34 protein-coding genes, 1 tRNA gene and 1 pseudogene (1 of these 36 only partly in view) are annotated in these 41,836 nt (G+C 67.6%); 22 read left to right on the top strand and 14 right to left on the bottom strand.

Translation table 11 applies throughout. From position 1 onward, the window contains the following. On the bottom strand, positions 1-563 hold a 563-nt coding region (locus D893_RS09550; protein ID WP_146220546.1), incomplete at its 3' end, for a radical SAM protein. Between the two features lie 224 nt (positions 564-787). Between D893_RS09550 and D893_RS09545 the strand changes: the two genes are divergently transcribed. From D893_RS09545 to D893_RS09535, 3 genes are all read left to right on the top strand, one after another. Then, on the top strand, positions 788-3,697 hold the full coding sequence (locus tag D893_RS09545; protein WP_077243530.1) for a molybdopterin oxidoreductase family protein: 2,910 nt from the start codon (positions 788-790) through the stop codon (positions 3,695-3,697). Positions 3,698-3,770: 73 nt separating this feature from the next. After that, positions 3,771-4,466 carry a 4Fe-4S dicluster domain-containing protein gene (locus D893_RS09540; protein WP_018869064.1) on the top strand — a complete coding sequence of 232 codons (696 nt, stop codon included), beginning with the start codon at positions 3,771-3,773 and terminating at the stop codon, positions 4,464-4,466. A 26-nt stretch (positions 4,467-4,492) separates the two neighbouring features. Continuing rightward, the gene (locus D893_RS09535; protein WP_018947098.1) at positions 4,493-5,431 is read left to right on the top strand and encodes a DmsC/YnfH family molybdoenzyme membrane anchor subunit; all 939 of its coding nucleotides are present in this window, start codon (positions 4,493-4,495) and stop codon (positions 5,429-5,431) included. Positions 5,432-5,548: 117 nt separating this feature from the next. Here the strand turns inward: D893_RS09535 and D893_RS14010 are convergent, their stop codons facing one another. From D893_RS14010 to D893_RS09520, 4 genes are all read right to left on the bottom strand, one after another. Further along, positions 5,549-5,683, bottom strand: a complete 135-nt coding sequence (locus D893_RS14010; RefSeq protein ID WP_018869066.1) for a hypothetical protein — start codon at positions 5,681-5,683, stop codon at positions 5,549-5,551. Positions 5,684-5,758: 75 nt separating this feature from the next. Further along, the gene (locus tag D893_RS09530) at positions 5,759-7,621 is read right to left on the bottom strand and encodes a diguanylate cyclase (protein ID WP_077243531.1); all 1,863 of its coding nucleotides are present in this window, start codon (positions 7,619-7,621) and stop codon (positions 5,759-5,761) included. Positions 7,622-7,643: 22 nt separating this feature from the next. Continuing rightward, positions 7,644-11,516 carry a PAS domain-containing protein gene (locus tag D893_RS09525; RefSeq protein ID WP_110619656.1) on the bottom strand — a complete coding sequence of 1,291 codons (3,873 nt, stop codon included), beginning with the start codon at positions 11,514-11,516 and terminating at the stop codon, positions 7,644-7,646. Continuing rightward, positions 11,513-12,484, bottom strand: a complete 972-nt coding sequence (locus D893_RS09520) for an ABC transporter substrate-binding protein (protein ID WP_110619655.1) — start codon at positions 12,482-12,484, stop codon at positions 11,513-11,515. The genes D893_RS09525 and D893_RS09520 overlap by 4 nt, the downstream gene beginning before the upstream one ends. A 203-nt stretch (positions 12,485-12,687) precedes the next feature. On the opposite strand from D893_RS09520, the gene D893_RS09515 reads away from it, so the two are divergent. Beyond that, positions 12,688-12,966 carry a hypothetical protein gene (locus D893_RS09515; RefSeq protein ID WP_110619654.1) on the top strand — a complete coding sequence of 93 codons (279 nt, stop codon included), beginning with the start codon at positions 12,688-12,690 and terminating at the stop codon, positions 12,964-12,966. Positions 12,967-13,380: 414 nt separating this feature from the next. Here the strand turns inward: D893_RS09515 and D893_RS09510 are convergent. Further along, positions 13,381-13,457 (bottom strand) — tRNA-Arg (locus tag D893_RS09510). A 160-nt stretch (positions 13,458-13,617) separates the two neighbouring features. Between D893_RS09510 and pgaA the strand changes: the two genes are divergently transcribed. The 5 genes and pseudogenes from pgaA (at position 13,618) to D893_RS13925 (ending at position 21,014) form a co-directional block, all read left to right on the top strand. Next, complete coding sequence (pgaA, locus tag D893_RS09505) at positions 13,618-16,080, top strand: poly-beta-1,6 N-acetyl-D-glucosamine export porin PgaA (protein WP_110619653.1); 2,463 nt, start codon at positions 13,618-13,620, stop codon at positions 16,078-16,080. Further along, complete coding sequence (pgaB, locus tag D893_RS09500; protein ID WP_110619652.1) at positions 16,080-18,131, top strand: poly-beta-1,6-N-acetyl-D-glucosamine N-deacetylase PgaB; 2,052 nt, start codon at positions 16,080-16,082, stop codon at positions 18,129-18,131. The genes pgaA and pgaB overlap by 1 nt, the downstream gene beginning before the upstream one ends. 71 nt (positions 18,132-18,202) lie before the next feature. Continuing rightward, positions 18,203-19,471 carry a poly-beta-1,6-N-acetyl-D-glucosamine synthase gene (pgaC, locus tag D893_RS09495; RefSeq protein WP_246863902.1) on the top strand — a complete coding sequence of 423 codons (1,269 nt, stop codon included), beginning with the start codon at positions 18,203-18,205 and terminating at the stop codon, positions 19,469-19,471. Beyond that, a pseudogene (pgaD, locus tag D893_RS13930) lies at positions 19,380-19,895 on the top strand (poly-beta-1,6-N-acetyl-D-glucosamine biosynthesis protein PgaD); the annotation flags it as partial. The gene pgaC and the pseudogene pgaD, both read left to right, overlap by 92 nt. A 234-nt stretch (positions 19,896-20,129) precedes the next feature. Continuing rightward, complete coding sequence (locus D893_RS13925) at positions 20,130-21,014, top strand: c-type cytochrome (protein ID WP_246863905.1); 885 nt, start codon at positions 20,130-20,132, stop codon at positions 21,012-21,014. Between the two features lie 57 nt (positions 21,015-21,071). On the opposite strand, the gene D893_RS09485 is transcribed toward D893_RS13925, so the two are convergent. The 3 genes from D893_RS09485 to D893_RS09475 form a co-directional block, all read right to left on the bottom strand. After that, positions 21,072-22,583 (bottom strand): YifB family Mg chelatase-like AAA ATPase, encoded by a 1,512-nt coding sequence (locus tag D893_RS09485; protein WP_110619650.1) that lies wholly within the window; start codon positions 22,581-22,583, stop codon positions 21,072-21,074. A gap of 90 nt (positions 22,584-22,673) precedes the next feature. Continuing rightward, positions 22,674-22,943 carry an accessory factor UbiK family protein gene (locus D893_RS09480; RefSeq protein WP_018869073.1) on the bottom strand — a complete coding sequence of 90 codons (270 nt, stop codon included), beginning with the start codon at positions 22,941-22,943 and terminating at the stop codon, positions 22,674-22,676. A 48-nt stretch (positions 22,944-22,991) separates the two neighbouring features. Further along, complete coding sequence (locus D893_RS09475) at positions 22,992-23,714, bottom strand: pteridine reductase (protein WP_043689059.1); 723 nt, start codon at positions 23,712-23,714, stop codon at positions 22,992-22,994. A 93-nt stretch (positions 23,715-23,807) separates the two neighbouring features. Between D893_RS09475 and D893_RS09470 the strand changes: the two genes are divergently transcribed. Then, positions 23,808-25,010, top strand: coding sequence for an SAM-dependent methyltransferase (locus D893_RS09470; protein WP_110619649.1), 1,203 nt, complete (start codon positions 23,808-23,810; stop codon positions 25,008-25,010). 61 nt (positions 25,011-25,071) lie between these two features. After that, entirely contained in the window at positions 25,072-26,091 is a 1,020-nt protein-coding gene (gene tsaD / locus D893_RS09465; RefSeq protein WP_110619648.1) for a tRNA (adenosine(37)-N6)-threonylcarbamoyltransferase complex transferase subunit TsaD, read from the top strand. Positions 26,092-26,109: 18 nt separating this feature from the next. Here tsaD and plsY read toward each other — a convergent pair whose 3' ends face one another. After that, positions 26,110-26,754 (bottom strand): glycerol-3-phosphate 1-O-acyltransferase PlsY, encoded by a 645-nt coding sequence (plsY, locus tag D893_RS09460; RefSeq protein ID WP_024329215.1) that lies wholly within the window; start codon positions 26,752-26,754, stop codon positions 26,110-26,112. A gap of 72 nt (positions 26,755-26,826) precedes the next feature. On the opposite strand from plsY, the gene D893_RS09455 reads away from it, so the two are divergent. The 10 genes from D893_RS09455 (at position 26,827) to ccoS (ending at position 37,478) form a co-directional block, all read left to right on the top strand. Next, positions 26,827-27,588: an alpha/beta fold hydrolase gene (locus D893_RS09455; RefSeq protein ID WP_110619647.1), complete on the top strand. Its 762-nt coding sequence runs from the start codon at positions 26,827-26,829 to the stop codon at positions 27,586-27,588. Next, positions 27,585-28,463, top strand: a complete 879-nt coding sequence (gene bioC / locus D893_RS09450) for a malonyl-ACP O-methyltransferase BioC (protein ID WP_018947086.1) — start codon at positions 27,585-27,587, stop codon at positions 28,461-28,463. The genes D893_RS09455 and bioC overlap by 4 nt, the downstream gene beginning before the upstream one ends. Positions 28,464-28,732: 269 nt before the next feature. Then, entirely contained in the window at positions 28,733-30,220 is a 1,488-nt protein-coding gene (gene ccoN / locus D893_RS09445; RefSeq protein ID WP_077243544.1) for a cytochrome-c oxidase, cbb3-type subunit I, read from the top strand. Between the two features lie 19 nt (positions 30,221-30,239). Further along, on the top strand, positions 30,240-30,974 hold the full coding sequence (gene ccoO / locus D893_RS09440; protein ID WP_018947084.1) for a cytochrome-c oxidase, cbb3-type subunit II: 735 nt from the start codon (positions 30,240-30,242) through the stop codon (positions 30,972-30,974). A 24-nt stretch (positions 30,975-30,998) separates the two neighbouring features. After that, complete coding sequence (locus D893_RS09435; protein WP_018947083.1) at positions 30,999-31,220, top strand: cbb3-type cytochrome c oxidase subunit 3; 222 nt, start codon at positions 30,999-31,001, stop codon at positions 31,218-31,220. Next, complete coding sequence (gene ccoP / locus D893_RS09430) at positions 31,217-32,149, top strand: cytochrome-c oxidase, cbb3-type subunit III (RefSeq protein WP_110619646.1); 933 nt, start codon at positions 31,217-31,219, stop codon at positions 32,147-32,149. The genes D893_RS09435 and ccoP overlap by 4 nt, the downstream gene beginning before the upstream one ends. Before the next feature lie 146 nt (positions 32,150-32,295). Next, complete coding sequence (gene ccoG / locus D893_RS09425) at positions 32,296-33,702, top strand: cytochrome c oxidase accessory protein CcoG (RefSeq protein WP_018947081.1); 1,407 nt, start codon at positions 32,296-32,298, stop codon at positions 33,700-33,702. 90 nt (positions 33,703-33,792) lie between these two features. Next, positions 33,793-34,620: a FixH family protein gene (locus D893_RS09420; RefSeq protein WP_110619658.1), complete on the top strand. Its 828-nt coding sequence runs from the start codon at positions 33,793-33,795 to the stop codon at positions 34,618-34,620. A 39-nt stretch (positions 34,621-34,659) separates the two neighbouring features. Continuing rightward, complete coding sequence (locus D893_RS09415) at positions 34,660-37,149, top strand: heavy metal translocating P-type ATPase (RefSeq protein ID WP_110619645.1); 2,490 nt, start codon at positions 34,660-34,662, stop codon at positions 37,147-37,149. A 53-nt stretch (positions 37,150-37,202) separates the two neighbouring features. Further along, the gene (gene ccoS / locus D893_RS09410; protein ID WP_077243547.1) at positions 37,203-37,478 is read left to right on the top strand and encodes a cbb3-type cytochrome oxidase assembly protein CcoS; all 276 of its coding nucleotides are present in this window, start codon (positions 37,203-37,205) and stop codon (positions 37,476-37,478) included. 271 nt (positions 37,479-37,749) lie between these two features. Here the strand turns inward: ccoS and rpoH are convergent, their stop codons facing one another. The 4 genes from rpoH to ftsY form a co-directional block, all read right to left on the bottom strand. Then, positions 37,750-38,619, bottom strand: coding sequence for an RNA polymerase sigma factor RpoH (rpoH, locus tag D893_RS09405; protein ID WP_018947077.1), 870 nt, complete (start codon positions 38,617-38,619; stop codon positions 37,750-37,752). Between the two features lie 137 nt (positions 38,620-38,756). Further along, on the bottom strand, positions 38,757-39,686 hold the full coding sequence (locus D893_RS09400; protein ID WP_110619644.1) for a permease-like cell division protein FtsX: 930 nt from the start codon (positions 39,684-39,686) through the stop codon (positions 38,757-38,759). Then, positions 39,683-40,360, bottom strand: a complete 678-nt coding sequence (ftsE, locus tag D893_RS09395; RefSeq protein WP_110619643.1) for a cell division ATP-binding protein FtsE — start codon at positions 40,358-40,360, stop codon at positions 39,683-39,685. Before ftsE ends, D893_RS09400 begins: the two co-directional genes overlap by 4 nt. 7 nt (positions 40,361-40,367) lie before the next feature. Further along, positions 40,368-41,372: a signal recognition particle-docking protein FtsY gene (gene ftsY / locus D893_RS09390; protein ID WP_018869092.1), complete on the bottom strand. Its 1,005-nt coding sequence runs from the start codon at positions 41,370-41,372 to the stop codon at positions 40,368-40,370. 325 nt (positions 41,373-41,697) lie between these two features. Here ftsY and D893_RS09385 point away from each other — a divergent pair, with 325 nt between their 5' ends. Further along, positions 41,698-41,836 carry the beginning of a pitrilysin family protein gene (locus D893_RS09385; RefSeq protein WP_110619642.1) on the top strand. Its footprint extends 1,259 nt past the window's final position, so 139 of the gene's 1,398 nt are visible here — the first part of the coding sequence; it begins with the start codon at positions 41,698-41,700; its stop codon lies off the right edge, out of view.

Raw genomic sequence — 41,836 nt, 5'->3', positions numbered from 1 at the left:
CGCAGGGTGAAACCGTGCTCGATGCAGAAGTCGACCATGTCGCCGACCTCAGTATCGTTGATGCCGCCCATCACCACCATGTTGATCTTGATCGGGTCGAGCCCGGCGCGCTTCGCCGCCATCAGCCCGTCGATCACCTTCTCCAGCTTGCCGCCGGTCACGTCCTTGAAGACCTCCGCGCGCAGGGTGTCCAGGCTCACGTTGATGCGCCCGACCCCGCCCGCGGCCAGCGCGTCGGCGTGCTTCGCCAGACGCACCGCATTGGTGGACAGCGAGATGTCGTCGATGCCCGGCAGGGCGTTCAGCCGCGCCGCCAGATCCGGAATGTTGTGGCGCACCAGCGGCTCGCCCCCGGTCAGGCGCACGCGCCGGGTGCCAAGGCGCCCGAAGGCCGCCATCACCCGCTCGATCTCGTCGAAGGTCAGCCAGTGCTCGGGCACTTCGAAATCGCGAAAGCCCTCCGGCATGCAGTAAAAGCAGCGCAGGTCGCAGCGGTCGGTGACCGACACGCGTACGTATTCGATCGTACGGCCAAAGGGATCCACAAGTCCGCGATCGTTCATCGAAGCTCCCGGCCTCGGGCGAGGCGATATGTTTGGCAGGACATATCGTAGGTCATGCGTGTCAGCATGTCGGAAATCGCACAGTTCCGGCGCAAGAATAAATAAATTCTTTCGCGAATAACTCCAGTCTATGCGTGCATAGAAAAGTCTCGTTGGCACCCGGCTCGCCGGGCATCCACAATACGCGGTGGACAACTGAACCGACAGTCAACGAGGTCGCGCCCATGAGTGCCCTGCCCGAATTCGAAGATCACGGCAAGCAGGAGATCAAGTACACCACCTGTTACATGTGTGCCTGTCGCTGTGGCATCAAGGTCACCGTGGAGGACAACAAGGTCCGCTACATCCAGGGGAACCGGCATCATCCGATCAACAAGGGCGTGCTCTGTGCCAAGGGCAACGCCGGGATCATGAAGCAGCAGTCCCCGGCCCGCCTGCACCAGCCGATGCGCCGCAAGCCGGGCACCGAGCGCGGCGCCGGCGAGTTCGAGCCGATCTCCTGGGACGAGGCCATCGATACCCTGTCCGAACGCCTGAAAAAGATCCGCGAGACCGATCCGCGCAAGCTGGCGTTCTTTACCGGCCGTGACCAGATGCAGGCCCTGACCGGCCTGTGGGCGACCCAGTTCGGCACCTACAACTGGGCGGCCCACGGCGGCTTCTGTTCGGTGAACATGGCCGCCGGCGGCCTGTACACCACCGGCTTCGCCTTCTGGGAATTCGGTGATCCCGACTGGGACCGCACCAAGTACCACATGCTGTGGGGCGTGGCCGAGGACCATGCCTCCAACCCGATCAAGATCGGGCTGGAGAAGCTCAAGCGCAACGGCGGCAAGTTCGTGGCCATCAACCCGGTGCGCACCGGCTACCAGGCGATCGCCGACGAATGGGTGGGCATCAAGCCCGGCACCGACGGCCTGTTCGCGCTGTCGATGCTGCACGTACTGCTGAAGAACAGCCAGTTCGACTGGGACTTCCTGGTGCGCTACACCAACGCCACCCAGCTGGTGGTGCAGACCCCGGGGCAGCAGGGCGACGGCCTGATCCTGCGCGACGACAACGGCAACCCGCTGGTCTGGGAGCTGGAGAAGGAAGACTTCGTTGACGGCAGTCAGGTGGACATCAAGCCGGCGCTGTTCGGCGAGTACACCGCGCCCGACGGCCGCCCGGTCAAGACCGTGATGACCCTGCTGGCCGAGCGCTATCTGGATGACGAGTACTCCCCGGAGAACACTGCCGAGATCACCGGCGTGCCGGCCGAGCAGACCGAGCGCCTGGCGCTGGAGATGGCCCACGTCGCGTTCAAGGAGACCATCGAGCTCGATATCGAGTGGACCGACTCCTGGGGCCGCAAGCACGACAAGGTGTTCGGCCGCCCGGTGTCCATGCACGCGATGCGCGGCATTTCCGCGCACTCCAACGGCTTCCAGACATGCCGCGCGATCCACTTCCTGCAGATCATGCTGGGTTCGGTGGACTGCCCCGGCGGTCACCTGGCCAAGCCGCCGTATCCCAAGCACGTCCCGCCGGGCATCAAGCCGGCGAAGGAATGCGCGCCGAACACCCCGCTGAAGAGCCCGCCGCTGGGGTTCCCGACCGCGCCGGAAGACCTGGTCATCGATGACGACGGCAACCCGCTGCGCATCGACAAGGCCTATTCCTGGGATGCGCCGATCTCCAACCACGGCATGATGCACATGGTCGTGACCAACGCGGTCAAGGGTGACCCGTACCCGATCGACACGCTCATCTTCTTCATGGCGAACATGTCGTGGAACTCCACGATGAACACCGCCGAAGTGATGGACATGCTGCGGGCCAAGGACGAGAACGGCGAGTACAAGATCCCGTACCTGGTGGTCTCGGACGCGTTCAACTCCGAGATGGTCAGCTTTGCCGACCTGGTGCTGCCGGATACTACCTATCTGGAACGCTACGACACCATCTCCATGCTCGACCGCCCGATCTCCGAGCCGGCCGCGGCGGCCGACTCCATCCGCCATCCGATTCTCGAGCCGGATCGCGACGTGCGCCCGTGGCAGGAGGTGATGGTCGAGCTGGCCGGCCGCCTGAAGTTCCCGGCATTCACGAAGGACGACGGCAGCCGCAAGTTTGCCGACTACAAGGACTTCATCGTCAACTTCGAGAAGGAGCCGGGCATCGGCTTTCTGTCGGGTTATCGTGGCAAGGATGGCCAGAGCCACCTGCGCGGCGAGCCGAACCCGAAGCAGTGGGAGGCGTACATCGAGAACCAGGGGTTCTTCATGTATCACCTGCCGGAGAGCCAGCAGTTCTACCGCTACGCCAACCAGGAGTATCTGGAGCTGGCGAAGCACGCCGGCTGGGTGGGCAAGACCGACCCGATCACCATCGAGCTCTACTCCGAGACCCAGCAGCGCTTCAAGCTGGCCGGTCAGGGCCTGTATGACGGTCCGCAGCCGACGAAACAGGAGCACAAGGATCGCCTGACCGAGTTCTTCGATCCGCTGCCGATCTGGCACAAGCCGCTGGAGCAGACCCGCATCGACGAGGACGAGTACCCGTTCTACGCGGTCAACCAGCGCCCGATGTTCATGTACCACTCCTGGGATTCGCAAAACGCCTGGCTGCGCCAGATCTGCGCCCAGAACTACCTGTACATGAACCGCCAGAAGGCCGAGTCCATGGGCATCGAGGACCTGTCCTGGGTGTGGCTGGAGTCGCACAACGGCAAGATCCGCGTGCAGGTGAAGCTGATCGAGGGCTGCGAGCCCAATACCGTCTGGACCTGGAACGCGATCGGCAAGCAGAAGGGCGCCTGGGGGCTGAAGGACGACGCCAACGAGTCGCAGAAGGGCTTCCTGATGAATCACCTCATCAGCGAGCTGCTGCCGAAGAAGGGCGACCCGGTGGACGATATCACCAACTCCGACCCGGTCACCGGCCAGGCCGCGTGGTATGACCTGAAGGTCAAGATCACGCCGGCCGAGCCGGAGGAAAGGGGCTCCTGGCCGCAGTTCGACAAGGTCAAGGCCACGCCGGGCATGTCCGAATCGCCGGACCAGCTGCGCTACCACGCGCACAAGCCCGTGCACCTGAACCGCGACATCCGCGACGTGCTGACCCGCGGCTCGCTGGACGACGACAAGAACTGAGCCGGCCCGCCCCGTGGCGGCCCGGCGCCGTCACGGGGCTCGCCCGCACGAACGATCTGAGGGAGTACCAACCATGCGTCTTGGACTCGTAATCGACATGGATACCTGCGTGGGCTGCCATGCCTGCGCGGTGGCCTGCAAGCAGTGGAACACCAGCGGCACCACCGGACCGCTGACCGACTATCAGCCCTACGGGGAAGACCCCAGTGGCGTGTGGTTCAACCGCATTCGCCACTATGAGGTCGGGGACTACCCCAACAACAAGACCGTCAACATCCCGATGTCCTGCATGCACTGCGAGCATGCCGACTGCGTGAACGTCTGCCCGACCGGCGCCTCCTACAAGCGCCCGGAAGACGGCATCGTGCTGGTCGACCAGGACAAGTGCATGGGCTGCAACTACTGCGCCTGGGCCTGCCCCTACGGCGCCCGCGAGCTGGACCGCGAAGACGGCGTGATGAAGAAGTGCACCCTGTGCGTGGACCGCATCTACGACGAGGCCCTGCCGCCGGAAGAGCGCCAGCCGGCCTGCGTGATCACCTGCCCGGCGCATGCGCGCTTCTTCGGTGACTTCGACGACGAAGAATCCGAGGTCAGCCGTCTGGTGCGCGAACGCGGCGGGGTGAAGCAGATGCCCGAGCTGGGCTACAAGCCGGTCAATACGTATCTGCCGCCGCGAGTCACCCGCCCCATTCCCACCGACGATGTGCGTGCCAATACGCTGATCAGCTCGGTGAAGGACTGGGTCAACAAGATGGTGGCGCGCTAAAGCGCCGCACCCGGGGAGAAAACACCATGCATCCTGCACTTTCCGTCATCCTGTTCACGGTCACTTCGGGCGCCGGCTATGGTCTGTTCGTCCTGCTGGTGATCTTCCACCTGGCCGGCATCGGTCCGGCGATGAGCCACGGTGAACTGATCGCCCACGGCGTTGCCGCGCTGGGCCTGATTACCTTCGGCCTGCTCCTTTCCACCGGCCACCTGGCGAACAAGAAGAACGCCTGGCGTTCGTTCATGCGCTTCAAGACCTCCTGGCTCTCGCGCGAGGCGGTGTTTGCCGTGCTGTTCTATCCGTTTGCGCTGGTCTATGGCCTCTGCGTGTTGCTGTTCGGTCCGGAGATCGGCCCGCTGGGCATGGTGGCCGGCCTGGTGGCCGCGATCCTCGCCGTGATCACGCTGTTCTCGACGGGCATGATCTACGGCTGCCTGAAGACCATCCGTCAGTGGAACACCGCACTGACCCCGGCCAACTACATCATGCTGGGCGTGGCCACCGGCGCGGTCGCCTATGCGGCCATTGCCAGCGCCTTTGGCAACGCCACCGCGATGCACGCCGGCGTGGCCATCGTGATGCTGCTGATCGCCGCGGTCCTCAAGGGGATCTACTATTTCTGGATCTCGCGCGTGACCGGCCCGACGATCAACACGGCCACCACCTTCAACCGTGCCACGGTGCGGCTGCTGGATACCGGCCACACCGCCGGTACGTTCCTGACCGACGAGTTTGGTTACGACCCGGGCAAGAACACCACGGACATCCTGAAGATGGCGGTGTTCCTGCTGGGCTTTATCGTCCCCGCGCTGGTGTTCGCGGCGGTGCTGACCGGCGCCCCCGCAGCGATCGGCTGGCTGGCCCTGGTGTCTACCCTGATCGGGGTCGGCATGGAGCGCTGGCTGTTCTTCGCCGAGGCCAAGCACGTGGTCCGCCTGTATCACGGTGCCCAGCACACCTGACCCGACGCGGCCGTAGTGCCGCAGCAAAAGACCCCGCAACCGGGTTCCCGGGTGCGGGGTCTTTTCGTTCAGGGGAACCCGACGCAGATGCCCGTCGGGTCGTTCGGGGATGCCGGGTTACTTGTTCTTGCCGGCCTCGCGCACGTTGTGCACGACCACATAGCCCACCCAGCCGAGGAAGACAACGATGCCGAGCAGGGTCGCAATGGTCAGGATGCCGATCGGGGACTGAAACAGGATTTCGGTAATCATGGCGCTCTCCCTGTGGTATATGCCGCACCTGCTACGAAAATAGACCTGTTCCCCGCGGGGCTGCCATGACCTGTCTCAATCTTTCGGCGGCTCTTCCTCTCTGGCGCTGCCGTTGACGACCACACAGTTGCGTCCCCGGGATTTGGCCGCGTAGAGGGCATCATCGGCCCGCCGCAGCGCATCGTCGGCGCCCCTGTCGTCCGCGCGAAGGATGGTCACCCCGATGCTGGTCGTCACCCCGGTGGTGTTCGGGCGTTCGGGCTGCGGCTCCATCGCCTCCACACGGGCCCGTACGCGCTCCGCGGTGTGCTCGGCGCCTTCCGGCGAGGTGCCGTGGAGGAGGATCGCGAATTCCTCGCCGCCCAGGCGTGCGGCGCGGTCGCCGGCCCGCAGCGCGGATGCGATACAGTCGGCGAACTCGACCAGCACCTGATCGCCGATCTCGTGACCGTAACGGTCGTTGAACCGCTTGAAGTGGTCGATGTCCAGCATCAGCAGGCCGGCGGTGTAGCCCGGTTCCCGGCGCATGCGCGCGTATTCGCGCTCCAGTTCGTCCATGAACAGCCGGCGGTTGGCCAGCCCGGTCAGCGGGTCGGTGCGCGCCAGCGTTTCCAGGCGCTGCTCCATTCGTTTGTGTTCGGTGATGTCCTGGACCACGCCCACCATGCGCCGGGCGTGCTGATCACGGTCGCGCTCGATCACTTGCCCTGCATCCAGCAGCCAGGCCTCGGACCCGGAGGGGTGGCGCACCCGGAATTCCGCGGAATAGCGCAAGGTTTCGCCCGCGAGGTGTCGCTGCAGCGCGGTGTCCCGGCGCTCGCGATCATCCGGATGCAGGACCTGCTCCCACAGCGTTATGGGCCCGATTCCTTCCGCCTCCGCCAGGCCTGTGAGCTCGCCCCAGCGGCGGTCGACATACATCGAATCCTGATCGACCCGCCAGTCCCACAGACCCAGGTGGGCCCCTTCGAGTGCGGCGGCCATGCGCGCCTCCGATTCGCGGACCCGTCCCTCCAGACTCGCGCGGCTGCGGGCATAGCGGATCGCGCGCACCAGGGTGGAGGTCTCGATACGACCCTTGACCAGGTAGTCCGCCGCCCCGGCCTCCAGTGTCCTGAGAGCGAAATCCTCGTCGTCGTAACCGGTCAGCACGATGATCGGCGTCTCCCGGAACCACTCGCGTGCGGCGCGTACGGTGTACAGCCCGGTGCTGTCAGGCAGTGACAGGTCGAGCAGAACGACGGCGGGCGACACCTTGTCCAGGACCTGCGGCACCGCCGACAAACGGTCGACCCAGGTGACGTCGAAGCGATCGCGGGCGGAGCCCCGCAGGCCGAAGCGCACCAGGTCGGCGTCTCCCGGCTCGTCTTCCACCAGTAGCACCGGCACGCCCTCCCTGCGGGTGTCCTCCGGGGCCGTTGCATGGTCTCCGCCTTTCCGGGGCGCTTCCGGCGAGGCGTCGCGACGCTCGGTCGGGGAAGGGGCGGGGGTCGGAGACGGGGCGTGCTCCGCCAGCGGCAGGTTCCAGTCCTGCGCCAGTCGCTGTACCCGGACGCAGAACTGTTCCATGTCCAGCGGCTTGACCATGTAGTCGGCCGCACCGTTTTGCCGGCTGGCGCGGATGTCGCGTTCCAGATCCGAGGTGGACAGGACGACCACCGGGGTCGCGTCCGCCTGATCGGTTTCGCGCAGGCGTTGCAGGAACTCCAGGCCGCCCATGTGCGGCATGTTCAGGTCCAGCAGGATCAGCCCCGGCTGCGGGGCATGGTCGTAGGGCGCCTCACCCGCCAGAAACCGCAGGGCCTCGCGCCCGTCGTTCACGTGATGCAGGCGCGCGGTGACCCCGGCTTCCTCGAAGGCCATGCGCGTCAGGTGGACGTCCGCCGGTTCGTCTTCCACCAGCAGGACGTCGGTGACCGGCTCGGCGTTCTCGCTCATCGGGTGGTCTCCACGGGCCCCTTCATCCGTTCGATTCGTTATCAGTCTGCTCGTCGCCCGGGATCCGGCGGGGTATCCGGAACCAGAAGGTGCTGCCGTGTCCCGGTCCGTCCGATTCGGCGCCGATGCGGCCGCCGTGATGTTCCACGATCCGGCGGCACAGCGCCAGACCGATACCGCTGCCCTCGTATTCGCCGTGACCGTGCAGGCGCGAGAAGACCCGGAACAGTCGATCCTCCTGATCCTGCGGGATGCCAACCCCGTTGTCGCGCACGCGGACCTCCCAGTGGTCGCCATCGATGCGTCCGTCGATGCGGACCTCGGGGCGCGTGTCGCCCGGCACGTACTTCAGCGCATTGTCGATCAGGTTCTGCAGCAGGCGTACCAGCTCGTCCTGGCTGGCGACCAGGCGCGGCCAGTCGCCTTCGACGTCGATGCGCGCGGATGTTTCGGTCACTGCCGGCTGCAGGAACGCCAGAGCGGTGTCCAGGACCTCGCGGGTGTCCAGCGGAGCCATGGGGTCGGTCTTGCGTCCCACTCGGGAGTATTCCAGCAGGCCCACGATCATGCGGTCCATGCGTCGGGCGCCCTCGGTGGCGTAACCGAGGAAACGCTGCTGGTCGGCATCCAGCTGTTCGCCCAGGCTGCGCTCCAGCAGCTGCAGGTAGCTGCTGACCATGCGCAGCGGCTGGCGCAGATCGTGGGATACCCCGTAGGCGAACTGCTCCAGCTCCTCGTTGGAGCGGCGCAGCTCCAGATTCAGCCCTTCCAGGGCCTGTTGCACCCGGTGGCGTTCCAGTACGTTGCCCAGCAGGTCCGCCACGTGCCGCAGGGTCTCGGCGTCCTCCGGCCCCCAGGATGCCGTGCCGTGTACGTCCACTACACCCAGCAGGCCCACGGGGTCGCCGGCGGCCTGTAGCGGAGCGGCCATCATCGCCCGTATGCCCAGAGCCCGCATGAGCTCGTGTTCGGCGGAGGAGCTCTCGCCGGTGTGAGCGTTACCCGGCATTTGCATCAGCTGTCCCTGCTCCATCCGTTGCCGCCAGGCCGGCAGATCGTCCAGGTTCAGCGCCTGCAGTTCATCCTTTTTCCGCGGGATGCCCGGGGCCGCCCATTCGTGGGTGTTGTCCATCAGCGACCCGTTGCGCCGCAGCAGAAGAACCGCGGACCGGCTGGCTCCCAGCAGTTCCCCCAGCACCTCCAGCGATTCCTCGATCGCCCGGTCCACGTCGCGTCGGGTCACCAGACGCGTGGCGATGTCGGAGGTCGCGCGGTCGGCGGCCTGGCGCCGGGCCAGGGCTTCTTCCGTGGCCTTGCGTTCGGTGATGTCGAGCACCGTCCCCAGCATCCACAGAGGCGTGCCCTCGTCGTCGAATTCCACCTCGCCCTGCTGGTAGACCGTGCGGACCTCGCCGTCCGGGCGCAGGATCCGGTGTTCCACCCGGTAGGGCACACCCGGGCCGCTCACCGAGGCATCGAAGGCCGCGCGGACCGTGTCGCGGTCGTCCGGGTGGACCCGTTCCATGAAGGCCGCCTCGGTCGCGCCCCATTGGTCGTGATCCAGACCGAAGATGCGGTAGACCTCCTCCGACCAGCGGATCTCGCCGGAGCGGAAATCGGATATCCAGTTGCCCATGTGGGCGATGCGCTGGGCCTCGGCCAGTTCGTTCTCGCGCTGGCGCAGCTCGGCCTCGACCTCCTTGAGCCGCTGGATATCCACGTGGATGCCTGTCATCCGCCGCGGTCCGCCCTGCGCGTCCCATTCGACGACTCGTCCCCGGCCGAGGGTCCACCGCCAGCCGCCGTTGGCCAGGCGGTAGCGGAATTCGATGGAGAATTTCCCGCCCTCCGCCAGCTGGCGCTGTACTTCCGCTTCCGCCTGGACGAGATCCTCCGGGTGGATCCGGTTGCGCCAGTCCTCGTAGGCCAGCAACCGGCCCTCCCCCGGGTCCTCGCCCAGCATGCGCCAGCACTGATCATCCCAGTGGATCCGGTCTTCCGGGACATCCCATTCCCAGATGCCGAAGCGCGCGGCCTCCTGGGCCAGGCGGAAGCGGGCCTCGCTGTCGGCCAGGGCCCGTTCCATCACCTTGCGCACCGAGATGTCCTGGAAGGACACCACCACGCCGGTCAGTTCGCCGGTGTCGTCGCGCGTGGGCGAGGCGTAGACCAGGGCCGGGAAGGCCTCACCGTCCTGGCGCCAGAAATGATCCTCCCAGGCCTCCACCGTCTCGCCACTGAGCAGGACCCCGTGGATCGGGCATTCCTCCGCGGGATAATGCGAGCCGTCGGGATGACTGTGATGGGTCGTGGTGTGGGAATCCCGCCCCAGGGCCTCGGTCTGGTCGGCGAAGCCCAGCAGGCGACAACCGGTGGGGTTGATGAAGCTGAAACGACCCTCCCGGTCGATGCCGAACACGCCTTCGCCCAGGCTGGCCAGCAGGTTCTCGCGGAAGCGGCGTTCCTCGCTGCGCGCAACCTCCATCGTGAATCGCTGGCTGACGTCGCGCACGATCATCAGCACTTCGCGGTCGTTCAGCGGGACCACCCGGGCCTCGAAATGGCCGGGCATGCCCAGTGCGGTCGTGTCGTATTCGAAGTCGCGGACCTCGCCGCTGTCCAGTGCCTCGCGGATCGCCCGCGTCCCCTGTTCCGCATAGGCGGGCGGGAACAGCTCGTCCAGGCGCCGCCCGAGAAACTCCTCGGGTGGCATCAGCAGCATCTCTTCCGAGACGGCCTCGCATTCGATGAAGGTGCCGTCGCGGTCCATCCGGAACAGGCTGTCCGGCAGGGCCCGCATCAGTGCGCGCGCGTGGGCCTCGCTGCGCTCCAGCGCCGCCGCCTTTTCTTCCAGTTCCCGGCGCACTGTGGTCAGGCGACGGTTCACCAGCACCAGGCCGAGGATCAATGCGAGCATGAGACTGCCGACCAGCAGCGTCAGGGTGACCTGCTGGCCGTAGACCTGCATGAATTCCCGCAGGGTAAGCTGCGGGAGGGCATCGAAGGGCGGCAGTCGGAGTTCGCGTGCCAGCTCCTCTACCGGTTCGTAGTCCATGGGTACCGCAAAGCCGTCGATACCCGCGCCCTGCGCGGGTGCCGACTGGCGGTCCAGTTCCAGCAGGGCGACCAGCATGCGGTGGCTGAGCTCGCGGGGTACGTGGCCAATCGCGATGAACGGCCATTCCGGATACAGCCGGGTGGACAGCGCCAGCGGGAAATCCGCCATGTCCTGGCGGGCGATGACGCGGACCTCCTCCGGGTCGATCCGACCGGCATCCTGCAGGCGCTCCAGGATCCCGATGCGCACGAACCCCACGTCCGCTTCGCCGTCCAGGACCCGTTCCACCACCCGGTCGTGCGGCATTCCGGTGAATTCGACGTCTGCATCACGCGGTGTCGCGCCGCGTTCGCGCAGTTCCCGCGCCTGGGCCTGGTAGCCGCCCAGTGATTCGGGCACTACGGCCGCGATTCGCTGCCCGGCGACGTCTTCCCAGTCCTGGATGTGATCGTGGTCGGCGCGGGTAAAGGCGACCCCGCCGAACCCGCGTAGCGGTGTCCCGTGGTGCATGGGGACCAGGGTTGCCAGGGCACCCGACAGGTGATTGTCGCTGCGGATGCGGATGAAGTGGGTGGGATTGGTCAGCAGGAAATCCAGCCGGTTATTGCGAAGCTCCTGATCCAGCGCCGAGTATTCGGCGATCACCGCGTCCACCGTCACGTCATCCAGTTCCGCGTCCAGGTGCTGGATCAGCGGGCCCCAGCGCTCCCGGGCCACATCCTCCGGCTCAAAGGCCAGGATCCCCACGGTCACGCTGCGCTCGGCCACCGCCGGCGTCGCTGCAAGCATCAGCACGGCGACCAGCAGGGGTACTGCGATCCCGATCGCGTATCTCATCGGGGCTCCTCGCGCGGCAGCAGATCGGGGCGTACCAGTTCATCCCCGAAGTCGCGGTCCAGCGGCGCGTCCGCATCTCCCATCAGACCGGCGATCTCCCGTGCCGCCTGCAGGACCCGGGAATCGGCACCGGCCAGCAGGCGGCGGTTGCTGGCCGGATCCGGCAGCACCAGTCCGCGGAAGGTTTCCATGGCGCGGTGGCCGGGGACCCCGAGGCGTTCCGCCATGCGGTAGCCCGCGTCCACCGGATTGGCGCGCAGGTGATGCAGGGCACGGAAATGCGCCGCGATCAGGTGGCGGGTCGATCGTTCGAGACGCTCCAGGTGACCGGCCTCGATCGCGAGGACATCGAAGATCGTGTCGGGCATCGCCCGGCTGTCGAACAGGACATGCGCGCCGTCGTCCCGCAGGCGGTCGGCGACGGGCTGATAGGTCACCACGGCATCCACTTCATCCCGCTCCCAGGCGGCCTCCTGCTCGTCGATGGTCAGCGACACCGTTTGCACCTCGTCGCGGGCAAGGCCCGCGGCGTCCAGGGTGTGGTGGAGCATCAGAGCCCCCAGAGCCGAGTCTTCCACGCCGACCCGGCGCCCGGCCAGATCTTCCAGGCTTTCAATCGCGGGGCGCGCCAGCACCATGTCGGCCCCTGCGGAGATGTTGAAGACCAGCACGACGCGAAGATCTGTCCCCCGGGCGCGCACCCGCAGCACCTCGTCCAGGGTCAGCGCCGCACCATGGACCTCGCCGGCGGCCAGCCGGCGCATGGATTCGCTGGCGGAAGCGGTCTCGCGCAGCCGGACCCGCTCGGGGTCCAGCCAGCCCATGGCCCGGGCCAGGAACATCGGCTCGTAGCCCGGCCATACGTGGCCGGCAATCTCCAGTGGCGGCTCCGGGCGGCCACAGGCCCCCAGCAGGGCGGGGAGGGTGGCGCCGGCGGCGACCAGAAAGCTGCGTCGATCCATGTGCATGTCCGCATCGGGCGGGGGCGGCCCGGCTGGTCCGGGCGGTTGATAAGGTGTTCCAGTCTACAGACTCGCGGTTTGGCGCGTCGCCGTTCCCTCGCGATTGCGCCGGCCGGGACGCATGCGCGTGGATCAAGCGCGTGTTGCTGCCGGCGCGCGTGCCGGGTGTAGACTTGGAACAGGTAGCGGACTTGCAGGAGGTACGCAGCATGCTTGCGGAACGTGTGGAGGAATGGACCCGGGACTGGAAGCAGCAGGGGATCGAGGAGGGGCGAAGGGAAGGACGCGAACTGGGTCGTGAAGAGGGTCGTGAAGAGGGCCGCAAGGAAGGCGAGGAAGCCGTGCTGCTGCGCCTGGTGGAGATGCGTTTCGGCGCCGAGGTGGCCGAAACGTATCGTGCCCGAATCGAACAGGCGGATTCGGAGACGTTGCTGCGCTGGTCCGAGCGGATTCTGACGGCAAAACGTCCGGAAGATCTCTTCGCCTGACGGCCGGCCGTCAGGCCAGCCGGATGGCCTCCCGTCTGCGTGCTCCGTACGCTCGCCTTTCCGGGGGTGAGCGGGAACAAAGGAGCGGCATGTGGCCGGCGGTTGTAGCAACGCAATTGCGTGACGGGGCCGCCACTTTCCGCGGGCGACCTTCCCGATGACGCCCCGGGTTCCGCCGCCGTTCGAATATGTTCATCTCGGCTTTCTGCCGTTTCGTCATCAGGCCCGGACCTTCGAGCGCCTGGGCGGCGCGGTGCCCTGGTCGACGCTGGAGGCCTCGGGGATCGGTTCCGGCACAAAAGCTCGGAGCCGTGCATCTCGCCTGCCCCGTCTTCAATGTAGTCATCGGCCGTTGTGGGAGGTTCACCGATGAACCACCCGGATCGGATGGCAGGGCCTGGATCTTGCGGGAAATGGCGCGCCCGAGAGGATTCGAACCTCTGACTTCCACCTCCGGAGGGTGGCGCTCTATCCAGCTGAGCTACGGGCGCTTCGCGGCAGTATGCTACGCCTCGGCCGGTTCTGCGTCCAGTCTTTCGTGTGGCTGCGAGTGGATCACGCGTGTCTCACGGGACGCGCTTGTTCGCCCTCGGGGAATCCTGTTTACTCGTCCGCACTTTGCGACAGGGGCACCACGCGGCGGGAAACGGGATGACAGGGATCGGGAGTGCGGGAGACAGGAGCATCCTGCGGGCGCTGGCGGGGCTGGGCCTGACGGTGTTACTGGCCACGGATGTGGCGGCGGGGACTGACGCGGCGCGCGAGGCGGCGGTGGAGGCCGCGCGGGCCGGGGATGGCGCGGCGGCGATCGTCGAGCTCGAGCGGCTGCACCGCAGTGCCCCGACGGATCCGGCGGTGCTGGCGGATCTGGTGGTGGTCCTGCGCAACGAGGGGGAGAACGAGCGCATCGTCGAATGGATGGAGGGCCGCGCGCCGGCCTCGCTGCCGGACTATGCCCACATGAGCTGGGCGGGTGCGCTGCGCGACCAGGGGCGTTTTGCCGACGCGGCCGATGTCCTCGCCGATTCGCGCCATGCCATCGGTCCGCGGGCGCATTTGCTGTACGCGGCGGCGCTCGCCGAATCGGGTTTTCCCGACCAGGCGCTGGAGGCCCTGCCGGCGCCGGGCACCCCCGGCCTGGACGCCGACGAGCATACACTCATGGCCTACGTGCTGCGGATCGCGGGAGAGCCGCGCGCGGCCCTGCGGGCGGCGCGTCATGCGCTGGATGCCGAACCCGGGCTGGAAGATGCGCTGCGGCAGCGGATCCTGGCGCTGTCAGGGGTCGGGGCGGCGGGTTCGGCGCGGCGGCTGGCCGATGCGAATCCCGGCCTGATGTCCGCGGAGCTGCACGCCACGCTGGTCAATGATCACCTCGCGGCGCAGCTCCGCGAGGCGCTGCGGGAACGCCTCCGCCGGGAGCGTGCCGGGCAGATGGCACGGCGCGACGAGCCGGTGGAAGAGGTGCTGGAATCCCTGCAGGTGGCGCGCCTCGGAATGGATCCCGGAGGTACGGCTTTTCGGCGCAACACGCACGATCAGATCTTTGTGCTGCGCGAACTCGGCCGGCATGCCGAAGCGGTGGCCCTGTGGGAAGGCCTGGAGGATCGGGATGCCGCGCCGCCCTACGTGCGCCGCGCGGTCGCCGACGGGTATCTGGCGACCCGGGAGCCGGAGCGGGCCGGAGAGATGTACGCCGCCCTGATTGGGGAATCCGACAGCCCCGACGCCTCCCTGCTGACCAGCCGCTATTTCTCGCTGATCGAGGCCGAGGATTACGCTGCGGCCGCAGAGGTGCTGGAGCGGCTGGTGGATGAAACCCCGATCTGGCTGCGGGTCCCGGAGGAGCGTCCGGCCGACACCCCGAACTGGGAGCGCGTCGGGGTCGAGCAGCTGCAGGCGATGGACCGCGCCTACCGTAATCGCGCGGATCAGGCCGATGCCATGCTGGCCGAGCGGATCCGGCGGGCTCCGGCCAACGCCGATCTGCGCAATGCCCATGCCCGCGTCCTGCGCTGGCGGGGCTGGCCGCAGGCCTCGGTCGAAGCCACGCAGCTGGCGGAACTGGAGGCCCCCGAGGCGGCCGATACTCGCCTCAATCATGCCGCCAATGCGCGTGATCTGGGGGACTTCGCGCGCTGGGAGCAGGAGCTGGAGACCCTGGAGCGGGACTTCCCGCGCAACTCCCGGGTGCGGACGCTGGCGCGTCAGTGGGAGGATCGCGGCCGCCCGGCGATCCGCGGCGAGGTGGAGTACGGGCGGACCTCCGGACCGGACGACCAGACCGGACTGACCGGCGATCGCGACCTGCGTACCGAGCTGCGTCTGGATTCGCCATGGAGTCGCCGTAACCACCTGCGGGCCTTTGCGCTGCACCGGACCGAGCAGGGTGAGTATGACGATCGCTGGCTGCGTCAGGACCGGGTGGGCGTGGGCCTGGAATGGGAGGCCCTGCGGCGCAATGCCTGGGTGCGTCTGGATGCCGACCGGCAGGACAGCTCGCAGCTCGGTCTGGCCATGGGCTGGTCCCACTGGCTGAACGATCACTGGAACTACAGTCTGGAGGTCGACTCGCGGTCCTTGCACACGCCGCTGCGCGCCAGCGACGCCGGGCTGGACGGGGAGCGCCTGAACGGCTCGGTCTTCTGGCGCGCGAGCGAGCGCCTGTCGGCCTACGGCGGGCTGTCCCTGCTGCGGATCGATGACGGCAACCGCCGGGTGTCCGCGACCGCGGGTGCGACGCGCAGGCTGCATGCCTCTGCGCATCACGTGACCGAGGGCGGCGTGGACCTGTTTGCCGAGCGCAATTCGCAGCCCGGCGGTCCCTATTTCAATCCGCGCCACAGTGCCAGTGGTTCCCTGCGTCTGGAGCACGACTGGCTGACCTGGCGCGATTACGACCGGTCGCTGACCCAGGAATTCCGGGTGTCGGCGGGCATGGGTTATCAGGCGGATTTCGGCTCGGCGGCGATCGGGGATGCCGGTTATCACCACCGCTGGCAGCTGGGGCCGCGCTGGTCGCTGCATTACGGAGTCGGGGCCAGTACCCGGGTCTACGACGGCGACCGCGAGCAGCGGTATTACCTGCAGGCCGGTTTCGAGGGGAGGTTCTGATGAAGCGCTGGATGCTGGGCCTGGTCGGGTTCTGGCTGGGGCTGCCGGCGGTGGCCCTGGCGGAAGCGGATACTGCGAACCCCGGGGTGCCGGAGATCCCGGAGGGCCACTATTTCACCCTCGCCTACCACGATGTACGCGACGAGGTGGAGCCGGAGATCGACGCGGACCCCTATGCGGTCAGCACGCAGCGGCTGGCGCGCTGGTTCGAATGGATGCAGGAGAACGACTGGAATCCGGTCTCGCTGGAAGATATCGAGGCGGCCGGCCGGGGCGAGGCATCGCTGCCGCCCAATGCCGTGCTGCTGATCTTCGATGACGGGCTGCGCAGCATGTATACGCATGTGTTCCCGCTGCTGGAGGAGTTCGATTACCCGGCGGTTTCCGCGATCACGACGAGCTGGCAGGAAGCGGCACGGGAAGGTCGCGAGGTGGATTACGACGGCGGGCGATTCTCCGATGTGGGGGAGGACTTCGCCGATCCCGACGACCCGCGGATCGTGGCGGCGGGCGGCGAGACGCTGTACGCCGATGATTTCTTCACCTGGGACGAGGCGCGCGAGATGCGTGATTCGGGGCTGGTGGAGTTCGCCAGCCACTCCCATGACCTGCACCACGGGATTCTGGCCAATCCGCAGGGCAACACGCAGCCGGCCGCGGTGGTTCGCGAGTACGACCCGGAATCCGGCGCCTACGAATCGGAAGAGGCCTTCGAGCAGCGTATCCGCGAGGACCTGGAACGCAGCTCCCGGGTGCTTGAAGAGCGCCTCGGCGAGGCGCCCCGTGCGATCGTCTGGCCCTACGGGGCGGGCACCGAGGCGATCGAGGAGATCGCTGCGGAGGTCGGCATGCCGTATTCCTTTACCCTTGGCAGCCGGCTGTTCAGCCCTGCGGGCCGGCGTGCGGATATTGGTCGGATGCTGATCATGGACGATCCTCTGCCTGCCGATATCCTCGCCGGCATCACCAACCGGCTGGATCCGCCCCGGGACTACCAGCGCGCCGTGCACGTGGACCTGGACTACATCCACGATCCCGACCCCGAACAGACCAACCGTAATCTGGGCCAGCTACTGGACCGGATCAAGGACATGCAGGTGCGCAGTGTCTACCTCCAGGCGTTCGCCGATCCCGACGGGGACGGCAATGCCGATGCCCTGTATTTCCCCAACCGGCACCTTCCCGTGCGCGACGACCTCTTCAATCGCGTCGCCTGGCAGCTGCGTACCCGCGCCGGGGTGGAGGTCTATGCCTGGATGCCGTTGCTGTCCTTTGACCTGCCCGATCGCGAACGGCAGGCCGGGCTCTCGGTGCGTCACTGGACCGCCGACGGCGAGATCGAGCGCTCCGATCGCGACTACCGGCGCATGAGCCCGTTCCTGCCGGAGAGCGCGGAGCTGGTCGGGGAGATCTACGAGGACCTCGGGCGCATGGCGCCCGGCATCCACGGGATCCTGATCCACGACGATGCCTATCTGGGCGACGATGAGGACGCCGCCGCCTGCCTGCCGGAGGCCCGCTGGCCGGGCAGCGACGACCCGATCCGCGAGTGCCGCCTGGAACCGCGCGACAGGACCCGCGCGCTGATCGAATTCGGCGCGGCCATGGTGGAACGTGCCGGACGCCACATCGCGGTCGGCAACGACCTCAGGGTGGCCCGCAACATGTATGCCCGGCCGGTGCTGGATCCGGATGCCGAGGCGCGCTTCGCCCAGGCCCTGGGGCCGTTCGTCGAGCATTACGACGAGGTGGCCCTGATGGCGATGCCCTACCTGGATGGTACCGACCTGCCCGAGGAGAAGTGGTTCGACCGGCTGTTCGAAGCGGTGGATGAACACCCGAAGGGTGTCGATCGCGTGGTGTTCGAGCTGCAGACGCGGGACTGGGAAGAAAACGAGTGGATTCCCACCCGCACCCTGGTCGCCTGGATCGAGCAGCTCAAGCGCCGCGGGGCCGGCCATTTTGCCTATTACCCGGACGATCCCTTCAACGATCACCCCGAACTCGAGGTGATCCGCGAGGGCATGTCCCTGACCGGATTTCCCTACTGACATGCCGGTGCGGGACGGGAAGCGGGCGATCGCCGCATTTCGCGGTCGCCGATCAAGGATGACGGGAGTGCATGATGATCCGTGACGTAATGTTCGCGTTTGCCTTTTTCTACCCGCTGATCATGGCCTGGATGTGGATGTTCGGCGGGCTCTGGTACTACCTGCGCTGGGAACGGGGCAACCGTACGCCGCCACCGGTGAAGGGGGACCCGGGGGTCAGCATCATCATCCCCTGCTTCAACGAAGAGGCCCAGATCCGCGAGACCATCGCCTACGCCCTCGCCTCCGAATACCCGGACTTCGAGGTCATCGCGGTCAATGACGGCAGTGGCGACAACAGCGCCGCGATCCTCGACGAACTGGCGTACGAACACCCGCGCCTGCGGGTCATCCACCTGGCCTCCAATCAGGGCAAGGCCGTGGCCCTGCGCACCGGGGCCCTCGCCGCCCGCAACGAATACCTGGTGTGCATCGATGGCGACGCCCTGCTGCACCCGGAGGCGGTGCACTGGCTGGCGTTTCACCTGGCGTCGGGGCCCCGCGTCGGTGCGGTCACCGGCAACCCGCGTATCCTCAATCGCACCACCATGCTGGGCAAGCTACAGGTGGGCGAGTTCTCCTCCATCATCGGTCTGATCAAACGGGCGCAGCGGGTCTACGGGCGGGTCTTCACAATCTCGGGCGTGATCGCCGGTTTCCGCCGGACCGCGCTCGACCGGGTCGGGTACTGGGCTCCCGACATGGTCACCGAGGACATCGACATCTCCTGGCGCCTGCAGATGGATCACTGGGACGTGCGCTACGAGGCCAACGCCCTGACCTACATCTACATGCCGGAAACCCTGCGCGGCCTGTGGAAGCAGCGCCTGCGCTGGGCCCAGGGCGGGATCGAGGCGCTGGTGCGCCATCTCCCGGATCTGTTCATGTGGCGACGCCGGCGTTTCTGGATGGTGGCGCTGGAATTCGGGGTCAGTGTCCTGTGGGCCTACGTGATCCTGTTCATCATGCTGCTGTTCGTGGTCGGCCAGCTGGTACCCCTGCCGCCGCAGTGGCACATCGAGACCCTGCTGCCACAATGGAACGGGGTGATCCTGGGTGTGACCTGTCTGATCCAGTTCCTGGTGAGTCTCGCGATCGACCGCCACTACGAACCGCGCCGCCGGTTCCTGCGCAACTATCTCTGGATCATCTGGTACCCGCTGGCGTTCTGGGTGCTGTCGGTGTTCACCACCGTGGCGGCTTTCCCGCGTGCGCTGTCCAAGCCGCGCGGCATGCGGGCCCGCTGGACCAGCCCGGACCGCGGCCTGCGGGCGGAAGCGTCGGGAGAGGGCCGTGACTGACGCAAGGCAGCGCCCCCGGATTCCGGAGGTCCTCGATTTTCCCGAGCTGCGCACCGCCCGCCACCGGGGGGTGGGAGCGATGCTGGCGCTCGCCGGGTGGGCGCTCTGGCTCTATCTGCTGACGCCGTTGCTGGCCCTGGGGGGCTGGGTGTTCGGGTTCGGGCGGTTCGAGGAATATGTCCTCGATGACCCGCTGCGTACGGCCTTCACGGTGCAGATCTACGTGCTGGTGGTGATCGTGGCCGGGGCCCTGTTCCTCGGCTGGGCGATCTACAATATGGTCCGTTTCCGCGGACGTGAACGCCGCCGGGCGCCGCCGCCGGTGAATGCCGAGGGTCTGGCCCGCTCGTTCGGGCTCGATCCGTTCGCCGTGCAGCGGACACAGGGTGCCCGGGTCGGCGTGGTGCAGTTTGATGAGGACGGGCGGGTGCTGGATACCCGTCTCCTGGTGCCCTTGTCGGTGGAGAAGGCGGCCGGCCCCCCCGGTGCGCATTCGGAGTATTCGAGTGCTGCACTCGGTTTGTGGCCTGCCGCTGCCGGATGCCCTATACTTTCGCCCCTCGTGCGCGCCCGTGCGCCGCAGCTTTCAGGGCCGCGCCCGGATTCCAGGGGAAACCAAAATCAAGGCCGCATTCGGCCGGATCTCGGAGGGAGAGAAGTGGCGAATCAACCGATCAAGATGGATGCCGGGAACAAGGTGCTGCTGTTCGTCTCGGCAATCGCGCTGGCGGGCGCGGTCATTTTCCTGGTGGCCCAGCTGGTGAACTGGCTCGGCCAGATGGGTGTGGCCGAGCGGACCCCCATCAGCGAAGAGGAACTCACCGCGCGGCTGACCCCGGCCGGTCGGGTAGAGGCCGGTACGGTTGAAGTGGACGAGGAAGAAGCCGAGGTGAGCGCCGGCGACATCTACCAGAATGTCTGTGCGGCCTGTCATGACACCGGCGCTTCCGATGCCCCCATCATCGATGACTCCGAGGAGTGGGCCTCGCGTTTCGATGAAAAAGGTCTGGATACCCTGTTCGAGCACTCCATCGAAGGCTTCAACGCCATGCCGGCGCGGGGTGGCGATTCGAGCCTGAGCGACGAAGAAGTGCAGCGGGCGGTGGCCTACATGCTGGATCAGGCCGACGTTGACCACGGCTGGTCGCCCGATAACGGCGACGAGGACAATGGCAACGGTAATGACGAAGAGAACGGCAACGACAACGGTAACGGCAATGACGAGGACGAAGCCGCCGAAGATGACACCGCCGCCAATGGCGATACGGTGAACGGCATCGATCTGGCGGCCGGTGATGCCGCGCGCGCCGAAAGCCAGCTGTATGGCCGTTGCATCTCCTGCCACGGTGCTCAGGGTCAGGGCGTCGGCATCTTCCCGTCGATTGCCGGGGAGTCCGCGGAATTTATCGCTCAGCGTCTGGTGGCCTACCGTGCCGGCGAGACCGTGGGTGACGACACCCACCTGATGGCGCCGAATGCGCGTAACCTGTCGGATGAGGACATCGCCGACCTGGCGGTCTTTATCGCCGAATTCGAAGGCTGATCGGCTGCGGCCGATTCCGGGCCCGTCGCGGGAGACCGCGGCGGGGCCTTTTTTGTGCTACTCCACGCGCCAGTGATCGAGGGCGCGAAAACTCAGCGCCTCGGTCAGCTGGGCGCGCCCGATCGCCGGTGCGCCGGCCAGGTCGGCGAGGCTGCGGGCGACCCGCAGGATCCGGTGATAGGCGCGCGCCGACAGGCGAAAACGTTCCGCGGCAGCGTCCAGCAGTGCCCGTTCCGCCTCCGGCAGCGCGGCATGCTGCTGCAGGGCGCGGCCTTCCAGCATGCGATTCAGACAGCCCTGACGGTCCAGCTGTAGTCGGCGCGCGGTGGCCACGCGGCGCGCCACCGTGGCGCTGTCCTCGGCGTCCGGGTCGGGGGTGTCGCGGCCGAGTTCGGCCGGCGGGATGCGCGGTACGTCGATCGCCAGGTCGATGCGGTCCAGCAGGGGGGCGGACAGCCGCTTGCGATGGCGCCCGCGCTGCTCGGGGGTGCACTGGCAGGCGTTCCCCAGGTCACAGTCGAAGCCCTGCGGGCAGGGGTTCATTGCGCCCACCAGCTGGAAATGCGCCGGGAATTCGGCCTGGCGGGCGGCGCGCGAGATGTGGATGACACCGGTCTCCAGGGGCTCGCGCAGCACGTCCAGCACCCGCCGGTCGAACTCGGTCAGCTCGTCCAGGAACAGCACTCCATTGTGGGCCAGCGAGATCTCTCCCGGGCGGGGCGTCCCGCCGCCCCCCACCAGGGCCACGCCCGAGGCCGTGTGGTGCGGCTGCCGGAACGGGCGGCTGCGCCAGTCCTCGTGCAGGTGCCGGGTGCCGCGCAGGCTGTGGATCGCGGCGGTTTCCAGGGCTTCGGCGTCATCCATGGGCGGCAGGAGCCCGGGCATGCGGGCGGCGAGCATGGACTTGCCGCTGCCCGGCGGTCCGACCATCAGCAGGTGATGCCCGCCGGCGGCGGCGATCTCCAGCGCGCGGCGTGCGCGATGCTGGCCGCGTACGTCGGCCAGGTCGGGGTAGGCCGGCGGACACGCCGCCGGAGGTTCGGCGGCGGGCAGGGCGGGGCCCCCGTTGAGGGCCGCGCAGACCTCGCCCAGGTGGCGCGCGGTGACGATGTCGGCACGCCCGGTCAGGGCGGCCTCGCGACCGTCATCGGGGTTCAGGACCAGCTGGTGCCCCGCCTCGCCGGCGGCCAGTCCGGCCGGCAGGGCGCCGCCCACCGGACGGATGTGCCCGTCGAGGCTCAGTTCGCCGAGGAATTCGCGGGTATCCAGGGCGCTCTGCGGGACCTGTTCACTGGCCGCCAGGATCCCCAGTGCAATCCCCAGATCGAAGCGCCCGCCCTCCTTGGGCAGGTCGGCGGGCGCCAGGTTGACGGTGATGCGCCGACGCGGAAACTCGAAGCCTGCGGTCTGGATGGCCGCGCGCACGCGGTCGCGGCTTTCGCGCACCGCGGCCTCGGGCAGGCCGACGATCTGGAAGGCCGGCAGGCCGTTGGCCAGGTGGGTCTCGATGGTGACGGCCGGTGCGCGGATCCCGTCGGTCGCGCGCGCGGTAACAATGGCGATGGGCATCCCTGCCTCTCCCTGTTCGGGCCGGGCGTTCCGGGCCCGGCGGCAACTGGTTGGTGATGGCGCGGCCGCGGGCGGCGCCACATGCGGCGATCAGTTGTCGGAATCGGTGTCCTGCGGCCGGGCGGCCTGCTCGAGGGCTTCCACCCGGGCCTCCAGTTCGGCGAGGCGCTCGCGGGTGCGCTCCAGCAGGGCGACCTGGACGTCGAAGTCCTCGCGGGTCACCACATCCATGCGCTCCAGCCCGGCCTGCAGCGAGCTGCGCACCTGGCGGTGGACGTCTTCCTGCACGCTGCGCACCGATTCCGGCAGGCTTTCGGTAATGCGTCGGGCGAGGTCATCGAAATGTTTCGGGTCAAGCATGCCTGCGGTCTCCGGGTTTCGGTTCTTCCAGTCTAACGCGTTCCGGTGTCATTGCGAGGCCGAGCGGCCGCCATCCACCGGGATCACCTGGCCGGTGATGTAGGGGGATTCCAGCAGCAGGAAGCGCACGGTGCGGGCGATATCCGCCGGGTCGCCGGGCCGCTTGAGGGCCGTGCGCTCCACCATCGCCTCGTGGGGGGCGACGTTGGCCGGGTCTTCGGGAGTGAGGATGGCCCCCGGTGCCACGCCGTTGACCCGCACCTCCGGACCCAGCTCGCGTGCCAGCGACTGGGTCAGGGCATGCAGCCCGGCCTTGGCCGCCGAATACACCGGATAGCCGCTCAGCGGTCGCAGGGCGTGGATGTCGACGATGTTCACCACCGCGCCGCCGCTCGCCCGCAGGGCGGGGGTGCAGGCCTGGGTCAGGAACAGCGGAGCGCGCACGTTGGAGCCCATCAGGTCGTCCCATTGCGCCATGGTGATCTCGCCCACCGGCGTGGGGTAGAAGGTGGAGGCGTTGTTGACCAGAAAGTCCAGCCGGCCGCGCCAGGCATGCGCTTCCCGGGCCAGGGCCTCAGGGGCCTGCGGGTCGAGCAGGTCGGCCTGCAGCGGCCGGGCACTGTCGGGACGCCGGGCGTTCAGTTCGTCGGTCAGCGCTTCGGCATCGGCGCGCGAGCGCCGACAGTGCACGATGACGTCCAGTCCGGCGGCGTGCAGTTCGCGCGCGATGGCCGCGCCGATGCGCCGCGCGCCGCCGGTGATCAGGACCACGCGGCGTTCGCCGCCGTCCTCCGGGGGTTTCGGTGAATCCTTGCCTGGGGCACTCTCTGCCACTGCCAACTCCCTGCATGGAACGAATGACCAATGCCGCCGGCAGAATCTAGCACAGGATCCAGCAGCGACTCCGGGGATCCGGGTGCGGCCCTTTCCGCCCGCCTGGTGGACTCCCTGCAACAGAGCATCCGCGAGGCCGAAGGGTTCCTGCCCTTCGTCGAATATATGGACCGGGCGCTTTATGCGCCGGGTCTGGGATATTACGTGAACGGGGCGCACAAGCTGGGTGCGGGCGGGGATTTCGTGACCGCGCCGGAGATCTCGCCGTTGTTCGGCGAGACCCTGGCGGCATGGCTGGCGCCCGTGCTGCAGCAGGACCTGGACGGTGAGGGGGTGATCCTCGAGTTCGGTGGTGGCACCGGGCGGCTGGCAGGCGACGTGCTGGCGACCCTGCGCGAGGCGGGCGTGCCGTGGGCGGGCTACTGGATCCTGGAGGTCAGTCCGGATCTGCGCGAGCGCCAGCGCGAGTATCTGCAGGCGGTGCTGCCGGCGGAAGACTTCGCGCGGGTGACCTGGCTGGATGCCCTGCCGGGCGAGCCCTGGCGCGGCGTGGTGCTGGCCAACGAGGTGCTGGATGCCCTGCCGGTGGAGCTGTTCCGCTGGCGTGACGGGGCGGTGGGGCAGATGGGCGTGTCCGCGGACGAGGGCGGCCTGGTGCTGGCCGAACGCCCGGCGCCGGAGCCGCTGCGCAGCGCAGTGTACGAGCTGCACGCGCGCTGCGGGCCGTGGCCCGAGGGTTACACCTCGGAGTGGCGTCCGGCCCAGAACGCCTGGGTCGCGGCCGCGGCGGAGCATCTGGAGCGCGGCGCGGTGGTGATCGTCGACTACGGCTTCCCGCGCGACGCCTTCTACGCCCCGGAGCGGCATCAGGGGACGCTGGTGGGCTACCACCGTCAGCAGATGGTGCTGGATCCACTGGCGCAGCCGGGGCTGATGGATCTGACCGCCAGCGTGGATTTTACCGCGGTCGCGGAGGCCGCGGATGCCGCCGGGTTGGAGGTCGCGGTGTACGCCGCACAGGGCGAGTTCCTGCTGGCGGCCGGCCTTCCCGCGCGCTTCGATGCGCGGGTGGGCGACGCCAGTGACGCCGAGACCACCCTGCGTGCGGCGCAGGCGGTGCGCATGCTGACGCTGCCGGGAGAGATGGGCGAGCGCTTTCAGGTGATGGCCCTGACCCGCGACTGCCCGTCGCTGCCGCGGGCCGGCCTTCCCGACCGCCGGGGGCGCCTGTGATGGAGACACGGGGGCGGTGCGGGCACTTTCCCGCCGGGGCGCCGCGGGGCATCATTCCCGGATGAACGTACTCGGCATCGAAACTTCCTGCGACGAGACCGGCGTGGCGCTGATCAGCGACCGCGACGGTCTGCTCGCGCACCGGCTCTACAGCCAGACCGACCTGCACGCGGTCTACGGCGGGGTAGTGCCCGAGCTGGCCTCCCGGGACCATGTCAGGCGCTTGCTGCCGCTGGTGCGCGCGGTGCTGGACGAGGCGGGCATGCGCGGGGGGGAGCTGGATGCCATCGCCTACACCGGCGGGCCGGGGCTGCTGGGCGCGCTGCTCACCGGTGCCGCAGTGGCGCGTTCGCTCGCCTGGGGCTGGGGAGTCCCGGCCCTGCCGGTGCATCACCTCGAGGGGCATCTGCTGGCGCCAATGCTGGAGGGCGAGTTCGAGTTTCCCTTCCTGGTGCTACTGGTGTCCGGCGGCCACACCCAGCTGATCCACGCGCGTGCCCTGGGCGACTATGAGCTGCTGGGCGAGAGCATCGACGATGCCGCCGGCGAGGCCTTCGACAAGACCGCGAAGCTCCTGGGTCTGGGCTATCCGGGCGGGCCGGCGCTGGCGCGGCTGGCGGCCGACGGACAGGCGGATGCGCTGCGCCTGCCGCGGCCGATGCTCGACCGCCCCGGTCTGGACATGAGCTTCTCCGGGCTGAAGACCGCGGTGCTGACGGCCGTGCGCAAGGGCGGACATGCCCAGGCCGACGTCGCGCGGGCGTTCGAGGAGGCGGTCAGCGAGACCCTGGTGGAGAAGACCCGGCGTGCGCTGAAGCAGAGCCGTGCGCCGGCGCTGGTGGTGGCCGGCGGGGTGGCCGCGAACGCGACCCTGCGCGCGGGTCTGGAACGGATGGCGCGCGAGAGCGGCGTGCCGGTGCATTTCCCGCGGGCGGAATTCTGCACCGACAACGGGGCGATGATCGCGCTGGCCGGCCTGCGCCGGCTGCAGACCGGGCGCGCCGCCGACGCGGTGGACGACGCCGGCAGCCCGGTCATCCATGCCCGGGCGCGCTGGCCGCTGGCGGAGTTGACCGGCTGAAGCCGTGCCGCAGCCGCGCTACGCGGAGCCGTCTCCTCCGGCGTCGTCTCCCCCGGAGGCGGGTTTTTTCTTCTCGCCGATGCGGGACTCCTCGCCGCGCATCAGCCGCCGGATGTTTTCGTCATGGCGGATGAACAGGATCAGGGCCATCACCGCGACCAGCGTGACGATCCAGAAATCCGGCTCGCCCGGGGCGAAGGCCAGGTACAGCGGCGCCGCGCCGGCGGCCACCAGCGCCGCCAGCGAGGAATAGCGCCAGATCGCCGCGACCGCCAGCCAGGTCAGCGCGCTCAGCAGGGCGACCAGCGGGTTCAGCGCCAGCAGGACGCCCAGCGCGGTGGCGACACCCTTGCCGCCCTGAAAGCGGTAGTACACTGGCAGGACGTGGCCGAGAAAGGCCGCCAGGCCCACGGCGCCTGCGGCCCAGCCCGGCAGGTCCGTCCACTGCAGGACGATGAATACCGGCAGCCAGCCTTTGGCCACGTCGCCCAGCAGGGTGATCAGGGCCGCCGTGCGTCCGCCGGTACGCAGCACGTTGGTGGCCCCGGGGTTGCGCGAGCCGCTGGTGCGCGGGTCGGGCAGCCGCAGCGCATGGCTGACCAGGATCGCGCTGGATACGGACCCGAGCAGATAGGCGAGGACGATGGCAATGGCGCTGAGCATGGTGGAGCGGTTCCGGTTGGCGAATGCGGGCCCATCATACGCAACGGGGCGTGGCCGGGGGAGGGGGCGCTCGTGAGCGACGGCAGCGCCCCCGCGCTGGTTCTGCTGCATGGCTGGGGATTCTCGGGCGCTGTCTGGGAGCCCGTGATCCGTGCGCTGCGGGCGCGGGGGTACGCGGGGAGGATCCATGCCCCGGACCTGCCCGGCCATGGCGCCGCCGGCGGCGGTGACGAGCTGGCCGATCCGGATGCCGTCGCCGCGCAGCTGGTGGCGGGGTTGCCCGACGATCTCGAGAGTCCCGTGTGGGCCGGCTGGTCGCTGGGCGCACTGCCCGCGCTGGCCATCCGGGGAGCAGACGCGCGGGGACGCATCCTGGTGGCGGGGAGTCCGCGCTTCGTGTGCGCGGCGGACTGGCCGGAGGCAATGGATCCCCGCGAGCTGGAGGGCTTTGCCCGCCTGCTCGGCAGCGACACCGGGCGCCTGCGCCGCCAGTTTGCTGCGCTGTGCGCGCGGGGCGCGCAGGAGCCCGCCGCGCTCGCGCGTTCCCTGCGCGGCGGGCTGGAAGCGGCGGCGGCGCGACCCGAGGCCCTGGCGGCGGGGCTCGCCGCGCTGCGTGACGGGGACCGGCGTGGTGATCTGGGCGCCGGGTCGCCGCTGGCCGCGCTGCTGGCCGAAGACGACGCGCTGATCCCGCCGGGTCTGGAACGGCATCTGGCGACCCGGGTGCCCGGGGCGCGCATCCGGCGGGTGCCCGGTCCGCACGCCCTGCCGCTGGCGGCGCCCGATACGGTCGCCGAATTCATCCATGCAACGCTGGCGGAGATCCCCGCATGAGCGACATCGACCCTTCCGGCTTCGAACTCGACAAGGCACGGGTGCGTGAAGGCTTTGCCCGCGCCGCTGCCGACTACGAAACGCACGCGGCAGTGCAGCGCGAGGTTCAGGGGCGCCTGCTCGAACGCCTGGACCTGATCCGCATGCAGCCGGAACGCGTGATCGATCTGGGCTGCGGGATCGGCGAATCGTTCGACGACCTGGCCCGCCGTTACCGCAGCGCCCGCCTGACCGGGGTCGACTTCGCGCCGGCCATGCTGCAGCGAGCCCGCCGGCGCGGGCGCTGGCTGCGGCGCCCGCGGGTGCTGTGTGCCGACATGGAGGCCCTGCCGCTGGCCGACGCCTCGCAGGATCTGGCGATCTCCAGCGCCGCACTGCAGTGGTGCAGCAGTCTGGATCGCGCGTTTGCCGAGGTCCGCCGGATCCTGGCGCCCGGTGGCCTGTGGATGTTCACCACCTTCGGCCCGGCCACCCTGAGCGAGCTGCGCGAGGCGTTCGCCGCGGTGGACGGCGGCGCGGCCGCCCACGTGAATGCCTTCATCGATATGCATGACATCGGCGATGCCCTGGTACGCGCAGGCTTCGCCGACCCGGTGATGGACCAGGAAAGCCTGACGCTGACCTACCCCGATCTGACCCGCCTGGTGCGGGATCTGCGAGGCGTGGGTGTCCGCAATGCCCTGTCGGGGCGCGGCCGCGGGCTGATGGGGCCGCGGCGCCTGGTGGCCGTGGCCGAAGCCTACGCCGAGCGATTCGGCGTGGAAGGCCGCCTGCCGGCGACCTGGGAGGTCGTGTACGGGCACGCCTGGGTGCCGGATGCGCCGCCCCCGCGCGCGCCGGAAGGCCGTACCATCCCGATTCGGCCGGTCTCCTGACGCCTGCCGCTCGCACTCCCCCGAAAATCCCGCGACAAAATCGCGGGTGCGTGATTTGCCTCAACACCGAGTGGAATCACTCGGTGCACTCTCGCGTCAGGGGTATCCGCCGGTGTATCCTTCAGCGGCCAGAAAGTTCCCCTGCTCTCGAACGAATGTCCGACTGCAGGGGGTGGTCTTGGTTTTTTTTGTCGACCGGTAATGGGGTAGAGTTCTGAGCCCCCGATCCATCGGGACCTTCGTGTTCCCCGCAGCAAGGTGGAAAAGTCATGTCACAAGCAGCCACTACCGCGGGTGCCGCACCCGCAGCGTCAGTCGCTTCAACCGAGCAGTACAACTACGCGATCGTCAAGAAGTTCGCGGTTGCCGCCGTCCTCTGGGGCGTGTTCGGCATGGCCGCCGGGGTCTGGATTGCCTCGCAGCTCGCGTGGCCGTTCCTGAACTTCGACATCGCGCAGATCACCTTCGGGCGCTTCCGCCCGGTGCACACCACGGCGGTGATCTTCGGCTTCGGGGGTAACGCCCTGTTCGCCACGTCCTATTACGTCGTTCAGCGCACCTGTCACGCGCGACTGTGGAACGACTCCCTGGCCAGTTTCACGTTCTATGGCTGGAACCTCGCGCTCATCCTGGGTGTGATCAGTTACATGGCCGGGATCACGCAGGGTCGCGAATACGCCGAGTTCAACTGGCAGATCGACCTGATCATCCTGGTGACCTGGGTGGTGTACTTCCTGGTCTTCACCATGACGCTGCTGCGCCGCAACCAGCCGCACATCTACGTGGCGAACTGGTTCTTCATGTCGTTCATCCTTGCGACCGCGCTGCTGCACATCTTCAACAACATCGAAGTGCCGGTGGGCCTGTTCAACCCGCAGTCCTACCCGATGTTCTCCGGTGTGCAGGACGCGATGCGCCAGTGGTGGTACGGCCATAACGCGGTGGGCTTCTTCCTGACCGCGGCCTTCCTCGGGATGATGTACTACTTCGTGCCGAAACAGGCCGGTCGTCCGATCTACTCGTACAAGCTGTCGATCATCCACTTCTGGGCGCTGATCTTCCTGTACATGTGGGTGGGTGCGCACCACCTGCACTGGACGGCCCTGCCGGACTGGGTCTCCACCCTGGCGGCAACCTTCTCCATCCTGCTGCTGCTGCCGTCCTGGGGCGGCATGATCAACGGGATCATGACCCTGTCGGGCGCCTGGGACAAACTGCGCACCGACCCGATCATGCTGTTCCTGATCACCGCGCTGGCGTTCTACGGCATGTCGACCTTCGAGGGTCCGATGATGTCGCTGAAGAGCGTGAATGCGCTGTCCCACTACACCGACTGGACGGTGGGCCATGTGCACTCCGGTGCCCTGGGCTGGGTGGCGATGATCAGCTTCGGTTCGCTCTATCACCTGATCCCGCGGCTGTGGAACGTGAACCTCTTCAGCCTGAAGCTGGTGTACGTGCACTTCTTCCTGGCGACCGTCGGCATCGTGCTCTACATCACCGCGATGTGGGTGGCCGGTATCGGTCAGGGCCTGATGCTGCGCGCCTTCGACCAGTACGGGAACCTGGCCTACACCTTCACCGAGTCCGTGGTGTTCCTGCATCAGCCGTACGTGGTGCGTGCCATCGGCGGCGGTCTGTTCCTCCTGGGCATGGTGATCATGGCGTTCAACATCTTCATGACGGTCCGCTCGGGCATCAAGGCGGAAGCCCGTGCCCGTCAGGAAGCCATCGAAGCCGAAGCCCGCACGGCCTGATCAGGGGAGAAGAGGAATCATGAAGCACGAAAGCGTAGAGACTAACGCCGGACTCCTGATCGTCCTGACTCTGGCCGTCATCAGTGTCGGCGGCCTGGTCGAGATCGTCCCGCTGTTCTACATCGACGATACCGTCGAAGAGGTGGATGGCGTCCGGCCCTATACCCCGCTGGAGCAGCGGGGGCGCGACATCTACATCCGGGAAGGCTGCTACGCCTGCCATTCGCAGATGGTGCGGCCCTTCCGTGACGAGATGCTGCGTTACGGCAATTACTCGCTGGCGGCCGAGTCGCAGTACGACTACCCGTTCCAGTGGGGTTCCAAGCGGACCGGTCCGGACCTTGCCCGGGTGGGCGGCAAGTACTCCAACGAGTGGCAGGTCCAGCACCTGATCGACCCGCAGTCGCTGGTGCCGGAATCCATCATGCCGGGTTACCCGTGGCTGGCGGAGACGCCTCTGGACATGTCCGATCTCGAGGACCGGATGATTGCCCTGAAGCGCGTGGGCGTTCCTTACTCCCTTACGGAAGAGGAGTACGAGCGTAACGTCGAGAAGTACGGCGAAGAACACGCCCGCATGTTCGACATCAACCGGGCGGAGGAAAACCTGATCGAACAGGCCCAGGCCGAGAACTTTGACGGCAACAGCGCCACCATTACCGAAATGGACGCCATTGTTGCCTACATGCAGGTTCTGGGAACCATGGTCGATTTCAGTGAATACGATGACGGTCACTTTGCCGAATTCCGGTAAGCCGTCAGGGAGCTCGATTCCGTCATGCTGAATTTGTGGGAATGGATCCAGGACATGGGCAACAGCAAGACCCTGGCCCTGATCCTGTTCATGAGCACGTTCGTCGGGGTGGTGATCTATCTGTTCGCCAACCCCCGGCGTGCACGGAAATTCGAGACGTATCGCTACATTCCTCTGGATGATGATGATTCACATCGGGAGCCGACGACGTCCCGGCGTGACAAAACCGAGAGTGACGAGCAATGAGCACACAGGACAATCGCAAACCGGGTAAGGGTGAGGTGGAAACCACCGGTCACGTCTGGGACCAGGACCTCGCCGAATACAACAATCCGCTGCCGCGCTGGTGGCTGTGGGGCTTTTACGCCACGGTCGTGTTCGCCCTGGTCTACTGGGTCCTCTACCCGGCCTGGCCCATCGGCGACACCTTCACCAAGGGGCTGGCTTCGGTGACCTACGAGCAGGACGGCGAGGAGGTCACCACGCACTGGAACACCCGTGCGCTGTTCTACCGGGACATGCAGACCGGTGAATACGCCGTGCGCCAGCGCAACATGCTGGAACAGGTTGCGGGCATGGAGTACGCCGAAATCCTGCAGGACGCGGACGCGATGAGCTTCGTGAACGCCTACGCCCAGGGTTCCTTCGGCACGTGGTGCGCGGCCTGCCATCAGGTGGGCGGTGCCGGCGTGATCGGCCAGTATCCCAACCTGCGGAACGACCACTGGAAGTGGGGCGGCACGGTGGAGCAGATCGAAGAAACCCTGGTTCAGGGACGCCTGGGCTACATGCCCGGTTATCGGGGCATCCTTTCGGACCAGCAGCTGGATAACGTCTCCGCTTTCGTCCTGTCGATGAACGGCTACGACATGGATCCGGCCGCGGTCGAGGCGGGCGAGCGGATCTTCACCGGCACTGACGGCGGCTGCTTCCAGTGCCATGGTACCGGGGGCGAGGGGATCGAATCCCAGGGCGCGCCCAACCTGACCAATGACATCTGGGGTCTGGTGGACGTGCACGGTGCTGCCGACGATGGCGAGCGTCTCCGTCAGGTCGCGCGTTTCATCGGCGACGGTGCCCAGCGCGAGATGCCGGCATTCGCGGATCGGCTGTCGGATGAAGAGATCAAGATCCTGACGGCCTACGTGCACTCCCTCGGTGGCGGGCAGCCGTAAGCCCGCTGCCTCCTCCGCGTCGATATCCGACCGCATGGGTGCGAGGTTCTTGACCTCGCACCCGTATTAGCTGTTAATGATTCAAATCCCATGGGACACCGGACCCGCGGCGTCCCTGATCCGGGGCCGTTCCCCGGGAGGCATTGATGGCGGAACAGCAGCCGATGTACGAAGCCCGTATCCCGATCCATCCGCGTTCGGTTAAAGGGCGGTTCCGCAACCTCAAGACCGGTATCCTGCTCGTCGCCTACAGCGTCTATTTCCTGCTTCCGTGGATCCGCTGGGAGCGTGAGTACGGCCCGAATCAGGCCATCCTCTTCGATATCCCGGGTCGCCAGTTCTTCCTGTTCGATCTCGTGGTGTATCCACAGGATATCTTCTGGCTCGCCGGCTTCCTGATGCTCGCTGCCGTCACGCTCTTCTTCGTGACCGGTCTGGCCGGTCGCGTGTTCTGCGGCTATTTCTGTTTCCAGACGCTGTGGACCGACGTGTACATGTTCCTGGAGCGGAAGATCCAGGGTGAGCGGCCCGCGCGGATCCGGCTGTCGAAGCAGCCATGGAATGGCGAAAAGATCCTCAAATACACCGCGACGCACGCCTCGTGGCTGCTGGTTGCGTTTGCCACCGGACTGGGGTTCGTCCTCTACTGGGGTGACGCGCCCACCATCGTGCAGCAGTTCTTCGTCGGCGAGGCCGTGTTTGCAGCCTATGTGACGGCGGGCATCCTCACGGCCACCACCTACACGGCAGCGGGGCTGGCACGCGAACAGGTCTGCACCTTTATCTGCCCGTACGCGCGGTTCCAGAGCGTGATGTTCGACAAGGACACCATGATTGTGTCCTACGACGAGAACCGCGGCGAAGGTTCGGCAGGGCGGGCGAAGCCGGTCAAGGGGTTCCAGACGCGCGAGGAGCGCCAGGCGGCGGGTGTCGGCGACTGCATTGATTGCGGCTATTGCGTGCAGGTGTGTCCCACCGGGATCGACATCCGGGACGGACTCCAGTATCAGTGCATCCACTGCGCGCTGTGCGTGGATGCCTGCGACACGATCATGGACAAGCAGGGCTGGCCCCGCGGCCTGATCCGCTACACCTCCGAACGCGAGCTGGAAGGTGGCAAGACGCACCCGATCCGGCTGAAGACCGTGGGTTACGGGGCGGTGATGCTGGTCATCCTGGGGGCCCTGGTGGCGAGCATCCTGGATCGTCCGCCGATGGATGCCAACGTGAATCAGGTGCGCCAGCCCCTCTACGTACAGATGTCGGACGGCCAGATCCAGAACTCCTACGAAATCCGCCTGAACAATACGAGTCAGGAAGTGCTCGACTTTGAACTGGGGATCGATGGCCTGGACGGTGCCACGCTGGATCTGGGGCAGGTGTCGGACATCCGCCTGGAGCCGGGCGAACGCCTGACGGTGCTGGCGCGAGTGCGCTACGATGTTCCGGCGGATGCCTCCGGATCCCGGATCCCGTTCGACTTCGTGATTACGGATCGTCAGGGTCGGATCGACCCCTACACCATCGGCTCCCAGTTCAGCTACGCGCGCTGACCGGAGGGCGGACCTCTACCCCGGCAAACGGATGTGCCGGGGTTCGCAAACACCGGACGCAACCCCGTCCCCGTGGACGTTGAAGGCATCATGAGCAACCTGGTTATTACCCTTGGCCTGGGCAGTGCCGCCCTGGCGCTGCTGTTCTTCCTGATCTACCGCTTCACGCGCCTGCGCGCCTATCACGCGGCTGCCGTCGTGGTGGCGGTCATGCTGTTCGTGTTCATCCCGGCTTCCATTCTTGCCTGGCAGGGGGCGGATGTCTTCGCCATCCATCTGGCGCTGTACGTGATCGTGCCTTACGGGCTCGGGATCGTGTTCAGCCAGAAGGAGGCCGAGGCGGCCGCCGGCAAGGCCCACGTGGGGCGTCTGCACTGGGCGCCGATGGTGATCGTCGGGTTCTTCACCATCATTGCAACGGTTCAGGCCGTGCTGATTACCCTCGCGCACAATGGCATGCCGGACCGTTTCATCGGTACCCTGCTGCCCGAGCCGGACGCCCCCGTGGAGCGCGTGACCTCGGCGTTTCCGGGGCTGGTCGACGGCTTCGAGGATCGCGACCAGGCGCTGGCGGTGCATCGCATGAGCGAACTGGAGCAACAGGCTTCGCGCGGCTGGGAGATCCGGCAGGGCTGGCTGGGAGAGCCCCGCAAGGGGGAGACCGAGACGCTGCGGGTCGAGGTCCGCGACGCCGAGGGCCAGCCTCTGGAAGGGGCCGAGGTCTCGGGTACCTTCCTCTGGCTCGCCGACCATCGCAAGGATCAGCCCTTCGCCATGCGCGAACGGGGTGACGGATTCTACGAGGTCGACGTGGCACTTCCCGAGGCCGGGCGCTGGGATCTGCGCTTCTTCGTCGAACGCGACGGGGCGCAGGTCGAACAGCAGGCGAACACGCGCGTTCACGGTCACTCGGGCTGACGGCGCGGGTCCCGATGAGGCCATGCGTCTGACCCTGTCGTGAGCCAGCATGCGGTGAACGAACCGGCGCTGTCGGATGCGGTGCCGGAGGAGCACTGTTTTCACTGCGGTCTCGAGGTACCCCCTGGTGCCGACTACCCGGTGGAGTTCGAGGGCGCCTGTCGCCCCACCTGCTGCCCCGGCTGCCAGGCCGTTGCCGGCGCGATCATCGAGCGCGGCCTGGGGTCGTATTATCATCATCGCACCGCGGCGCCGGCCGCATCGGGCGACAGCATCGTCCCCGACGAGCTGCGCGAACTCGAACTGTTTGACGCTCCGGCGGTTCAGCGCCAGTTCGTGACGGCCCGCGAGGCCACCTCCGGTGAACGTCGCGAGGCGTCGCTGATCCTCGAGGGCATCACCTGTGCGGCCTGCGTCTGGCTGAACGAGCGCCACGTCCAGGCACTGGACGGCGTCGAGGAATTCCGCGTCAACTACTCCACGCATCGGGCCCGGGTGACCTGGGACCCCGAGCGTCTGGCGCTGTCCGATATCCTGCGTGCGATCCGGGACATCGGTTATCGCGCCCATCCCTACGACCCCGGCACGCGCGAACAGGCGCTGGCCCGTGAGCGCGGGCTCGCCCTGCGTCGCCTGGGGGTTGCTGCCCTCGGCATGATGCAGGTGATGATGCTCGCCGTGGCCCTGTGGCTGGGGGAGGGGGATCCGCAGCACGAGTCGATCATCGATTTCATGCGCCTGGTGGCCGCGATCTTCGCCACACCGGTGGTGCTGTACTCCGCGATTCCGTTCTATCAGAGCGCGTGGCGGGATATGCGGCACCGACAACTGGGTATGGACGTACCGGTCAGCATCGCGATCATCGCGACCTACCTGGCCAGCGTGTGGGCGGTGTTCTCCGGCACCGGCGAGCATGTCTATTTCGAGTCGGTGGTGATGTTCGTCTTTTTCCTGCTGACCTCGCGTTACCTCGAGCTGATGGCGCGCCAGCATGCGAGCGAAGCGGTGGATCGCATGGACCGTCTGGTCCCGGCGATCGCACGCCGGGTCACCGACAATGGCGAAACCGAGTCGGTGCCCGTGGCGGAGCTCGAGCCCGGCGATCGGGTGCAGGTACGCCCGGGTGAATCCGTGCCTGCGGATGGCGTGGTGGTGGACGGGCGGTCGACGGTGAACCGGGCCCTGCTGACCGGGGAACCCGAGCCGCGCCCGGCCAGTGCCGGTACCGACGTGGTCGGAGGCACGGTGAACGTCGAGAGCCCGCTGGTGGTGGAGGTCCGCCGGGTCGGAGCGGAGACCACCCTGGCGGCGATCCAGCGGCTGCTGGATCGCGCGCAGACCGCAAAGCCCCGGGTCGCGCGCATGGCCGAGGCGGGTACCGGGTGGTTCGTCGCCGCGGTGCTGGTGCTCACGCTGCTGGCCGGGCTTGTCTGGTATTTCCTGATCGACCCGGCCCGGGCCCTGTGGGTGATGGTCGCCATGCTGGTCGCGACCTGCCCGTGTGCCCTCGCCCTGGCGACGCCGGTGGCGCTCACCGCGACCACGGGGACGCTGACGCGCGACGGCGTTCTGCTGACCCGGGGCTCTGCGCTGGAGGTCCTGCCACGCGTCACCACCGTGTGTCTGGACAAGACGGGCACGCTCACCGACGGCCGGCCCCGGCGGGTGGCGACCGAGGTCCATGACCCGGCATTCGATCCCGAGCGTGCGCTGGCGTGGGCCGCGGCCCTGGAGCGGCATTCCGAACACCCCCTGGCGCGCGCGCTGGTCGCCGAGGCGGGCGGGCAGCCGGTCGCGGCCGGGGTCGAAAATCACCCCGGCGAAGGCCTGACCGGCACGATCGACGGGCATCACGTCGCCGTCGGCGGAGCGTCACTGATGCCCGCCGCGCCGCCGACCGGTCCGAACACCACGCCCGACCCCCTGGCCTCACCGGTGTGGCTGGCGGTGGATGGCCGAGTGGTGGCGACCTTCTGGCTTGCCGACACCCCGCGCGCCGAGGCCGCGGCCACGGTGCGGGCCCTGCAGGAGCGTGGCCTGCGGGTCATTCTGCTGACCGGCGACCGGCCCGAGGCGGCGGCGAGGTTCGCCGAGCGGCTCGGGATCACGGAAGCCCACGGCGGCCTGTCGCCGGACGACAAGCTGGCCCATGTGCGCGAACGTCAGGCACGTGGCGAGTGCGTGCTGATGGCGGGCGAGGGGGTCAACGATGCCCCCGTGCTGGCCGGGGCCGACGTATCCCTGGCCATGGGTGGCGGCAGCAGCCTGGCGCGCACCCGCGCGGACCTGGTGCTGCTGTCGGATCGCCTCGACCGCCTGCCGGGCGTGTTCGAGCGGGCCGGGGCGACGCGGCACGTGATTCGGCAGAACATCATCTGGGCCATCGGCTACAACGTCGTGGCCCTGCCCGTGGCCGCCTCGGGCATCCTGACTCCGTGGCTGGCCGCGCTGGGGATGTCGCTCAGTTCGCTGCTGGTGGTGGGCAACGCCCTGCGCCTGCGGCCGCCGCGCCCGCGTGACTCGACCTGAACGGTGCCCGCGCGGGGTTTTGACGCCCGCGGCTGCCTCCGTACACTGGAGGCATGAACATCCTGTACCTGCTCATTCCGCTGGCCATGCTGTTCGCCCTGGTGGTCGGACTGCTGTTGCTGTGGGCGATCCGCTCCGGACAGTACGATGACCTCGAGGGGCCGGCCCACCGTATCCTGATGGACGACGATGACCCCAGGATTCCCACGCAGCCTCCGGCCAGCGGGTCCGGCGGGCGCGGGGCGGCGAAGGAGCGGCGTGAGGACGACGGGCAGGCCCCGACCTCCCGGCGCCCGGAGGAGGCCGGTTCGGACACGCGCGACGGTTGACCCCCTTGCGCCCCTCGCCGAAACGTCTTAATCTTGCCCACGAAAACGTAATGGATCTTGAGGTGGCGTCATGGGTGGCTGGTTTACCTTCGAAAACTTCCCGCTGACCCTCACGGCTGTCCTGGTCGTCTGGTCGTGGTTCAGCTTTTTCTCGGTGATCCTCTTCGGCTGAGGGGCTACCGAAAGACCGCTAACGAAAAAGCCCCCGGCGACGCGAATCGCCGGGGGCTTTTTCGATCACGGCCCCTGCGAAAGGGCGCGGATCCGAGACTCAGTCAGCGAAGGCCGTACGGATCTTGCGGATCGCGGCATTCTCGATCTGCCGGATGCGTTCGGCCGAGACCCCGTATTCCGCTGCCAGCTCGTGGAGGGTCGCCTTCTTTTCGCCCATGTAGCGGCGCATCAGGATGTCGCGCGAACGCTCGTCCAGCTCTTCCAGGGTCTCGCCCAGACGCGAACTGTAATGCGCGTCCCAGTCGGCCTCCTCGGCCACCCGGGCGGGGTCGTCGCTCATGTCCTCCAGGCTCAGGCGCTGTGCCGGTGCGAGGGCTGTCCGTTCGTCGTCATCGTTTTCGGGAAGCGGATCGAAGCTGGTGTCCTGGTTGGCCAGACGGTTTTCCATCTCCCAGACTTCCGCCTCGCTGACGCCGAGGTCCTCGGCCACCGCGGAGACTTCCTCGCGGTTCATCCAGCCCAGGCGCTGCTTGGCGCTGCGCAGGTTGAAGAACAGCTTGCGCTGCGCCTTGGTGGTCGCGACCTTCACAATCCGCCAGTTGCGCAGGATGTATTCGTGGATCTCGGCACGAATCCAGTGAACGGCGAAGGACACCAGGCGCACGCCCTTGTGCGGATCGAACCGGCGTACCGCCTTCATCAGGCCCACGTTGCCTTCCTGGATCAGATCGCCCAGCGGCAGGCCGTAGCCCCTGTAGCCGCGGGCCACGTGCACCACGAACCGCAGGTTGTGCAGAATCAGGCTGCGGGCGGCCTCGAGGTTGTTGCGCTCGTGCAGCTCCAGCGCGAGCTCGCGCTCCTGCTCGGCGTTCAGTACCTCGATCTGCGATACCGCCTGCATGTAATGATTGAGATCGCCCACCGGAACGGGCATGTCCGCGCGATGGGGCATCAGTGCCTGACTCATGGATTTGCATCCCTCCCTTCGTAACAGCTTCAACTTTAGCACTCAAACCATTCGAGTGCTAAACCCTCCGGGAGTTCCGCAATATGGGGTGTGCACCGCCGATTTCAACCCGGGGTCGGTCACGGGGATCACGGGGATCACGGGGCATCCCGCAGGGCGTGTCCGCTGCCCAGACGTGCGCCCGCCCAGCCGAGGATAACCGCCGCCATGACCACGCCCAACGCAACCTCGGGGCCCGGTAAACGCAGGGCATAGTCGATATCGAAGGCCCCGGCGGCCGTCTCCAGCGGCTCGCGCGCCAGCCAGGTGCCGAGGTAGAGCAGGAGCACGGCGAACAGCCCCCCGCCCAGCCCGCCATAGACGCCCCCATAGAGCGACGGACGGCGCAGGAAGCGGTGGGTTGCGCCACTGATCCGCGCGATGGTGATCTCCTCGCGCCGCTCGCGCAGTTCGGACGCGCTGGCCAGGGCCAGCACCAGCAGGGCACCCAGGCCCAGCAGGCCGGCGACGATCGTGAGGACCCGCGTACCGAGCTGGTACAGAGCGTTGAGTTGGCGCACCCACTCGTCATCACTGACCAGCGTGGCGTCGGGGAAACGCTCCGCCAGGGCCGTCTCGAGACGCGTGACCGTTTCCGGGTCGCTGCGCTCCGGCACCACGTCCAGGGTGTCCGGCAGGGGGTTGCCGTCCATCCAGTCGAGCAGGGCCGGATCGGCCAGGTCGGCGCGATAGTCCTCCAGGGCGCGTTCGGCCGGGACGGCCGTCACGCGGCCGACATCCGCGAGCCGCTCCAGCTCCCGCGCGTGCTCCTGCAGTGCGTCGGACTCGCCGGCTTCCAGATAGACTGCGATGCGCGGTTCATGGTCGACGTGGGCGGAGAGTGCCCGCGCATTGTCCAGCAGGACCCACAGGAACGCGGGAAGCGCCAGGATGAAACCCAGCACCGCGATGCTGATCAGGGACATGACCGGGGCCTGCAGCCGCCGTGCGAGGCTGCGCCGCGCGGCGTCCGCGTGGGCCTCGCGCCACGCGCCCAGGCGGTCGCGCAGGGCCCGGGCGCGGTTCATGCGCCGGCCTCCTGGCGCGCGCGGGCCTCGATGCGCCCGTCTTCCAGATGCAGCACCGGGTGCGGCATGCGTTCCACCAGATCCTGGTCGTGCGAGGCGACCAGCGCGGTCATGCCGATGCGGTTGAAATCGGCGAACAGCGCGAGGATCTCGCGCGACAGCGCCGGGTCGAGGTTCCCGGTGGGTTCGTCCGCCAGCAGCAGGGCCGGGCGGTGGACAATCGCACGGGCGATCCCGACCCGCTGTTGCTCCCCGGCCGACAGGGTTTGCGGCCGCGCGGTCTCGCGATGCAGCAGGGCGACCTTGTCCAGCGCCGCACGCACCCGGCGGCGGATCTCGGGTCGCCGGTACCCCATGATCTCCAGCGGCAGGGCGATGTTGTCGTACACCGGGCGGTCATACAGCAGGCGGTGATCCTGGAAGACCAGTCCGATGCTGCGGCGAAACTGCGGGATGTCGCGCGCGGAGAGCTGATCGAGATCAAAGCCGTTGACCCGCAGGCGGCCACGGGTCGGACGTTCCAGCCCGGCAATCAGGCGCAGCAGGGTACTCTTGCCCGCCCCGGACGGGCCGGTGATGAACGCCATCACTCCGGGGTCGATCTTCAGGCTGACCTGACTGAGGGCCTCGGAGTGGGAGCCGAACCGCTTGGTGACGCGCTGCAGGAAGATCATCGACGGGTCAGTCGTCGTCCCGGCCGAGCAGGGCCCGTACGAAGCGGCGGGCGTCGAAGGGCTGCAGGTCCTCGGGCTTCTCGCCCACGCCAATGAAACGTACCGGCACGCCCAGCTGTTCCGCCAGGGCGAAGATCATCCCGCCCTTGGCAGTGCCGTCCAGCTTGGTGACGACGATGCCGGTCAGGCCGAGGGCCTCGTGGAACTGCTGCGCCTGGCTCAGGGCGTTCTGCCCGGTGCCGCCGTCCACCACCAGCAGAACCTCGTCCGGGGCCTGCGCGTCCAGCCGGCCCATCACCCGCTTGACCTTGCGCACCTCGTCCATGAGGTTGGTCTGGGTGTGCAGGCGCCCGGCGGTGTCGGCGATCATCACGTCGATGCCGCGCGAGGTGGCGGCCTGCAGGCCGTCGTAGACCACCGAGGCGGAGTCGGCGCCGGTCCCCTGGGCGATCACCGGTACCTCGTTGCGTTCGCCCCAGTTCTGCAGCTGCTCTACCGCCGCGGCGCGGAAGGTGTCGCCGGCGGCCAGCATCACGGAGAAGTCGTCGGCGCGGAAGTGATGGGCCAGCTTGCCGATGGTGGTGGTCTTGCCCGCCCCGTTGATGCCCACCACCAGGATGGAGAACGGCCGACCCGGATCATCGGGCAGGGTCAGCGGTTCGGAGACCGGTTCCAGCACCTCGATCATCGCGTTTTCCAGCGCGTCCATCAGCGCTTCGGCGTTGTCGAGCTCGCGCCGCTTCACCTCGCCGGTGATTCGGTCCATGATCTTCTGCGTGGCTTCCAGGCCGACATCCGCCATCAGCAGGCGCTCTTCCAGTTCCTCGAAGAGCTCGTCGTCGATGCGCCGGCGGAACAGGCTGCCGAGATCGGCGTTGAGCACCTGGCCGGTTTTGGACAGGCCCTGGCGCAGGCGCTGGAACCACCCGCCGCGCGCCGGTTTTTCCTCGGCGGCCGGCGTGGCGTCGTTCGCGGAGTCTTCGGACTTTTTCTTTTTGCGGAAACCGAACATGCCGGGAGAGGTCTGTTGAGAGATGCATAATCTTAGGGAAACGCTGATCAATATGCACGTTCGCGCTCGAGTCGCTTTTGCGCGCGAACAAGGCGCGGCGACCGCCGTGCAGTCATTCTGCACAAGGGAGCCGCAACGCCGTGCGCGCGCAAAAGCGGCCGAGCCCCTTCGGGGTTGGCGCCCCGGGTTCCCCGATCCTGCGTTGCGCCGCTTGCGGGTAGAACCACTACCCGCTGCGCGACGCGCCTTGTCTCGGAAAACCCGGGGTGCCAACGCGAACGTGCATATTGATCAGCGTTTCCCTGGCACGAGGCAGGTTCACAACATGCGTGTTCACGTCCCGGGGTTGGCCCCGTTGCTGTTTTGCCTGACGGCCCTGTTCGCGGCTCCCGCCGCGGCATCCGGTTCCATCACCGACAATGTTGTCGAGACCCGTCTGGACAACGGTCTGACCGTCCTGGTGC

This window comes from Thioalkalivibrio sp. ALE21, from assembly GCF_003208255.1.
Taxonomy (GTDB): Bacteria; Pseudomonadota; Gammaproteobacteria; order Ectothiorhodospirales; family Ectothiorhodospiraceae; genus Thioalkalivibrio; species Thioalkalivibrio halophilus.
This window is presented reverse-complemented; position numbering and strand designations above follow the sequence as displayed.

Bases quoted from the DNA above. Each gene is read 5' to 3' on its own strand.
- D893_RS09470 (WP_110619649.1), top strand. From the start codon at position 23,808: ATGCCGCCGGCAGAATCTAGCACAGGATCCAGCAGCGACTCCGGGGAT.
- D893_RS14010 (WP_018869066.1), bottom strand. From the start codon at position 5,683: ATGATTACCGAAATCCTGTTTCAGTCCCCGATCGGCATCCTGACCATT.
- pgaA (WP_110619653.1), top strand. From the start codon at position 13,618: ATGACAGGGATCGGGAGTGCGGGAGACAGGAGCATCCTGCGGGCGCTG.
- ccoN (WP_077243544.1), top strand. From the start codon at position 28,733: ATGTCACAAGCAGCCACTACCGCGGGTGCCGCACCCGCAGCGTCAGTC.
- ftsY (WP_018869092.1), bottom strand. From the start codon at position 41,372: ATGTTCGGTTTCCGCAAAAAGAAAAAGTCCGAAGACTCCGCGAACGAC.
- ftsE (WP_110619643.1), bottom strand. From the start codon at position 40,360: ATGATCTTCCTGCAGCGCGTCACCAAGCGGTTCGGCTCCCACTCCGAG.
- pgaC (WP_246863902.1), top strand. From the start codon at position 18,203: ATGATGATCCGTGACGTAATGTTCGCGTTTGCCTTTTTCTACCCGCTG.
- D893_RS09545 (WP_077243530.1), top strand. From the start codon at position 788: ATGAGTGCCCTGCCCGAATTCGAAGATCACGGCAAGCAGGAGATCAAG.
- D893_RS09485 (WP_110619650.1), bottom strand. From the start codon at position 22,583: ATGCCCATCGCCATTGTTACCGCGCGCGCGACCGACGGGATCCGCGCA.
- D893_RS09540 (WP_018869064.1), top strand. From the start codon at position 3,771: ATGCGTCTTGGACTCGTAATCGACATGGATACCTGCGTGGGCTGCCAT.
- D893_RS09525 (WP_110619656.1), bottom strand. From the start codon at position 11,516: ATGAGATACGCGATCGGGATCGCAGTACCCCTGCTGGTCGCCGTGCTG.
- D893_RS09520 (WP_110619655.1), bottom strand. From the start codon at position 12,484: ATGCACATGGATCGACGCAGCTTTCTGGTCGCCGCCGGCGCCACCCTC.
- ccoP (WP_110619646.1), top strand. From the start codon at position 31,217: ATGAGCACACAGGACAATCGCAAACCGGGTAAGGGTGAGGTGGAAACC.
- rpoH (WP_018947077.1), bottom strand. From the start codon at position 38,619: ATGAGTCAGGCACTGATGCCCCATCGCGCGGACATGCCCGTTCCGGTG.
- pgaB (WP_110619652.1), top strand. From the start codon at position 16,080: ATGAAGCGCTGGATGCTGGGCCTGGTCGGGTTCTGGCTGGGGCTGCCG.
- D893_RS09530 (WP_077243531.1), bottom strand. From the start codon at position 7,621: ATGAGCGAGAACGCCGAGCCGGTCACCGACGTCCTGCTGGTGGAAGAC.
- plsY (WP_024329215.1), bottom strand. From the start codon at position 26,754: ATGCTCAGCGCCATTGCCATCGTCCTCGCCTATCTGCTCGGGTCCGTA.
- D893_RS09435 (WP_018947083.1), top strand. From the start codon at position 30,999: ATGCTGAATTTGTGGGAATGGATCCAGGACATGGGCAACAGCAAGACC.
- D893_RS09535 (WP_018947098.1), top strand. From the start codon at position 4,493: ATGCATCCTGCACTTTCCGTCATCCTGTTCACGGTCACTTCGGGCGCC.
- D893_RS09515 (WP_110619654.1), top strand. From the start codon at position 12,688: ATGCTTGCGGAACGTGTGGAGGAATGGACCCGGGACTGGAAGCAGCAG.
- ccoG (WP_018947081.1), top strand. From the start codon at position 32,296: ATGGCGGAACAGCAGCCGATGTACGAAGCCCGTATCCCGATCCATCCG.
- D893_RS09420 (WP_110619658.1), top strand. From the start codon at position 33,793: ATGAGCAACCTGGTTATTACCCTTGGCCTGGGCAGTGCCGCCCTGGCG.
- tsaD (WP_110619648.1), top strand. From the start codon at position 25,072: ATGAACGTACTCGGCATCGAAACTTCCTGCGACGAGACCGGCGTGGCG.
- ccoO (WP_018947084.1), top strand. From the start codon at position 30,240: ATGAAGCACGAAAGCGTAGAGACTAACGCCGGACTCCTGATCGTCCTG.
- ccoS (WP_077243547.1), top strand. From the start codon at position 37,203: ATGAACATCCTGTACCTGCTCATTCCGCTGGCCATGCTGTTCGCCCTG.
- D893_RS09400 (WP_110619644.1), bottom strand. From the start codon at position 39,686: ATGAACCGCGCCCGGGCCCTGCGCGACCGCCTGGGCGCGTGGCGCGAG.
- D893_RS09480 (WP_018869073.1), bottom strand. From the start codon at position 22,943: ATGCTTGACCCGAAACATTTCGATGACCTCGCCCGACGCATTACCGAA.
- bioC (WP_018947086.1), top strand. From the start codon at position 27,585: ATGAGCGACATCGACCCTTCCGGCTTCGAACTCGACAAGGCACGGGTG.